The organism is Mycobacterium sp. 1164966.3 (assembly GCF_001665395.1).
Classification (GTDB): Bacteria; Actinomycetota; Actinomycetes; order Mycobacteriales; family Mycobacteriaceae; genus Mycobacterium.
Genome location: NZ_LZSG01000034.1, coordinates 169,696 through 213,747 on the forward strand (window position 1 = coordinate 169,696; position 44,052 = coordinate 213,747).

Consider the following 44,052-nt stretch of genomic DNA (forward strand, 5'->3'; position numbering starts at 1 on the left):
AAGACCCATCACGCAATGGTCGACGGAGTTTCGGGGGCCGGCCTCTCAGACGTATTGTGCGACCTGACACCCGACGCATCTCTGCCGGTAACGGAAAACCCTGACGGCCAAGCTGCGCCGCGCCGATCAAGCGTCGAGCTGCTGGCCCGGGGAGCCCTGACTGCGGCGGTGTCGCCACCCAAGCTCGCGCAATTCCTGCGCCAGACAGTGAGTGGCGCGGTCACCACGATCAGCCATCTGCGCCGGCCCGAGCCGCCCCCGCGGCCACTCAGTGCGCCGCGCGTTTCGTTCAACGGGGCCCTCGGTCCGCGCCGCAGATTCGCCTACTGTTCTTTGGCTTTGGACGACGTCAAGCATGTGAAGAATCACTTCGGCGTCAAGGTCAACGACGTGATCCTCACCGTCGTCGGCGGGGCGATTCGTGACTACTTGGTCAAGCGCGACGCACTCCCGCAGCGCCCGCTGCTCGCCACCGTCCCCATGTCCACCCGCTCGCCCGAGGACGTGGAACTCGGCAACCTGGTGCATCCGATGGTCGCATCGCTGGCCACCGACATCGACGACCCGGTAGCCAGGCTGACGGCGATTCATCGCGGCATGAACAGCGCGAAAGACCTGGCCGAAGCTCTGACGAAGAAACAAACCGTCGGACTGACCGACATCGCGCCGCCAATGTTGTTCGGCGCCCTGCTACGCGTCTACCAGGCGGCGAACCTCGAACAACGAATGCCGTTGAACACCAACCTGATCGTGTCCAACGTCCCGGGCCCGCCGTCACAACTGTTCCTGGCCGGTGCGCGCATCGAGCACATCTTCCCGGTGGGGCCACTGGCGGTCGGAATGGGCATGAATGTGACGGTGTTCAGCTACGGCGATCATGTCGACGTCGGCGTTCAGGTCGACCCCGAATTGGTCGACGACGCATGGGAACTCGTGTCCCACGCCGCCGCGGAGCTCGATCGGCTGGTGGCGGCGACGGCCGACAACTGACTATCCACTTCTCACGCAACCCGAAGGAGCAGCGCATGGCAGTAATCGACTCCACCCGGACCTGGCAGCCGCTGGAGAAACGGCTGGCGGACACCACGGACGAACGCAAGCGTGTCGTCCTCAACGCCGTGATCGAACACATGAAGGCCGAAGCCGCACCGGATTTCGGACGACTCATGGCCACCTTGTCTCCGCACCCCGACTACCACTTCTGGGGCGCAGAAGGGGATTTCGGCCCGAAGACCACCGAGGGTGTGCGGGAGTACTACACCCATTTTCTGGCCACCAGGACCAACATCCTCGAATACGAGGTCCAGCGGCTCGTGGTCGACGACCACTGCCTGGTCACCGAGGGCTTGCTCAAGCAGATCTATCCGGGCGCCGAAGCGGTGCGCTTGGGCATTCCCGTCGACGACGCCGATGCCGACTACCTGATCGTCTTCCGACAGCTGCTGCTGTGGCCGGTCGATGAGAACGGGCTGATCCAAGGGGAGGACTCCTACAATCCAGGGGTGGTCAGCATCACCAAACTCTCCCGCGACGACCTGCCGCAGCAGTACGCCGATCTCGTGTACCCGCCCACCTGACATGCGCGGTGACATCGCGGCCATGCTGCTCGATCGTCTCGGCGACGAGCATCTCGGGCTGCGCACCCGCGAACGGGATTGGACCTGGGACAACGTGGTTCGCGAATCGGCCGCGCGCGGGGCGCTGGCCCAGTCACAGCGACGAGCCGGGCCGTTCCATATCGGCTTGCTGCTGGACAACGTGCCCGACTTCCTGTTCTGGCTGGGCGGTGCCGCGCTGGCCGGTGCGACGGTCGTCGGCATCAACCCCACCCGTGGGGCTGAAGACCTGGCCGCAGAAGTTCGCCATGCAGACTGTCAATTGATCGTCACCGACTCCGCGGGCGTGGAGCGGCTGCGCTGCCTGGACCTCGGACTGGAGCCGGACCGATTCTTGAACATCGACGATCCAGGCTACGGTCGGCTTCTCGATGCGAATCATGTGGAACCCGCGATTCCTGTTGGTGTCGGCGAGGATTCGCTACTGCTGTTGTTGTTCACCTCGGGCACGACGGGGTCGTCGAAGGCGGTCAAGTGCAGCCAGGGCCGGCTGGCCCGGATTGCATATGCGGCGAGCGAGAAGTTCGGTCACCATCGCCACGACGTGGAGTACTGCTGCATGCCGTTGTTTCACGGCAACGCGATCATGGCGCTGTGGGCGCCGGCGTTGGCCAACGGGGCCACCGTATGCTTGGCCCCGACGTTCTCGGCGTCGCGGTTTCTGCCGGATGTGCGGTACTTCGGCGCGACATTCTTCACCTACGTCGGCAAGGCGCTCGCCTATCTGATGGCCACACCGGAGCAGCCGGACGACTTCGACAACCCACTGGTGCGCGGTTTCGGCACCGAGGCCTCACCTGACGACCAGAGCGAGTTTCGCCGCCGCTTCGGGGCAGAGCTGTTCGAGGGCTACGGGTCCAGCGAGGGCGGAGCGGTGGTGGCGCGCGATCCCGCGGCACCGCCCGGCGCGCTGGGCCGCCCAGCACATGCCGGCGTGGCCGTGGTAGACCCGGAGACGTTACAAGACTGTGCGCCAGCAGTTCTCGACGAGCATGGGCGAGTATGCAACCCCGACGAGGCCGTCGGCGAGATCGTCGACAAATACGGCAGCCGTGACTTCGAGGGCTACTGGCGTAACGACGCCGCCGACGCCGAACGCATCCGCAACGGCTGGTACTGGACCGGGGATCTCGGCTACCTCGACTCGGCGGGCTTCATGTACTTCGCCGGGCGGCGTGGCGACTGGATCCGCGTCGACGGCGAGAACATCTCCGCGTTGGCCATCGAGCACGTCCTGCGCCGCCACCCGAGGGTGGTCGCTGCCGGGGTATACGCCGTTCCGGACCCGCGCTCAGGCGACCAGGTGATGGCAGCCATCGAGGTCGCCGACCCCGAGCAGTTCGACGCCGGCGAGTTGGCCGGCTACCTTTCTGAGCAGGACAACTTGGGGCGCAAGGGGTTTCCACGCTTTCTGCGGATATCCGCGAACCTGCCGGTGACCGGTTCGAACAAGGTGCTGAAGCGCGAGCTGCAGCGGCAGCGTTGGCATACCGGTGAGCCGGTGTATCGGTGGACAGGACGCGGCGGAGCGCCCGTCTACCATCGGATGACTATTGACGAAAAGCGATCCCTCGACGCAGAGTTCGCGCGCCACGGACAGCAGCGTTACACGTAGGAGTACCAGGGTGATTCGATGGGACGAAGAGTGCGACGTGCTGGTGGCCGGCTCCGGTGCCGGCGGCGTCACCGGAGCGTACACGGCGGCACGCGAGGGACTCGATGTGCTGCTGGTTGAGGCGACCGACAAATTCGGTGGTACCACCGCATACTCCGGAGGCGGCGGGGTGTGGTTCCCGTGCAACCCGGTGCTCATGCGCGCCGGCATCGACGACACGATCGAGGACGCGCTGGAGTACTACCACGCGGTGGTCGGTGACCGCACCCCCTACGAACTGCAAGAAACCTACGTCCGCGGAGGTGCCCCGCTGATCGAGTACCTCGAGGCCGACGAGGTACTCAAATTCGAAATACTGCCGTGGCCGGACTATTTCGGCAAAGCACCGAAGGCTCGGTTGGATGGCCGACGGCACATTGCCGTGCGACCGCTTCGGGTTTCGAAGGCTCCCGAACTGCGCGAGGTGATACGTGGTCCGTTGGATACCGACCGGCTCGGGGCGCCGGTGCCCGACGAGTACTTCATCGGAGGGCGCGCCCTGATCGCCCGGTTCCTCAAGGCGACAGCGCGATATCCGGCGGCGGCAATGCGCCTGAACACCGCGCTGGTCCAGCTACTGGTCGGCGCCGAAAGCGACTCGGTCGTCGGCGCGATCGTCGAGACCGACGGACAGCACCGCGCAATACGTACCCGCCGCGGTGTGCTTTTGGCCGCCGGCGGATTCGAGGGCAACGACGAGCTCCGCCGGCAATACGGCGTGCCCGGACGGGCACGGGACACGATGGGCCCGTGGGGAAATCGCGGGCAGGCGCATGAGGCGGCCATCGCGATCGGTGCGGACACCGATCTGATGGACCAGGCTTGGTGGTCGCCGGGCCTGACGCATCCCGATGGTCGTTCCGCGTTCGCGCTGTGGTTCACCGGCGGGATTTTCGTCAAGCAGGACGGTAAGCGGTTCGTCAACGAGTCCGCCGCATACGACCGGATTGGCCGCGTCGTCGTCGAGCAATTGCAGGCTGGGTCAATTACGTTGCCGTATTGGATGATCTACGACGACAAGGAAGGTCAGGCGCCGCCGGTCAAGGCGCCTAACGTGTCGATAGTAGAGCCGGAAAAGTATGTGGCCGCCGGGCTTTGGCACACCGGTGACACACTGGACGAGCTGGCCCGCAAAATCGGTGTGCCGCCGGCGAACTTGATCGCAACAGTCACCCGTTTCAACGAGTTCGTTGCCAACGGCAGGGACGAGGACTTCGGTCGCGGCGACGAGGCCTACGACCGCGCGTTCTCCGGCGGGAAATCGCCGCTCGTCGCGATCGACCAGGGGCCGTTCCACGCGGCCGCGTTCGGCCTTTCCGACCTCGGCACCAAGGGCGGACTGCGCACCGACACCGCCGCCCGCGTCCTGGACACGTCCGGCAATCCGATCCCAGGCCTGTACGCGGCTGGCAATACGATGGCCGCGCCAAGTGGAACCGCTTACCCGGCGGGCGGCACCCCGATCGGCACCAGCATGCTGTTCAGCCACTTGGCCGCGAAAGACATGGCGAGCAGACGCAAAATCCCCTAATTCCGGCCCGAAATGGGCGCTTTTGCGTCTGCTCGCCGAGGCTGCTGCGCCCGTGCGGCCAGTTCGTCGAGCGCCCGGGAGATCCCGTCGGCGAGTTCCCAGATGTCGGGCACATGGTCACTGCATGCCTGCATGCCGATCGTCATGTCGCTGCCGTAGCTCCAGCCGGTGAAGTTCAGCCCGTACGGATAGACGATCGGGCCCACCGAGATCAGCTTCTCGATCGGCGCGCCGGCGAAGTACAAACGGGTCTTAGGGCCAGGGACGTTCGATGCGATCAGGCTGTAGGTGGGTCGCTTCTTTGTCGCCGCCCCGACGATCGGTAGGGCCCGCCCGTAGAACCAGAACAGCGGCCAGTACTCCATCCAGTCACCGAAAAGCCACAGGTCGCGCTCGTCGTGTACCGCCCTGGCGGCCTTCGTATTGGCCGAAATCCGTTGCAGCCGTTCCACCGGGTCGGCGACATCGGTGGCAAGCGAGGTATACCAGGTGGTCACCTGATTACCCCAGTCCACTTCCGCACCGGGCCGCCGAACCGCCACGGGCACGACGGCGGACAACGATTCGGCGGTCAGCTCACCGTGACGGTCTAGGTATGACCGGACGGCACCGCTGCATGCCGCCAGATACACGTCGTTGACTGTTACACCGAACGCGGTTTTGATCTGCTTGATCATGTCGAGATCGCAAGTGAGGTAAGCGAACTCGCGGCGGCCGGTGAATGGCGCATTGAACCGGGCGGTCGGTGCGGCGAACGCTTCGGCGAAGCCGGGCCGACCGGCCTTGCGGCGCGCGCGAACCGTCTTGACGGTGCGACCGGAGCGGGCCAGCACGCCGGGGAACTTCGCCGCGGCCGCAGCTTGATGCTTCAACACGGTCCGGTACCAGGCCGCAGCGTTCGGGCGTCGTTCGTCGACCAGTGAGCCCGCGGGTGTGGGCAGCGGTTCGGAAGGATCGGAGCTGAAGATGCTTTCGAGTAGCCGCAGCGACGCCATGCCGTCGGCGAGGGCGTGATGAAGCTTCAGCACCAACGCAATTCGGCCATCGGCGAGTCCGTCGACGTACCACAGTTCCCACGAGGGATGCTCGCGGTCGAGCGCGCCCATATTGATCTTGCCGATCTCCGCCGACAGTTCCCGATCGCCACCGGGCGCTGCCGCGGTCGCGTGCTTGATGTGGTGATCGAGGTCGATCCGGGGACGCTCGATCCACCAGGGCCGGCCCATGCGGGTTTGCAACAGCTGCCAGCGCAATGGCTCGACCCGTTCGACCATGGCCGGGACGGCCGCGCGGACGACATCGAAGGTGAGCGGTTGGTGTGCCGCGGCCGGGTCGAGCACGACAGCCTTGATGGTGTGTTGGGGCTGGGTGGTCTTCTCCTGTTTGAGAAACAAGTTGTCGACACCAGTAAGACGTCGCATCCGGCCACCTCCAATTCGTTCAGTGACAGACAACCGGGTTCGGGATGCTGTGGCGGCATGAAATCCCGATGACCGGGAAGGTACACCCAACCGGCGCCGTTGCGCTCATACCGTAGCGACCGTGAAGAGATGGACCGATCAGTTGGCGCTGGGTCGCGCCCGCCAGAAGATGGACAACCTGGCCGTGACAATGCAGAGCCTTCGGGTGCTCCGCGAGTCCGGCCTGTCCGGCGGCCCGCGCGAGGGACTGCGATCCTTCCTGTCCGCCAAGAAGTATGGGCCGTTCGCCGGAGTCGTCGAAAGCGCTGCGCATCGGAATCCCAACCAGGTGGCGATCACCGACGATGCCGGCGACGTGACGTTCGCCCAACTGAATCGGCGAGTGAACGCCTTGGCGCGGGCATGGTCGCGGGCGGGAATGGGCTCGGGCACCACGATCGCTGCGCTGTGCCGCGACCACCGCAACCTCATCGTGGTCATCGCCGCGGCGAGCAAGGCGGGGGCACGCCTGGTGCTGATGAACACCGGATTCGCGAAGCCGCAACTGGCTGATGTTGTTCGCCGCGAAGGTATCTCGGTGCTGGTACACGACTACGAGTTCAGCGGTCTGCTGGACGCGGTCGACCCGTCGATCCACAGATTGTTGTCCGATCCCTGGCCCATCCCGGACATCACCGCCGACACCCTGGAACGGCTGGTCTGCTCGACTTCTGATGCGCCCGTGAAGGCACCCGCAAAACCTGGCGGGTTGACCCTGCTGACCAGCGGGACTTCCGGTACCCCCAAGGGTGCGCCGCGTGAGAAATCCTCCCCGCTGTTTTCCGCCCAGCTCCTGGACCGGGTGCCGCGGCGGCGCGGCGGAACGTGCTATGTGGCCGCGCCGGTGTTCCACGGCACGGGGCTGGGTCAGGCGGTGTTGTCGTTGGCGCTGGGCAATCGGTTGGTGCTGCGCCGTAAGTTCGTTCCCGAGGAGGCGCTGCGCGCCGTCCAGGACTATTGCTGCGACGTGCTGGTGGTGGTTCCAACGATGCTGCAGCGCATTTTGGCGTTGTCGGATGATGTCCTGGCGAAGTACGACACCTCCTCGCTGCGAATCGTTTTCGCGTCCGGCTCGGCGATGGCACCCGACCTCGTCAACCGCGCGATGGACCGATTCGGGCCGGTGCTCTACAACCTGTACGGCTCGACCGAACTCGCGGTGATGACCGTCGCCATGCCGGAGGACCTCGCGCACGATCCGGCGACTGCGGGCAGGCCTCCGGTCGGGTGCCGTATCGCGCTGTTCGACGACGCGGGCAACCCGGTCACCACGCCCGGCACCGTCGGCCGCATCTTCGCCGGCAACATGTTGACATTCGGTGCCTACACCGACGGCCGGACGAAGGAAGTCATCGACGGTCTGCTCAGCAGCGGGGACGTGGGCCATTTCGATACCACCGGTCGGCTCTACGTGGACGGCCGCGACGATGACATGATCATCAGCGGAGGCGAAAATGTTTATCCGCTGGAGGTGGAAAACTTGATCGGTGCCTATCCCGACGTCGACGAGGTCGCCGTCGTCGGAGTCTGCGACCCGGACTTCGGGCAACGGCTCAAGGCGTACGTGGTGCTCTCCGAAGGCGCTTCGGTCGGCGCCGACGACATCAAGGATTACGTGCGCGCCAATCTCGCCCGGTACAAGGTGCCCCGCGAAGTGGAATTCCGGGAAGAACTGCCGCGCAACGCGACCGGCAAGCTGCTCCGCAGCCGGCTCGAACAGAAGGCGGACACGTGACCCAAGTTGATGCGGCCGCCGACGCCGCGAAACGTGAGACCGCACAACGTATGGCGGCGGCTTTCGCGTCGATGCGCGACGGCACGGCCGACGCGAAGCAGGTGCGAGAGAGTCTGCGGGCCAGCCGCAAGCCGCGCCGGCACATTCCGGTCGCGCGAGTGCAGAACCGCACAGTCCCCGGGTTGGACGGCGGTGACGAAATCCCAGTGCGCATCTACCATCCGCTCGAACCGGAAGCTTCGGATTCGAGGGTTCCACTCATCGTGTATCTGCACGGCGGTGGCTTCGTCCTGTGCGACCTCGACTCACACGACGCCTGCTGTCGACGGTTGGCGAATGGCGTTGGCGCAATTGTCGTGTCGGTCGACTATCGCCTTGCCCCGGAGCATCGTTACCCCGCCGCGCTAGACGACGCGTGGGCCGCCACTAAGTGGGTGGCCGCCCATGGGGCTGAATTCGGCGGGGACACAAGCCGTCTCGTGGTGGCCGGGGACAGCGCGGGCGGAAACCTGGCCGCCGTCGTGTGCATGATCGCGCGCGATCGAGGCGGTCCGCCGATCGCGTTTCAGGTGCTGATCTATCCGGTGGTGGATCAGCGCCGCAAGCCTTCCGCGTCACACGCCCGATCTGCACCCGGGGTGCTGACGATCGACCACATGCGCTGGTTCACCGAGCAGTACTTGGGTCCCGACGGTGATCGGCTCGATGTGCGGGTCTCACCGATACTGGCCGATCTCTCCGGGTTGCCGCCGGCGCACATCGTCACCGGCGAAATCGATCCGCTTTGTGACGAGGACGAGGAGTTTGCGCGGTTGCTGCAGGCCGCGGGTGTGGCTGCTACCGTCCGGCGCTACCCGGATATGTTTCACGGCTTTTTCAACCTGCCCGACGACATTCCCACCGCCGAGCAGGCCAACGCAGACGTCTGCGTAGTGGTGCGCGACGCCTTGAACAACCGCGTTGTCAACACGGACTAGAAGGAAAAGCCATGAGGTTGACGAAGACTCGGGTATTGATCACCGGGGCCAGCCGCGGGCTGGGGCGCAGCATTGCGGAGGTGGCGGCCCAACGCGGCGCGGAGGTCGCGCTTGTCGCGCGCAACCAAGAAGCTCTCGAGCTGCTCGCCAAGGAACTTGGCGGCAAGGCATATCCGACCGACCTCACCGATCCGGTAGCCGTTGGCCAGTTGGTCGAGCGGGTGGAGTCTGACGGTCCCGTCGACGTGCTGATCAACAATGCGGGCCTGGACTGCGTTCGGCTGCTTCCCGACACCTCCGCGCAGGAGATGCGAGATCTACTGCAGGTCAACCTGATGGCGCCGATGGAACTATGCCGCCAGCTCATGCCGTTGATGCTGCGGCGCGGACGCGGGCACATCGTCAACGTATCGTCGATGGGCGCGGTCAGCGTCAGCCCCGGGGTCACCGTTTACGCCACATCGAAGGCCGGTCTCAGCCACTTCACGGCCGGCATCCGTCAGGAACTACGCGGAAAGCCCGTCAAGACGACTCTGGTGCAGATCGGTGCCGTCAAAACCGACATGATCGACGGCATCCGCGAATTCGGGCCGGCCAGGCGAGCGATCGAGCGCTCACAGCGGTTGCACATGCTGCCGCGCGAGGACCTGGAACCCGAAGTCGTCGCCAACGCGATTGCCGATGCGATCGAGCGGGAGCGGCGATATGTCACGCTGCCGCGCCGCATCGCGGCATCGGCGATCCTGACCGAGCTTCCCCGGAAGATGAGTGCGGCCATGCTTTTCGGCATCGACATGTCCGCCAAATGACTCCGGAAACCAATTGCGACTGCTCGCGAAAAGATGGGTGATCCATGAATACGAATTCCGGTCAACTCTCAGGCAAGGTAGTTCTCGTCACCGGCGGTGCCCGCGGACTCGGCGCGGCATTCGGCCGCCACATCGTCGGGCGGGGCGGCAAGGTGGTGATCGCCGATCTCCTCGATGACGACGGTAAGCGGCTTGCCGACGAACTCGGCGAGTCCGCCCGATATGTGCATTTGGACGTCGGCGATCCGGCGCAATGGGCACAGGCGGTGGATTACACGACCGCCGAGCTGGGCCGCCTCGACGGGCTGGTCAACAACGCGGGGATTTCGGCCGGACAGTTCATCGAGCACGAACCTGTGGAGCATTTCCGCAGAATCCTCGAGGTCAACTTGGTCGGCGTATTCAACGGTATCCAAGCTGCGATTGCGCCGATGCGGGCGGCGGGTGGCGGGTCGATCGTCAACATCTCTTCTGCCGCAGGACTTTTCGGCCTTGCGCTCACCGCGGGCTACGGCGCCTCCAAGTGGGGCGTTCGGGGGCTGACCAAAATCGCCGCCGTCGAGTTGGCCGGGGACCGCATCCGCGTGAATTCGGTACATCCAGGCATGACCTACACGCCGATGACCGAGCAGGTGGGAATCCAAGTGGGTGAGGGAAACTACCCGAACACGCCGCTGGGCCGGGTTGGTGTGCCTGAGGAGATCGCCGGCGCGGTGAGCTACCTGCTGTCGGATGATGCCGCATACACGACTGGCGCGGAGATCGCGGTTGACGGCGGCTGGACAGCCGGCCCGACCGTGAGTTACGTGATGGGGCAGTAGCGTCAGTAAGGCTCGCAGGCCTTAACGCCGAGTGTGTTGTGAGGGCGAGAAATTCGCGATTTTCTCGCCCTCACAACACGTTCGGCGATCAACTGCGCCGGCCTTGAGTCTTCTTGGACTCTCAGGCGACGGCTTCATAGATCAGTCGGGTGTACTTCTGGGTGCGGTCCGACCCCGCGGCGGTAACTTGCCCCATCTTGTTCATCACGTAGGAGAACGTCATGCGACGGTCGAGATCCATGACAACCATCGAGCCGCCCCAGCCGCCCCAGAAACAGATCTTGCCATCCGGGATATCGGGCACAGCTTCCGGTTTCGGCAATGCATAGCCGATACCCCACCGGGCCGGCATGCACAGCACCAGATCGATTCCGTCGGCCTGTTCTTCGAATATCAGGTCAATAGTGTCCTGGCTCAGTAGGCGAACCCCATTCGCACTACCGCCCAACGAAATTGCCGACAGCGCCCGCACCAGCGAGCGCGCGTTACCGTGCCCGTTGGCTGATCCGATATCGGCGCGCCGCCAGGCGGTCGTCTGCGCCATCAACGCCGCTTCAGGCGTCGGTGCCATGATGGCGAAGGTCTTCCGCATTGGATGATCCTCGGGCACGGCGTCCAACGGTATGTCCAAGGCCGGCGGCGGAATCAGTTCGGCGATGCGGCTGTCGTCCTCGGGCCGGGCGCCGATCTGAAAGTCGGCGCCCACAGGCGTCGTGATCTCTTCGCGCACAAATTCTTTGAGAGACATGCCGGTGATGCGGCGAACGAGCTCACCCACCAAGTGGCCACTGGTTATCGCGTGATACCCGGGCGCGGTACCGGGTTGCCACCACGGCGCCTGAGAAGCGAGCTGGGCGGTGGACTTTTCCCAGTCGTAGACATCGTCGATGGTGAACGGCATCTCCCAGCCCGACACCCCAGAGGTGTGGCTCAGCACATGGCGCACCTCGACGTCCTGTTTTCCGTTCGCGGCGAACTCCGGCCAGTACTTGGCGACGGGCGCATACGGATCGAGCCGCCCACGGTCGATCAGCATCAACGCGGCCAGCGAGGTGACGTTCTTGGTGCTGGAAAACACGTTGACGATGGTGTCCTGATTCCACTGCCTGGTCTTGGCACGGTCGACGTACCCGCCCCACATGTCGACGACCAACTCGCCGTCGATGTCGACCGCGATGGCCGCACCGAGTTCACCGCCTGTGGTGATCTCGTCGGCAAGTGCGGCGGCCAGGTCGGCGAAGCGCCGGTCGTAGTGGCCGGCAATCACGGCGTCGACGGCCGCGTCGCAGAATTGTTGGGTCATGGTGGTCTCCTCGCTTGTCGGTTCCTCGACTATGCGGCGCGGCCCAGCCAAAGATCATTGGTCAGATCGCGTAATTGCGTGCGGGCGCCGCAGCGCCGTTTTGTACGCATATCCGCTGATGTTGTGTGACGCCGTTGCGTCGCATGCTGGCTAACATGGGTGAATCTGATCCCCGCGCGGACACGCCGCCGATGAACTGGAGCGAGCTGGGCGTGAGCGAACTGCCGACCGGAACGGTGACGCTGCTGCTGGCCGACATCGAAGGATCCACCGGCCTGTGGCAAAGCCGCCCCGACGAGATGACCGCAGCTGTGGCGCGCCTGGACGCGACGCTGACGCGGCTGGTCGATGCGCACGGCGGGGTGCGGCCGGTCGAACAAGGCGAAGGCGACAGCTTCGTCATCGCGTTCAACCGGGCCAGCGACGCAGCGGCATGCGCCTTGGCGTTGCAGCGTGCGCCGTTGGCGCCCCTTCGCCTGCGCATCGGCGTGCATACCGGCGAGATTCAGCTGCGTGATGCGGCGAATTACATCGGCCCGACCATCAATCGCGCGGCTCGGGTGCGTGACCTGGCCCACGGCGGCCAAACCGTACTGACTGCCGCAACAGAGCAGCTTGTGGTCGATCATCTGCCGCACGGAGCGTGGTTGTCCGATTTGGGAAGCCACCAACTGCGCGATCTGGCGCGCCCGGAACGCATCCTGCAGTTGTGCCATCCTGACCTGCGCATCGACTTTCCTCCGCTGCGGTCCACGAATATCAGTGCCACACAAGCTGTTCCGGTGCCACTGACCAGCTTTGTGGGACGCGGCACCGAAATCGCGGAGCTCAGGCGGCTGCTCGGGGAGCATCGGCTGGTGACGCTGACCGGTGCGGGCGGCGTTGGCAAGACGCGCCTGGCCATCCAGCTGGCAATGAACTTCGCCGACGAGATCGGGGGTCCCCTCCACTACGTCGATCTCGCCCCAATCACCGATGCCGACCTCGTCGACGCGGCCGTCGCCCAAGCCCTGGGACTGCCCGACCAGCCGGGCCGCTCGATCGTCGACACCGTCACCGCGCGCATCGGTGACCACCACGCGCTGATCGTGCTGGACAACTGTGAGCACCTGTTGGAAGCGGCCGCGGCGCTTGCCGTCGCACTGTTGAGCAAATGTCCCGCAGTGCGGCTGCTGGCGACCAGCCGCGAACCGCTGCACACCGAGGCCGAGGTGAATTGGCAAGTACCTTCGTTGGCGCTGGCCGACGAGGCCGTCGAGTTGTTCACCGACCGCGCCCGCCACGTCCGGCCCGACTTCACGCTGACCGACAGCAATCTCGCAGCCGTGACCGAGATCTGCCGTCGCCTTGACGGCATGCCGCTGGCCATCGAGCTCGCGGCCGCCCGCATGCGCGCCTTGTCGGCAGCCGATATCCGCGACAGCCTTCACGACCGTTTCCAGCTGCTCACCGGCGGCGCTCACACGGCGGTGCGGCGCCAGCAGACCCTGCGGGCTTCGGTGGATTGGTCGCATTCCATGCTCACCGACGCCGAGAGTGTGTTGTTTCGCCGCCTGGCCGTGTTCGCCGGGGGGTTCGACCTCGATGCCGCTGTGGCGGTATGCGGTGGTGCGGGTGTGCAGCGTTATCAGGTGCTCGACCAACTGACCCTGCTCGTGGACAAATCACTGGTCCAGGCCGACGACATCGCCGATCACACGCGATACCGCATGCTGGAAACGATTCGCGAGTACGGGCTGGAGAAGTTGTGCCAGTCCGGTGAAGCGCAGGCCGTACGCGCCCGGCACTGCGACTACTACACCAGGCTGGCAGCCGAGCTGGATACCCCCACCCGCAATACTTTTCGGCATTGCGCTGCCCGCGTCGAAGCCGACATCGACAACATGCGGACCGCATTCGCCTTTTGCTGCGACGACGGTGACGCTGCTGGGGCATTGCGGCTAGCGTCGTCGCTGCAGCCGGTCTGGCAAGGACGCGGACGGTTGCGAGAAGGGTTGAGCTGGTTCGAATCGGTCCTCGATCACGATGGATTCGACCCGGACGCCATGGACCCGCCGATTTATGCAGGCGCGATAGCTGACAAAGCGGTCTTGGATTCCCTTATCGCAGCGATCGACAGCCTGGCGATGGCTGAGCAGGCTGTCGAAATCGCGCGCGAACTCGGCGACCCGGCACTGCTGGCCCGAACACTCACCGCCTGCGGATGCATCGCCGGGCTTGATTTCGACACGGCCGCACCCTATTTCGCTGAAGCAATGGAACTGTGCCGAACGACCGGCGACGATTGGCGACTCAGCCAGATACTCGGCCGGCAAGCCTATCTCGCTGCCATGGCCGGTGATCCGTTCGCTGCCTGCGCCCTCGGCAATGAGGGCGCCGACGTTGCCGATGCCCTTGGCGACTGGCTCAACCTGCATTTGTGTCGCTGGAGCATTGGCATGGCCCAGATGATGCGCGCGGATCTGGACAGTGCCATTCACACGTTCCGCGAGGTAATCACCGACTGCGAGTCCGACAGCGACGTCCTCGGCATGATGTTATGCCTGATCAGCCAAGGGTCGTGCCTGGCGTATAAAGGTGAGGTTGCCGGAGCGAAAAGCGTCGGCCGTTCGGCGATAAAGGCGGGAGCAGAACTCGACGTCGTCTTGGAACTTGCCTCCGCGACTGTGATAGCTTTCGCCGCCGTGGCCGACGGTGATATCGCCACCGCAGGCGAGGTCGCTACGAAAATCTGGGAGCATCCTGGTGTCCACCGTGGCAGCGTGGCAATCCATGCAATCGCCCTGTGCGCCCATGCCGTCGGCGACCTGACCAAAGCGCGAGAACTTGCTGACGAAGCGGTCACCACTCTGGCCGGCTGGCACAAAATGCTTGCCCTGAGCATTCGCGCGTACATCGCGGCGGACGGGGGCGACAATGATCAGGCCCGGCGCGATGCCCACCAGGCGCTGGCAATCGCCACCGACACTCAAGGCCGTCTGTCGCTGCCCGCGATTCTGGAATGTCTGGCGCGCCTCGCGGTGAACGCCGGTACTCACGCCGACGCGGCCCGGCTTCTCGGAGCCGCAGATGCCATTCGCCGCCGCACCAATGAGATCCGCTTCCCTCTCCACCAAGACGCCTACGAGAATACGATCGAAGCCTGTCGCGAAGAGCTCGGAGACGACTTCCCGACCAAATGGGCCGAGGGCGCGGCGCTGTCGACAGATGACGCCATTACCTATGCGCTGCGCGGCCGCGGCGAACGTAAACGGCCCGCCACTGGCTGGGCGTCCTTGACCCCGACCGAACTCGATGTGGCGCGTCTGGTCAGCGAGGGACTGGCGAACAAGGACATCGCCGAACGACTGTTCGTCTCACCACGGACGGTCCAGGCACATCTCACTCACGTGTACACCAAATTGGGTTTCACGTCCCGCGTGCAACTCGCGCAAGAAGCTGTACGCCGCAACGGTCTTCCCTAGTCGGCTCCCGTGAAATATATGAATTATATGAGTGCGGTTACGGGCTGGTTACCGTCCGCGTTTTTAGCTTGCCATCACTTAGGCGGCGTTGTTTTCTTGCGACATGCGCAACGCCGTCTTGCCGGTGGATGAACGGATGATGGCGCCCACTTGGCTCACCACTGTCACGCATTGAGTGGTGTGCGGTTATGAAGGGCGCCAAAGCCATTGAGCCGGGCCGGTAGCCCGGTGGTCACTCGGAGGTAGACGAAATGGATTTCGGAGCGCTACCACCCGAGATCAACTCCGCCCGAATGTATTCGGGCTCCGGGTCAGAGCCACTGCTGGCGGCAGCGGCTGCCTGGGACAAACTGGCCGACGAGTTGTACAGCACCGCAAGCGATTTCAGTTCTATCATCGTGGCATTGGCCGACGACGACTGGCGGGGCGATGCAGCCGACGCGATGATTGCCGCCGTGACGCCCTACCTTCGCTGGTTGACGAATACCGCCGAACAGGCCGAGGCTATCGCGAGCCGGGCCAGGGCCGCCGCGAGCGCATTCGAGAACGCCTTCGCCGCAACGATCCCGCCGGCCGTGATCCAAGCCAACCGCGCGCGGCTGACGTCGCTGGCCGCCGCAAACGTAGTCAACCTGGACACGCCGGCGATCACCTCGCTGGAGGCTGACTATGGCGAAATGTGGGCCCAGGATGCATCCGCGATGTATCGCTACGCCGGAGCGTCGTCGGCTGCCGCGAACTTGACACCGCTGGCGTCGCCGACGCTCAATGACGATCTCGCCGGGTCGATAGGCGCCGACGCCGGCATACCGGACATGCTGGCCCAGGCGATGGCCGCGGTGCCGCGTGCGCTGCGAAGTCTCGGTCAGCCGGCGCAACCGGCATCGGCTACCGCGGCGATGACCATCATGCTGCGGCTCAGACCCTTTCCGTCGCCGGTGAACGCCTTTGCCGCGGCGATCAGCTCGCCCGTGAGCATGACCTCCTCGGGCATCTCGGCTCTGGCGCCGACGAAGAATCCGGGTAGGCCGGAGATGACGGTGTCGGCGGCTTTCGGTCGCGGTGTGTTGGTCGGCAGGTTGGCAGTGCCGCGCAGTTGGGGTGAGATCGCGGTTGGTGGCTTGAGGTCTATTGCCTGACGACGCGATTCAATTCGCGCGGGCGGCCATCCAGTCGCTGAAACGGGTCGGGTAGATGGTCACGTCTTCGCCTTCTTCGCCTTCCAGGGGGACGATGGTGCGGTCGTCGAGCACCGCACCGTAATAGCGGGCCGCCGGATCGGTCACCACCCGACGCGCGTCGCCGGTGGCGGCAAACCGGTTCCGGATGAAGTCGTCCATGCCGAGCTTTTCCGGGCCGGCGATATTGAGGATCCCGTTGACCGGTTCGCCAGTCGCTGCACGTGTTACCGCCGTTGCGACGTCTGCGGCGGCAATCGGCTGGAACGCTCCGTTCGGTGCACGTACCGTGTCACCGTCGGTCATCGAATCGGCGATTCCGTCAACGAATTCGAAGAATTGAGTCGCGCGCACGATCGAGTACGGGGCTCCGGACTCGACGATCAGTTTCTCCTGGGCAACCTTTGCTCGCATGTAGCCGCTTTCGCTTGCCCGGTCGGCCCCCACGATCGACAGTGCCACGTGGTGCCGTACGCCGGCCGCGCGCTCCGCCTCGAGCAGGTTGCGGGTTGAGGTGGTGAAGAAGTGCAACACTTCGTCATCAGCCCAGGACGGCGAGTTCGACACGTCGATCACCGTGTGTGCACCGTTGAGCGCTTCGGCAACACCTTCGCCCGTGAGTGCGTCGACACCCGACCGAGGGGAGGCGGAGACGGCCTCGTGGCCCGACTCGGCAAGCTGGGCGATGACCTGCGAACCGATCAGCCCACTGCCGCCGATGACTACGAACTTCATGATCAGGCCCCTTCAGGTATCAGCTGTTGGCTGATTCAGCATCGCACTACCCATCGGACTGTCTAAGCGTTGCCCCAAAGTTGTTGTGTCGCCGCTCGCGCTTAAATCAACTGCTTGACTTAACCGTGGTGTCGCCGATTAACTCGTCGTGTGGTCAACGAACTTGCCGGCAAGGTCGCGATCGTCACCGGTGGCGCTTCGGGTATCGGGCGTGGCACCGTGGAGCGCTTTGTGGCCGAGGGCGCGCGGGTGGTGATCGCCGATGTCGAAACCGACCGCGGTCAGGCTCTGGCCGAGGCGCTGGGCAACGACGCCTTCTTCGTCCGGACAGATGTCTCCGACCCCGAGCAGGTGGGCGCGCTGGTGCCCGCTGCCGTCGAGAAATTCGACGGGCTGCACGTGATGGTGAACAACGCCGGGATTTCGGGCACCATGCACCGCCGCTTCTTCGAGGATGACCTTGCCGATTTTCACCGCATCATGGCGGTCAACGTCCTCGGCGTGATGGTCGGGACGCGAGATGCCGCGCGGCACATGGCCGCCCACGGCGGTGGATCGATCATCAACATGACCTCGATCGGCGGAATCCAGGCCGGTGGCGGGGTGATGACTTATCGCGCGTCGAAATCGGCGGTCATCCAGTTCACCAAGTGCGCGGCAATCGAGTTGGCGTATCACGAGATTCGGGTCAACGCCATCGCGCCGGGCAATATCCCCACGCCGTTGCTGGCGACGTCGGCGAGCAACGTTGATCCTGCCGAACTCGAACGGTACGAGGCGAACATTCGCCAAACCATGCGCGACGACCGCCCGCTGAAGCGCGAGGGCACGCCCGAGGACATCGCGGAGGCCGCACTGTATTTCGCCAGCGAGCGTTCGCGTTATGTCACGGGCACCGTGCTACCGGTGGATGGTGGGACGGTGGCGGGCAAGGTGATTCGGTCCAGGCGCAAGGAATAAGCGTTGGCGGCCTGGCGCCGAACGTGCGCTCACTGCGAATCTTTCGATTTTTCCGCACTGGTTGCACGCTCGGCGATACGTTGGGAGCCATGGACGGGTTCGCAGGTAAGGTAGCCGCGATCACCGGTGCCGGTTCGGGGATCGGCCAGGCTCTGGCGCAGGAGCTGGCCCGGTCGGGCGCACGGCTGGCGATCAGCGACTTCGACGCCGACGGGCTCGCTCGAACCGAGGAACTCGTCCGCGATGTCGGAGCGGACGTGCGGACAGATCGGCTCGACGTCACCGAGCGCGAGGCTTTCGTCGCCTACGCCGACGCAGTCAAAGCCCACTTCGGGAAGGTCAACCAGATCTACAACATCGCCGGTATCGCGTTTCTCGGCGACGTCGAAGTCAGCGGATTCAAGGACATCGAGCGGGTGATGGACGTCGACTACTGGGGTGTGGTCAACGGAACCAAGGCGTTCTTACCGCATCTCATCGCCTCCGGCGATGGCCACGTCATCAACATGTCGAGCATGTTCGGTTTGTTCGGGGTACCGGGTCAGGCCGCCTACAACTCGGCCAAGTTCGCGGTCCGCGGTTTCACCGAGGCGCTGCGCCAGGAGATGATCGCGGCGCGCCACCGGGTCGCGGTGACGGTGGTACATCCCGGATACGTCAAGACCCCGATCGCGCGCAACGCCGAATGTGTGGAGGGCCTAGACAAACAAGCCACGGTGAAGGTGTTCGACAAGGTCGCCATCACCAGTGCCGAGCGCGCGGCCCGGATCATCTTGAAGGGGGTTCGCCAGAAGAAGGCCCGTGTGCTGGTCGGCCCCGACGCCAGAGCTTTCAGCCTGCTGGTGCGCGTCTTGCCGGCGGGCTATCAGCGCATCCTCGGGCCGATAAATGTTCGCTTCCAATCCCCGTCGCGTTAGCACCGCGAGACGCGAAAGCCCTGCATTCGACCGGAAACCAAGGGCTTTCGCGTCTATCGGCCCGCTAGCCCGCTGACACCTGCTTCTTGCCGTACACCCGCTCCATCAACGCGGTGTCCTCGTACAGCTGCGCCCGTATCGTCTTGCCGTCGCGCAGGGTGAACACCTCGGCGCCATGGCCGGACTCTCCGCCCACCGTGACATCACTGAGCACGACGACCGTGTCGCCCTCGGCGATGAATCGAATAGGCTTGACCGTCATCGGCTTCTCGCCCAGCCGCCTGAAGTAGTCGCCGAGTTCGCCCTTGCCGTGATAGGTGCCGCTGATTGCGCTGTCGCCCGGTTGCGACCACTCGATGTTGTCGTCGAACAGGCTCATCATCGTCTCCATGTCACCAGTGGAGAATGCGTCGTAACCCCGCTTGATGACGTCGACGTTCTGTTCTTGGTCAGACATTTCCCGACTCCCTTTTGTGCGCATCCAATATTTCGGCCGCGACGGCCGTGGCCGGTCTAGGGAGTCACCGTGGTCGGCTCTCGGATCAGTCAGACCATTCGCCGCCCCGGATATTATCCGCCTCCCGAGAGCCCGATGACAGTGCTGTCACGGAAAATCATGGCAAGTTCAGAGCAGGTTTCAGACCCACTAGCCCGGCCCATCACTTCGAGCCCCCTCGGCACGCTCACCGATTTAAATCAATCGCTTGACTTAACTAGCTGGGCGGGTTTGACTAGACGGCATGACCGCAGCGGCCAGGACCGTGCGCACCGAGCGCGCCACCTCAACGCAGGAAGCCATTCTTGCGGCGGCCGAGCGGCTGTACGCCGAACACGGCATGTTCGCGGTATCAAACCGGCAGGTCAGTGAGGCCGCCGGGCAGGGCAACAACGCCGCCGTCGGCTATCACTTCGGGACCAAGGCAGACCTGGTGCGCGCCATCGAGAAGAAGCATCGCGGGCCGGTAGAAGAGCTGCGCGAGCAGATGGTGGCCGAACTCGAAGATTCGGCCGACATGCGGGACTGGGTCGCCTGCCTGGTGCGTCCGCTCACCGATCACCTGGAGACTTTGGGGAATCCCACCTGGTATGCCCGGTTCGCCGCCCAAGCGATGACCGATCCCGCTTACTACAACATCATCGTCAAGGGCGCCCTCAGCTCGCCGTCACTGGTGCGGGTCGTCGACGGCATCAACCGCTGCTTGCCCGACCTGCCCGCCGAGGTCCGTTTCGAACGCAACGTCATGGCCCGCAACCTTTTGATGCATACCTGCGCGGATCGCGAACGCGCGCTCGCAGCCGGCTCGGCCCTGCACCAATCGTCCTGGCGGGCAGCGGCATCCGGCCTTATCGACGCGATCGTAGGCCTGTGGATGGCCCCCGTGACGTCGCACGAGTAAAGGCGCTGCAAATGAAAGTGACTGTCGACCAAGATATTTGCGCATCGTCGGGCAACTGCGTACTGAACGCGCCCGAGCTGTTCGACCAGCGCGACGACGACGGCGTTGTCTTGCTGCTCAACGCGAACCCCTCAGCTGACCAGGCCGAGGGCGCCCGCCGGGCGGCCGCGGCCTGTCCTGCGCTGGCGATTCATATCGAGGAATGAGAAAGATGTCCGAAACACTGGCCGGCAGTGGTCCTTCCGGAATAGACGCTGCACCCGAAATTCCCGAATATCCGATGGCCCGAGCGGCCGGCTGCCCCTTCGCTCCGCCGCCGGACGTGATGGCGCTGGCTGAACAGCGGCCGCTATCGCGGGTTCGGATTTGGGACGGCAGCACACCGTGGCTCATCACCGGCTACGAGCAATGCCGCGAGTTGTTCTCCGATTCCCGGGTCAGCGTCGACGACCGGATGTCTGGCTTTCCGCACTGGAACGAACGCATGCTGTCCACCGTGCACAAGCGTCCGCGGTCGGTGTTCACTTCCGACGGCGAAGAGCACACCCGATTTCGGCGAATGCTGTCCAAGCCGTTCACCTTTCGGCGGGTGGAAGGCCTTCGGACGGCCATCCAAGAGATCACCGACGACCACATCGACACGATGCTGGCGGGACCGAAGCCGGCCGATTTGGTCACGGCATTAGCGCTGCCGATCCCGTCGCTGGTCATCAGTCAGTTGCTGGGGGTGCCTTACGAGGACGCCGAAATGTTCCAGGAGCACGCCAACGTGGGACTGGCGCGCTACGCGAGCAGCGAGGACACCGTCAAAGGCGCGATGAGCCTGTACAAGTACCTGGCTCAGTTGGTCGAAGAGAAGATGGAAAACCCGGCTGAGGACGCGGTTTCCGATCTGGGCGAGCGGGTCAAGGCCGGCGAGCTCAGTCTCAAAGAAGCCACGCAGTTGAGTAGCGGTTTGCTGATGGCCGGGCACGAGACCACCGCGAACATGATCGGGATCGGTGTGCTTGCGCTGTTGGAGAATCCCGACCAGCTGCCCGCCATCCGCGACGCCGACGATCCCAAGATAGTCGCCAACGCGATCGAGGAATTGCTGCGGTATCTCAGCATCATTCAAAACGGTCAGCGCCGCGTCGCGGTCGAAGACATTCACATCGCCGGCGAGGTGATCCGCGCCGGTGAGGGCATCATCATCGACCTGGCTCCGGCCAACTGGGATCCAGCCGCCTTCACCGAACCCGACCGTCTGTACCTGCACCGCTCGGGGGCGGACCGCAACGTGGCATTCGGTTACGGCAGGCACCAATGCGTGGGCCAGCAGCTGGCCCGTGCGGAGCTGCAGATCGTCTTCCGTACGCTGTTCCGGCGGGTTCCGACCCTGGAACTGGCTGTCCCGTTCGAAAACGTCCCGTTCAAAGATGATCGCCTCACCTACGGCGTCTACGAACTGCCGGTCACCTGGTAAGCCTGATCTACAGCCCACGAAGTATTGAGAGGTCAATGATGACGACGACACAAGCCGGCACTCTGTACCCGCCGGAAGGCTTTGGCGCACCGAAGGATCGGCGTGGCCATGCCGGCGGCCGCGACGTGGGGCTGCCGGAAGGGACCGTGGTGTTCTCCGCGGACAACCACATCTCGCTGGCCGCCGACATCTTCTACGAGCGCTTCCCGGACGACCTCAAGGACAAGGCCCCGCGGATCTGGTACGAGGACGGCGCCTACCAAGTCGGCCGCAAGGGACAGTCGTTCTTGCCCGGCGATTTCAGTGCGGTACTGATGCAATACGACGACCTTCCGGGAGCCGCGAGCACCAACATCGAGGCCCGGATTCAGGAGCTGCACGACGACGGTGTCGACAAAGAGCTCGCCTTCCCCAACGCGGTCCTGGCCCTTTTTCACTACCCGGACAAGAAACTTCGCGAACTCGCCTTCCGCATTTACAACGAGTACATCGCCGAGCTGCAAGAACGTTCGAAGGGTCACTTTTATGGCGCCGGGTTGATCAACTGGTGGGACCCGCAAGGGACACGGCGGACGCTGGCCGAACTGAAATCGTTGGGGCTCAAGACTTTCCTGATGCCGCTTAATCCCGGTAAGGACGACGACGGCAACCCGATCGACTACGCGAGCACGACGATGAGCGCGGTCTGGGACGAGATCGAAGCGTCCGGCATTCCGGTGACGCACCACATCGGGGAAACCCCGCCGAAAAGCCCCTGCGAATTCAACAGCGTGGTGGTCGGGATGATGATCAACATCGACGGATTCCGGGAGACGTTCTCCAAGTATATCTTTGGCGGCATCCTCGATCAGCATCCAGGTCTGCGGATCGGGTGGTTCGAAGGTGGCATCTCCTGGGTGCCGTGGGCCCTGCAGGATGCCGAACACTTGGTGGCGTCCTATCGGCATATGTTCAACCGGCCGCTGCTGCACGACGTGCGGTACTACTGGGACAACCACATGAGCGCGTCGTTCATGGTCGACCCGTTGGGGCTGCAGCTGATCGACAAGATCGGTGTGGACAAGGTGATGTGGTCGTCGGACTATCCGCACAACGAAAGCACCTACGGCTACTCCGAGAAGTCGCTGGCGGCCGTCGTCGACGCCGTCGGACCCGAGAACGCGACGCGGATCGTCAGCGGCAACATCACCAAATTCCTGGGCCTGTGACGACATTCGCACAAGCGGGCGGCGCCGCCGGCCTGGCGATTCCGGACGTACCCGATCTGGCCCGGATGCGGCGGGAAACCGGTGCACGGCTGCGCTCGGCGATGGCCGAACGTGGCGTTGACGCGATGATCCTGCTGGGCAACAACGCCGTGGTCTACGCCACCGGGACCAGTTGGCCGCTGGGCGATGCCGGGCTGTCGCATGTCGAGCGGCCGGTGGCGGTGGTGCTCGGCGACGACGAGTGGCCGCATCTTTTCCTGCCGTTCCGCGAGGGCGCCGCCCAGGAGTCCGGCCTGCCCACTGATCACCTGCACGGGCCGGTCTATCTCGAATTCGACGAGGGGGTCGAGGATTTCGCACGGCTGCTGGCCGACCTGATTCGGCCGGGAGCGGTCATAGCGGTTGACGAGTGCACCGGCGCCATGTCGCGGGCCGCAAAACGGTTATTTCCCAGCGGTACTCCTGTCGATGCGGCCGCCGTCGTCAGCGCCGCCAAGGTGATCAAAACTCAGGACGAATTGGCTTGCATGCGCACCGCGATCCGGATCACCGACCAGGCGATGGTCGACGTGCACAAGGCGCTTGCCCCCGGCATCCGCCAGATCGAGTTGTCGGCGAGCTTCCTGCGGCGGGCCTTTGAGCTGGGCGCTACGGCCAGCATGCTGGAACCGATTTGGCAGGTGATGCCGCAGAGCAGGGCCGAAGGCGTCTGGACGACACACGGCGATCTGGCTTTACCACTGTTGACCACCGAGCGCGAACTTGTCGAAGGCGACGTGCTGTGGACCGATGTGAGCATCACCTACGGCGGTTACTGCTCGGATTTCGGGCGCACCTGGATCGTGGGCCGTGACCCGACGCCGCGGCAGCAGGCGCAGTTCGAGCGGTGGTCGGACATCATGACCGCCGTGCTCGGCGTCGCCCGTGCCGGCGCGACCGCGGCCGATTTGGGCAGGGCCGCGACCGCGGCGAACGACGGTGTGCGGCCCTGGCTGCCGCATTTCTACCTAGGCCACGGTATCGGCGTGAACGCGGCCGAGATGCCAATGATAGGAACCGATCTCGGCGACGAGTTCGACGAGAACTTTGTGCTGCAGCCGAACATGGTGCTGGTACTCGAACCGGTGGTGTGGGAGGACGGCACCGGGGGGTACCGCAGCGAAGAGGTGCTGGTGATCACCGAGGAAGGCTGGACACGATTGACCGACTACCCCTACGACCCCTATGGGAACTGAAGTCCTGCCCGACGACCGGGCGCTGCGTTCGGGCCGCCGAGAACGGGCGCTGGCCCAAATGGTCGCACACGATCTCGACGTCCTAGTCCTCGGCCGCCAGGCCAACGTCCGCTATGTCGCCGGCGCGCCACAACTGTGGGTCGCCGGGACCCGGCCGTTCGGGCCGACGTGTGTACTCGTGCGCGAGACCGGTGCGGTTCATCTGCTGAGCACCTGGGACGAAGGCGTGCCCGACGACATCCCGCACGAAAACCTCTACGGCATCTCGTGGAATCCGGTCAACACCATCGCGGCACTGCAGCGCATCGATGGCGCTGCCACTGCTCGTCGCGTCGGAACCGACGCGCTGTCACCGGTTTTTGCGCGGCTGCTGCCATCGGCGTTTCCGAATGCCGAACTGGTCGACGGGGAACTGGCCATGCGCGCCGCGCGCCGCATCAAGACCGACGAAGAGATCGGGGCGCTGCGAGAGGCTATCGCAGTGGCCGAGTCCGGCCTGGCTGCCGCGGTCGCCGAGCTACGTCCCGGTGTCAGCGAACAGGCACTGGCGGCTGTGCTGTTGGAAGCACTTGCGGCCGGTGGGGTGAGTACCCCGTCGAATCAGGATGTCGCATGGGTGACTTCGCGCGATCACCCCTGGCGGCGAGCCGCCTCGGGCGGCCTCGTGCAGGCGAGAGATTTGGTGGCGTTTTCCGCCGGGGTGGTGGCCGGAGGCTATATCGGCGAGGTCGGGCGGACCTGGCCCGCCGACGGCCTTGACGGCGCGTCATCGTTGTACAAGCGATGGGATGCCTTGTGGTCCAGGCTGGTAACGGCTTGCCGGCCGGGCGCCGGCGCGAACGAGCTCCTCGACGCCTACAACGCCGCAGGGGAGGCGCCGCCGCCCATGCCGGTGGCCCGCGGGCTCGGTATGGGCTTCGACTCGCCGGTCATATCGTCGCGTCTGCCGGCGACCGCGGCCGGCGAACGCCTCGAGCCCGGAATGGTGCTCGCCGTGACGGGCTACGTCTGGGAGCAGGGAGTGGGTGCGGTATTCGGCCGAGAAGCGGTACTGGTCACCGCGGGCGGTTCCGAAGTGCTGACATCGAGCCCGTTCTGGCAGGCGTGAGTGGGGGAGTCGCACACGGCAATTGGTCCGTCGAACATTCTGCTCACCGATCGGGTGGCGGTGGTGACCGGCGGTGGATCGGGCATCGGCCGTGGTATCGCTGCGGGCTTCGCGGCCTTCGGTGCAAACGTGGCCATCTGGGAACGTGACCCCGACAGCTGTGCTCAGGCCGCGGAATCCATTGGTGCACTGGGAATCACAACGGATGTGAGAGATAGTGCCCAGGTCGATGCGGGACTGCAGCGCACGGTGGCCGAAATCGGCACACCGACGATCCTGGTCAACAATGCCGGCGGTGTGTTCTCCTCTCCGCTGTTGGAGACCAGCGAAAATGGTTGGGATGCACTGTATAAGACCAACCTGCGACACGTATTGCTGTGCACGCAGCGGGTCGCGCGGCAGCTGGTGACCGAGGGCCTTCCCGGCAGCATCATCTCGCTGACGTCGATCGAAGGGGCGCGTGCCGCACCGGGTTACGCGGCTTACGCCGCGGCCAAGGCGGGCGTGATCAACTACACCAAGACTGCGGCACTCGAACTCGCGCCGCATCGAATACGCGTCAACGCGATAGCGCCCGACATCACGCTGACCGAAGGCCTGGCCGCGCTCAGCGGAGGTGAGGCGACCGCGGCGATGGGTGCGGTCGTGCCGATGGGTCGCCCGGGTCATGTCGACGAAATCGCCGGTGTCGCAGTATTTCTGGCTTCTGACATGGCGAGCTATCTCACCGGGCAGACGATCCACGTCGACGGCGGTACCCAGGCCGCGAGCGGCTGGTGTCACGACCCGAAGACCGGCGAATACCGCCTCGGTTAGCTAGCGCGAGCAGACGCAAAAGCACCCGCACGTCCGGCGTGTCGGGTGCTTTTGCGTCTGCTCGCCGTTAATGGCGCCAGCCCTCGGCGGCCTGTTCGTCGAAGGTGTGGTCAATGCGCTCGAACCTGCGGCGGATCGAGGCCCGGGAAGCTTCGTGCGGAAGGATGTAGAGCCGGTTGGCCAGGATCGCGTCGGCAATCAGCCGGGCAACGTCGTCGACGCCCAGCGAGTCATCCTGCTGCGGTAGCGACCCCAGCGACCCGGTGACGTCGGGCGTCGAAGCCAGTCCATAGTCAGCGCCACGGATTCTCTCCGAGTTGGCCAGCAAGTTGGTTTCGATCACCATCGGGCACAGCACCGACACCCCTATGCCGTTGTCCCTGACCTCACGGGCCAGCGTTTCCGCGAGCGCGACCACCCCGTATTTGGCCACGCCATACGTCCCGAGACCGGCATTGGGCACCAGGCCCGCGAAGGACGCCGTAAACGCGATGTGGCCTCCAGTGCCCTGCTCGAGCAGCCTGGGCAGGAAGGCTTCGACGGCATGAATCGACCCCCACAGGTCGATGTCGATCACCCAGCGCCAGTCCTCGTGCGTCATCTCCGCGATAGCCCCCGCCACGCAAATGCCGGCGTTGGCGAATACCACGTCCACCTGGCCGAGCAGGCGGAATGACTCGTCGGCGAGTGCGGTGACCTCCTCGAGATGACGGACATCGCACATCACGCCGTGCGCGTCGAACCCATCGCGACGCAGGTGCGTCACCGCCAATTCCAGCCGGGGCTTGTCGATGTCCGCGAGGACTACCTTGGCTCCGCGGCGGGCGAACTCGGTGGCGGCGGCCAAGCCGATGCCGCTCGCCCCACCGGTGATGACCGCTGCACGTCCGTCAAACCCGGCAAGTCCATTCACAGACCGGATGCTACTTAAGACAGCTACCCGCGTCGACAGGCAGGGTGACACCGGTGATGTACCGGGACTCGTCGGAGGCGAAGAACAATACCGCGTTGCTGATGTCTTGCGCCTCGACCCACGGTATCGGCAGCGTGTGGAACATCTGACAGATCGGGGCCATGTCGTCGGGTCCTGGATTCTCCAGATCGGGCCGGAACAACTTCCAGGTTCCCTCGTTCATGATCATCGGGGTGCTGACATGTGTCGGGTTGACGGTGTTGACGCGAATCATGTGCTGCCCCAGCTCAACTGCAAAGGAGCGCATGATGCCGACCACCCCATGCTTGGCCGCGACGTAGCTGCCGCAGTGCGGGTAGGCTTTCAGGCCGCCGACCGAGCTGGTCAAAATGATCGAGCCGCCCTTGCCGCCCGCGATGATATGTGGCACACCGGCTTTCACCGTTTTCCAGACGCTGGACAGGTTCACATCGATCATTTCCTGCCAGTCGTATTCGCTGGTCTTGTCCAGGGTGTCGCCGCCGTTGCCGATGCCTGCGTTGGCGACGATGATGTCCAGCCGCCCCAGCTGTTCGACGCCGCTGTCTACCGCGGCCTTCAGTGCGTCGTAGTCGCGCACATCGACTTCGGACGTGACGATCCGGCGGTTGAGACCTTTGACGAGGTCGGCTGTTTCGGCGAGATCTTCGGGTGTCGACGCCGGAATGGTGGTGTTTTGCACGATCGGCTTGCAGACGTCGACGGCAATGATGTCGGCTCCCTCCTCCGCCAGTCGCACGGCATGGCTGCGGCCCTGACCGCGCGCCGCGCCGGTGATGAAGGCAACTTTTCCGTCAACTCGCCCTGACATTTCTTACCTCTTCTCCTAACAAGCTCAGCCGAGAACGGCCGGCATGGTCTCCCAGCCCCGGACGGTCGACGTCGGGGACAGCCTGCACTCGCCAAGGTCGACGTCCCATTCCGGAAAGCGCTTCAAGATCTCCTCGAGCGCGATCCGGCCCTCCAGGCGTGCCAGCGCCGAGCCGAGGCAGTAGTGGGTGCCCACACTGAAGGTCAGGTGCTGGCGGGGCTCGCGCCGGATGTCGAAAACGTCTCCGTCCGGGGGAAATTGGCGGTGGTCGCGGTTGGCGGCGCCGATGAGCATCATCATCACGCTGCCTTCGGGCACCCGTCGGCCGTGGTACTCGACATCGCGGGTGACGTAACGCGCCACGTGTGGGGCCGGTGGCTCGAAGCGCAGTAGCTCCTCGATGGCCGCGGGAATCAACGACGGGTCCTCGACGAGTGCTCGCCGCTGGTCGGGATGCTCGGCCAGCACCTTGCCGGTCCATCCGATCAGCCGGGTGGTCGTCTCGTTCCCCGCGCCCGACACCACGCTGACATAAGTGAGCAGCTCGTCGCGGGTGAGTTTGCGAACGGTCCCGGTCTCGTCCACGAACTCCGCATTGAGCAGTTCGGTCATGATGTCGTCGGACGGATGCTCGGCGCGCCAGTCGATGTACTGACCGAAGAACGCGGGGTTGATCATGTTCTCGGCGGTGGTCGCCATCGGCTTACCCGCCTCGGTTCGCATCTGCGCATTCGCGAAATCGCGTGCGGCTTCCTGGTCTTCCTCCGGCACACCCAGCAGCATGCCGATCACTCGCATGGGCATCTGCGCGCCCAGGTCGGCGACGAAGTCGAACCGGTCCGCACCGATCAGCGGATCCAAACTGCGAGCGCAGAATTCGCGGATCTTGGGTTCCAGCTCGTTGATCTTGCGCGGGGTGAACATCCGGGACAGCAACTTGCGGTGGATGTCGTGGATCGGTGGATCCTCGAAAATGACTGTCCCGGGCGGGATGTCGATATTTGCCTTGATGATTTCCAGGATCGCGCCCCGAGCCGAGCTGAAGGTCTGGCAGTCGACGATCCCGCGGTCGACGTCTGCGAAGCAGCTCAGCGCGTAGAAGTCGTGCCGCTCGTTGTAGTACAGCGGCGATTCTTCCCGCAGTCGCCGGAACATCGGGTACGGGTCGGCGTTCAGCTCCACGTCATACGGGTCGAAGTAGACGTCACTGGCCGCGCTGACTGTCACGGATTATCGCCTCTCGCCGGAACTTGCCTCACCTGCGGCCATCCCGTTGACCCAACAGAACGCGACTCGTGTCGCGTGTGAACTCTGACATCACCCACCAACAAGTGTCAACGGCGAATCCGTTTTGGCTACTTCTTGTTCTGAAGAATAGAGAATCGGATTCTCGTCAGGCAAACCGTGTGCGATATTTGCTCACCAGCGCGTGTCAGCTACCGGCGAATCCCCGTGAGCAGAAGTCCCACACCTCGTCGGCGGTGATGGGGTGGACGGTCGCGTCATCGGTGCCGCCGCTGTACTGCGCGATCAACATGACCGTCTGCATGGTGATGGCGGCAACGCGCTTGGGGTTGATCCCGGCGCGCAGCTCGCCGGCATCGGCGGCCGCTTCCATGAGCTCGGTCAGCAATGCTATCAACGGTGCGTTTGCCACCTTGACCTCGGCGGGATGTGTGACCAGCAACCGAGGCGCGAAGTCGGTGAACAGTGGCCGCTTGGCCGTCGGATCGGGGCGCGACGCCTCGTACAACAGCTCGACGGCGACCTTGAGGCGCTCGAGTGGATCGGAGTGGTTTTCCGTGGCCGCGCGGATCTGGTCGGCTGAGCGACTCAAAGCGTCTTCGAACAGGGCGAGCAGCAGCTCATGCTTGCCGTCGAACTGCAGGTAGAAGCTGCGCAGCGACTGCCTGGATCGGTCCACGACCTCCTGGACGGTAAAGTCCGTGCTGCCCTTTTCGATGATGATGGCTTGCGCCGCGTCCAAGAACCGCTGAACGCGTTGCGCCGCACGCAGTTTCGCAGTCTTGATGGACCGCTCGACCGCGCGCTGCTTCCAGGCAGGCTCCTCGCCTGGATTGGTCACCGACGGCTCGGGTGATTGCCGCGAGGGGAGAACATGATTGGACTGTACCGGAGAACGCCGTGACATCGCTGCGCTCGACCCCCTCACGGACGACGTGTCGGAGATTGTAACTTTCTTACGACGAGAATACTATTCTCTCACACGTGTGTATGGAAGCGTAATCCGAAAGAACCGATCGCGTTGTGGGTGGAAACGGCCATCCGCTGGTGGTCGCCAACCGCAGGAAGCTCCGGGGAGTGCTGTGCAGCTGACTTTTGACGCGGAAGTCGAGGAGTTTCGTGCGGAATTCGTGGCGTTCCTCGATGCGCAGCTGCCCCGCCTCACCGCAGCCGGCGCCGCGTTCGACCGGTCGCGGTCGTGTTCACACATCCCGGAGTGGGCGCGACAATGGCAACGACTGTTGTTCGACAACGGCTGGCTGTTACCCGGTAACCCGCCGGAGTTCGGTGGCCGCAACGCCACGCTGTTACAGCGATACGTGCACGCCCAGGAGTTGTCGCGACGACGGATCTATCCGAGTTTCAACCCGCAAGGCATCGGCATCATCGCGGCGTCGCTGTTGTCGTTTGGATCGGAGGAACAAAAGCAGCGATGGGCGGTGCCGATTCTGCGCGCCGAGATCACCGCGTCGCTGGGCATGAGCGAACCCGGGGCAGGCTCGGATCTGGCGGCACTGAAAACACGTGCGGTACTTGACGGTGACCACTTCGTTGTCAACGGCCAGAAGGTTTGGACGTCGGGCGCCCATGACGCCGATGTGCTGTTGACGTTCGTGCGCACGGATCCGAATGCGCCGAAACACAAGGGAATCAGCGCGTTGTTGATCCCGACCGATACCCCGGGTGTAGTGCGCCGTCCGTTCGCGTCCGTGTGTGACATCGACGAAGTCGACTTCAATGAAGTGTTTTTCACCGACGTGCGGGTGCCGGCCGACAACTTGGTGGGTGAGCTCAATGGGGGCTGGCGAGTGGCAACCGGCTCGCTGGGCCACGAACGCGCAATGCTGTGGATGGATTACGTCAACCTGTTGCATGCGCTGGCACTCGATTTCGAGCCGTCGGGCACGCTGCAACGCGATCACTACGCCACTCTGGTGATGGATGCCCAGGCGCTGCAATTACTCGGCTCGGCGGCCATAGCGAAGGCGGCTCGCGGCGAAGAGGATGTACCAGCGCAGTCAGTGCTCAAACTGCTTGGCTCGGAAGCCTTACAACGCGCGACCGAGGATGCGTTGAACGCCACTGGCTCCGATGGACTTCTGCTGCATGGGATTACCGCACCATTCGCCCCACTCGACCTGGACAGTCACTATCGCAGCCGGTTCGACAGGTACGTCCGCACTTTCGCCGCCACCATCGCCGGCGGCACCTCGGAGATTCAGCGCAACATCATCGCCGAGCGGATACTGGACCTTCCGCGCAATTAACCAGTGCGGCTACGGATTTCATATCGGGGTCAGCAGCGCCGATACGTGTCGAAATCCTTACAATGGTGCTCGACGGGCTGAGCGTGTATCCAGGCGTAACAGATCACGGCGACCAATGCCGCCAGGATCGACACCACGCCTAACACGATGCCGGCCGTCGCTGCCCGCGAGCCCGGGCCCAGGCTTCGGTTGGCCCGCGACCGACCCATCCAGCCGGTCACAATCGCAGCGACTCCGAACAACATCCCGATCAGTACCCAGGACGTGACCAGTGCGACGACACCGAGGATCACCGATACCACAGCAAACTTGTCTTGCGGTGGCCCGGGCTGACTCATGGGCGCCAATTCTAAGCGACCTCGAGCTGACAACATTCACCAGGCTATAGCTGGGCAAGCCGCGGCGCGGACCCCTTGGCCCGCAATATCGTTCCCACCTCCCGGGTCAATTCGCGTGTGCTGCCCAGCAATCCGTCCAGGACCAACGACCGCTTGACGTGCCGGTGCAGGTTGTGTTCGGCAGTGAAACCTATTCCGCCGAGCACCTGCTGGCAATGACGTGCCGCGGTCAGCGCGGCCTGGCCGGCCGCGGCCTTGGCCAACAGGCAGGCCAAAGCATGTGAGCCGTCGGGGTCTTCCGGTATGTCACCGGCGGCGAGCAGGCTGGCCTCGGCACCTTCGATCGCCACCAACGTCTCGGCCAGGCGGTGCCGGATCGCCTGGAAGGAGCTGATATGCCGCCCGAACTGGACGCGGTCCACGGCATGACGGCGCGCCAGGCCCAGCATCGCTCTGCTGGTGCCGAGCAGCCACCACCCGAGTGCCAGTCGTCCGACGGCCAGTGCTGCCGTCGACGCTGAATCGCCTTGGGCCACGCGGTGAATCGGAAGCTCGTCGTCCAGCGCTGAACCGGCGCCGTCGGTACGATCCCATACCACCCAGGAGCCGCCGGCATACGGCAGTGGCACAGTGCCGCCCGGCCCCCGTCCGGCGGCATGCAGTACCACGTCATTCAATACCGCCGCGTGTGCACCGGTTTCGCCCAGCAACCGAAACACTAAAGGTATTGCAATCTCCGGGATTTCGTAGAGCATATCGAGCCAGCCAAGCTCGGCCAAAGCCGTGTCAAGCTTTGCGCCCGAGGCGGCGTTCATCGCGTTGTGCAGCGAATCGGACAGCAGCTGCAAGGCCTCGGGATCCGCCGACGGTTCCACGATCAATCCTTTCCGAGGTCGAGCAACCGCCGGGCGATGATATTGCGCTGGATCTCGGCGGTACCCCCGTAGATGGTCGCCGCACGCGAGTACAGGTATTCCGGCCGCCACGGTGTGTCGTCGAGTTCCAGGACCCCGGGCATCAAGTCGCGCACGGTGTCGTAGAGCCGTTGCTCGGCGCCGGCCAGCAGCACCTTGTCAATGGAGGTATCCGGCCCCAGCCGGGCTCCGTCGCGTAACCGGTGCTGGGTCACACGGGACCGGCAGCGCAGCGTATGCAACGCGAGATAGGCTGCGCCCAAGGCAGACTCGTCAGGTTCGGTCGACTCCGCGATAAGCGCGTCGAACCGGGAGTACAGGTAGGCGATCCGCTGCCAGAAGCAGGTGGAGCGCTCGTAGGGGAGGAGGTCCATCGCCAGCCGCCAGCCGTGCCCGGGCCGGCCGAGCATCCGGTTGGACGGGATCACCACGTCGTCGTAGTACACCTCGCAGAATTCGTCGACCCCATGCATGGTGCGCAACGGCCGAATGGTGATGCCCGGTGTGTCCAGGTCGACGAAGAACGCGGTGATCCCGCCATGGCCCGGCGCGGTGCGGGTGAGCAGGATGCACCGGGTGGAGAATTGCGCGAAGCTGGTCCAGACCTTCTGCCCGTTGACAATCCAGTTGTCGCCCTGCTGGACGGCACGGGTGGACAGCGACGCCAAGTCGCTGCCGGATCCCGGCTCGGAAAAGCCTTGACACCATTGTTCGCGGCCGCTGAGCAGGCGCGGCACCATTTCGGCCGCGAGTTCGGCAGGCGCGTAATCGATCATGGTGGGGGCGAGCACCTCGACCATCGAGTACGGACCGGGCTCGGCGAGACGGCGACCGACGACCTCCTCGCCGACGATCGCCCGCAGCAGCGCCGGCCCACCCAGTCCGCCGACTTCGACGGGCCAGCCGTAGCGCATCCAATCGGCGTCGTACAACGCGCCGTGGACTCGAGCGAGTTGCCGCATCTGGCCTTGCAGCGAGTGGTCGGGGCCGGGCGTTAGATCGTGGGCATCGAGCCAAGCGCGCAGATCCGCCCGGAATTGCCCGACATTCACGGGGCGGGACGCCCGACCGCATGCGGGCGCCCGGAATCGTGCACACCGCTGCGACGGATGAAGGTCATGGCCCGCGTCCGCAGCCGCCATCCGTCGGCGGTGCGGGCGTAGGTGTCGCGGTAGTACCCGATTCGCATGTCGTGGGTGGCGTGTTCGATGAAGCACAACGGCTGTGTGCCGCTTGCCGTGTCGCCGTCGATATCGACGAGTGCTGTCCCGGTGAGAAACAGTCCCTTCGGCGCGGCGTCAACCAACTCCGGGAACCTGTCCAAGCGGTAGGTGTCGCCGAACGCGCTATAGGTCCCGTCAGGGGTGAAGACGCCGATCAGCCCGTCGATGTCTCCTTGGGTGATGGTGACCGCGTACCGGGCGAGCAGCTGCTGGATCTCGACCAAGTCGTCAGTCCTGCTTGGCATATACCTTGCCGCCTTTCATGACGAAGCTGACGTTTCGGGTAACGGCGATGTCCTCCAACGGGTTTCCCGGTACCGCGATGATATCGGCGAGCTGGCCTTCGGCCAGCCGTCCGCGGTCGTCTGCGTTGATGAGCTCGGCGGCGGTCACAGTGGCCGCCCGCAGCACGGCTAGCGGCGGCAGTCCCCAATCGACAAGGGTGACAAGCTCATCGGCGTTCTTGCCGTGCGGTATCGCCGGCGCGTCCGTACCGACCGCGATCTTCACTCCGGCTTCGTGGGCGGCCAATATCGAGGTCCGCGACTTGGGGAACATTTCGGCGGCCTTGGCCTGCAGCTCGGGCGGCGCGTGCGAGACGTCCATCGCCTCGGCCAGGCGCCGCGTGCTCACTAGGAACGTGCCGTGCTCGACCATCATCTCGATCGCCTCGTCGTCGATCAGGAAGCCGTGCTCGATGCAGTCGATCCCGGCTCCGACGGCATGTTTGACCGCCTCTGCGCCGTGCGTGTGTGCGGCGACCCGCAGGCCGCGCCGGTGCGCCTCGTCGACGATCGCGCGCAGCTCTTCGTCCGAATAGTGCTGTGCGCCAGGAGGACCCGTCAACGACATCACGCCGCCCGAGCAGCAGACCTTGATCAGTTCGGCGCCGTGCTTGATCTGGTAACGGACCGCCTTGCGGATCTCGTCGATTCCGTTGGCGATGCCTTCCTCGACCGTCAGGTCAAGCACGTGCGGTGCGAACGCCGCGAACATGGTCGGATCCAGATGCCCGCCGGTAGGCGTAATCGCGTGCCCCGCAGGCACAATCCGGGGCCCGTCGATCCATCCGGCGTCAATCGCCTTGCCCAGCGCGACATCCAGCAGGTAACCGCCGGTCTTCACGAACAGGCCCAGGTTGCGCACCGTGGTGAACCCGGCGCGCAGGGTACGGCGGGCGTTGCCGACCGCACGCAACACCCGGGTCGGCGGATCGTCCTGTACCTGGGACAGTCCGGGCTTCTCGCCGCGGCCACCCATCAGCAGGTTGACCTCCATGTCCATCAAGCCGGGCAACAGGATGTGATCGCCGAGATCAATCAGATCACCTTCGGGGTCACCGCCGACACCGGCGATCCGGTCACCATCGATCTGCAGGATGCCGGGCCGGACGATCTCGCCGGCGTCGATGTCAACTAGCCCTGCCGCCTTGAGCGTCAGCACCGCTCAGATCACCGGCTCCCGGATCAGCTCCACCCAGGCAGCACCGCTGTCAGGGACACGCGGCTGTTTCCACGCCTCGATCGGAAACGACACCATGACCAACGATTGCATCATGTGCATCAGAGTCTTCGCGTCCTCGGGTAACTCGTCCAGCGGGAACTGGTCACAGTATGCGATGACTTCCTCGAGGCGAGGAAACGCGGCGTCGTAGAAGGCCTGCATCTCGGCCATCGTGGAGGCGAGCCGCTTGGCATAACGCTCCGGTTCGGTGGCCAGGTCCCACTCCAAAAACGGTTCCAGGTCGGCGAATTCAGCGGGCAGCGCCATTGTTGGCATACTCCTTCACATAGTCGCCGGTCACCTTGTGCAGGTGACGGAGCAGGATCTCCTGGTCGCACAACGGGAAGTCCCTGACTACCTTGGTGCCGATCATGGTCTGGGTCGCTTCCAGCGTATTGGCGTCCTGAAGCGCGTACTCCTTGAACGTCACCGCGGCCAATTCCTGGGCCAAGCGTTCCCGCGCATTCCTGGGCGGGACGAAATACAGTGTGCACTCGAAGATGTGCTTGTCGACCGCGGTCGGCCAGTAGTGGTAGGTCAGGTACCAGCCCGGCTCCCAGATCAGCAGCATGAAGTTCGGGTAGAAGTGCCATGAGTCGATGCCCCACTGCGGGACCTTCTTCGGGTTAACCCCCGGAGGCAGCTGATCGAGCTTTTCGATGACTTCTGGCTTGTCCCAGGGACCGAACAGCCCGCTGCGCAGCACCCGGTCCATCGGCTTGACCATGGACAGGTCCGCGGGCGGCGCCTGACCTCCCCAGGTGGAGATCATCCCGTGCGGGCTGGCCAGCTCGTAGTACAGCGCCTCGAAGCCATACTTGATGATCTTGGCGGCTTCTTCCTTGGTGTACTGACCCTGGTGCAGCACCGGCGCGTGGTAGAACTCGGCGAACGCGTCGATGAACAGCTTCCAGTTGCTGCCGACCTCCGCCCGGTAGGAGTAGGCCTCCGTCATCTCCTGGAACGGGTAGCCCTCGATGCCTTTAGCCAGTGACCCGAGGTAGTCGGCGAGCGGTTTGGCGTGCTGGTCCAAGTTGATGAAGATGAACCCTTCCCACACCTCGCAACGCACCGGCACTAGCCCGTACTGGCTCTTGTCGACGCCGAAGAACTCGTCCTCCTGCTGGATGAAGGTCAAGTCGCCGTCGAGGCTGTACCGCCAGGCGTGGTATTTGCAGGTGAACTGCCGGCAGGTGCCGGACGTCTCCTCATGTGGAAAGTCGTTCCACACCAGCTTGTTTCCGCGGTGGCGGCAGACGTTGTGATACGCCTTGACCGATCCGTCCTTGGTCTTGACGACGATCACCGACATGCCCCGCCCCGCCGAAGGCAACTCCTTGGTGAAATAGCTGCCGGTGCGCGGCAGTCGCTCCACCCGGCCGACGTTGAGCCACGTCCGCTTGAAGATCGCGTCGCGCTCGGCTTCAAAGAATGCCGGATCGATGGAGTCGGTGTAATCGACTGGTGCGGTTCCCAGTTCGGGATAGTTTTCTGTCCAGCTTCCGGCAGCTGGCTTCGGGAAATGGGCCAACGTGCTTACCTTCCTATGGGGTCTTTCTCAACCTCGACGCCAAAAGTGTTGAAGGCCATGGCCAGCGTGGTGTAGCAGCCGACCGTGAAGATGTAGTCCATGCGCTGGCGGTCGTCCAATCGCTCACCGAGTGCGGCCCAGGTCTCGTCGGATAACCGGGATTTGTCGTGGAGCTCGTCGACGCCGGCTAACACGGCGCGCTCGAACTCGTCAGCAGCCTCGGCGCGGCGAACGGCGGCGATCTCGTCGTCGGTGAGTCCCGCTCTTTTTGCCATGGCCGCGTGATGGGTCCACTCGTAGGCGCAGTCGCGACGATGCGCCACGCGCAGGATGGCCAGTTCGCGAACCCGTGGCGGCAGGGTGGATGTGAAGAGGTGGATGTTGAACCGGAGAAACGCTTTGGTCAGCGCGGGGTGGTGAGCAAGTGTCGAAAGCGCATTGCCGGCGTCGCGCGGGTTGCGGCGCTCGGGAGGCAGCATGCCGGCCAGCGACTCTTGGACAGCCTCGTCCCATAGGTCAGCAGGCAGCGGCGGCAAGCGCATCGAACGGGGTTCCTCTCAGCGAAAGAGAATCATATTCTCATTTGTAACCAATAGACTTGCACGATTCGGCCTCTCGGTCAATCCTGAGGCTTATTAATCCGCCGCTGCCCGGGGCTGCGGGGTGAGCCGCTCGGGGTCGGTGTGCGCCACGCGGTGCAGCAGCGAGAACATTCGTGCGCTTGACCTGGTCAGAACGGGGTTTTGGGGTCTGGGATCCATCGCTCGGTACTGCGGGATGCACCGCGCCGTGTGGGACGGGGGACCGTGGCGTCGCCAGTCTGCGGGTACGTTGGATGTTGATTCTCACTTCGCGAGAAGATAGTTTTCAAACACTAGAGAGCTGGAGGCAGGTGGCGGCTCGCCTGCGACCGAACGGGGCCCGCTCGGTGGCCGCCGAGATCTGTCGCTCGAAAGTTTCAGGGAAGGGTACGAAGGCCGTGAACAAAGAAGACATGATCCTGATCAGCGTCGACGACCACACCGTCGAGCCGCCGAACATGTTCAAGAACCACCTGTCGAAGAAGTATCTGGACGACGCGCCGCGGCTGGTGCACAACCCCGACGGCTCGGACATGTGGAAGTTCCGCGACACGGTCATTCCGAACGTGGCACTCAACGCGGTCGCCGGCCGTCCCAAAGAGGAGTACGGGATCGAGCCAACGGGCCTCGACGAGATCCGGCCGGGTTGCTACAACGTCGACGAGCGAGTCAAGGACATGAACGCCGGCGGCATCCTCGCGTCGATCTGCTTCCCGTCCTTCCCCGGCTTTGCCGGGCGGCTGTTCGCCACCGAGGACCCGGAGTTCTCGGTGGCCCTGGTGCAGGCCTACAACGACTGGCACATCGACGAATGGTGTGGGGCGTATCCGGCGCGGTTCATCCCGATGGCGATACCGGTGATCTGGGACGCCGAGGCGTGTGCCGCTGAGGTGCGCCGCGTCGCGAAGAAGGGCGTACACGCGCTGACCTTCACCGAGAATCCCGCCGCGATGGGCTACCCGAGCTTCCACAACGAGTACTGGAACCCGCTCTGGAAAGCATTGTGCGACACCAACACCGTGATGAATGTGCATATTGGATCCTCTGGCCGACTGGCGATCACCGCACCCGACGCGCCGATGGACGTGATGATCACCCTGCAGCCGATGAACATCGTGCAGGCAGCAGCGGATCTGCTCTGGTCGCGGCCGATCAAGGAGTATCCAGACCTCAAGATCGCGCTGTCGGAGGGCGGCACGGGCTGGATTCCCTACTTCCTCGAGCGCGCCGACCGCACGTACGAGATGCACTCGACGTGGACCCACCAGAACTTCGGCGACAAGCTGCCGTCGGACGTGTTCCGCGACCACTTCCTGACCTGTTTCATCAGCGACAAGGTGGGCGTCGCACTGCGCAACATGATCGGCATTGACAACATCTGCTGGGAGGCCGACTATCCGCACAGCGACTCGATGTGGCCGGGCGCTCCGGAGGAGCTGTGGGACGTGTTGTCGATCAACAACGTGCCGGACGACGAGATCAAGAAGATGACTTACCAGAACGCCATGCGCTGGTACTCGTTCGATCCGTTCACCCACATCACGCCCGAGCAGGCGACGGTCGGCGCGCTGCGTAAGGCAGCCGAGGGTCACGATGTGTCGATCCGGTCGTCCAGCCACCACAAAGAAACCAGGGCGGGTTCGTCGTTCGCCGAGTTTGCGGCAAGCGCGAAAGAGCTGACCGGCAACCAGGACTGAGTGCCGACGTCCGGCGAACAGACGCAAAAGCACCCGAAAACCGCCTTTTTAGGTGCTTTTGCGTCTGCTCGCGCTGAAAGGGGTGCGCCTACATGGCCGACGGTGGAATGAATTTCGAGTTGACCGAGGACCAGGAGCTGATCCGCCGCTCGGTCGCCGAGTTGGCCCGCAAATTCGACGACCACTACTGGATGGAAAAAGACCAGGCGCACGAATTTCCGACCGAGTTCTACCGGGCCATCGCCGACGGCGGCTGGCTGGGCATGACGATCCCGACCGAATACGGAGGCCACGGCCTCGGCATCACCGAGGCCACGCTGCTGCTCGAGGAGGTCGCCAAGTCCGGCGGCGGCATGAACGCTGCCAGTTCGATCCACCTGTCGATCTTCGGTATGCAGCCGGTGGTGGTGCACGGGTCCGAGGAACTCAAACGCCGCACCCTGCCACCGGTCGCGACCGGCGATGTGCACGTCTGCTTCGGGGTCACCGAACCCGGTGCGGGGCTTGACACTTCGCGGATAACGACGTTCGCCAAACGTGACGGGGACCGCTACGTCGTCAACGGTCGCAAGGTGTGGATCTCCAAAGCGATGGAATCAGACAAGATCCTGCTGCTGACCCGAACCCAGTCATATGACGAGGTTTCGAAGAAGACCGACGGCATGACGCTGTTCCTCACCGACCTCGACCGCAGCCGGGTCGACGTCCGCCCGATCCGCAAGATGGGCCGCAATGCCGTCAGCTCCAACGAATTGTTCATCGACAACCTGGAAGTGCCTGTCGAAGACCGAGTTGGCGAGGAGGGCAAAGGTTTTCAGTACATCCTGGACGGACTGAACCCGGAGCGGATGCTGATCGCCGCCGAGGCGCTCGGCATCGGTCGGGTAGCGCTGGAGAAGGCGGTGCGATACGCCAACGAGCGCCACGTCTTCGACCGGCCCATCGGCATGAATCAGGGCATCCAGTTCCCGCTGGCCGATTCACTGGCCCGGCTGGACGCCGCCGAGCTGATGCTGCGCAAGGCGACGTGGCTTTATGACAACGGCAAACCCTGTGGGCGCGAAGCGAATACGGCGAAGTATCTATGTGCCGATGCCGGTTTCACCGCCGCGGACCGGGCACTGCAGACCCACGGCGGCATGGGCTATTCGGAGGAGTATCACGTCGCACGGTACTTCCGGGAGGCGCGGCTGATGAAGATCGCGCCGATCAGCCAGGAGATGATCCTGAACTTCCTCGGGTCGCATGTGCTGAAATTGCCCAGAAGTTATTGAGGTGTCAGTCGTCGAACGTGCACTGACGGCGAGTTTTTCGCGATTTCTCTGCCGTGGGGACACGTTCGGCGAAGCGGTATAGCGATCGGAGCGGACATGCGTGAAACAGTTATCGTCGAAGCCGTACGCACGGCGGTCGGGAAGCGAAATGGCGCTCTGTCCGGCATGCATGCCGCCGACCTGTCCGCCGTCGTCCTCAACGAACTGCTGGAACGCGCGGGAGTTGGCCCGGAGATCGTCGACGACGTGATCTGGGGCTGCGTATCGCAGGTCGGGGACCAGTCCAGCAACATCGGTCGGTACGCGGTCCTGGCGGCCGGTTGGCCCGAGACGATTCCCGGAACCACCGTGAATCGGGCCTGCGGCTCCAGCCAGCAGGCCCTCGACTTCGCCGTGCAGGCGGTGATGTCGGGTCAGCAAGACGTGGTGGTGGCCGGCGGAGTCGAGGTGATGAGCCGCGTCCCGCTCGGTGCGGCCAGAGCAACCGGAATGCCGTACGGCCCGAAAGTCCTTGCCCGCTATGACGACTTCTCGTTCAACCAGGGACTGTCGGCGGAGATGATCGCCAAGAAGTGGGGCTTCTCCCGGACCACGCTCGACGAATACTCCGCGCAGTCCCACGAGCGGGCGGCCGCGGCGCAGGACGCGGGAGCCTTCACCAACCAGATCGTGCCGGTGTTTCCCGGCGACGCGGCGGTCGTCGTCGACGACGAGGGTGTGCGGCGCGGAACCACCGTCGAGAAACTGGCTGCGCTCAAGCCCGCATTCGTCGAAGACGGGGTGATTCACGCCGGCAACTCCTCGCAGATCTCCGACGGCGCGGCCGCGCTTTTGGTGACCACGTCCGAGATGGCGCTCGGACTGGGGTTGACGCCCATCGCGCGCTACCGCGCGGGCGCAGTCACCGGCGCCGATCCGGTCCTCATGCTTACCGGCCCGATCCCGGCTACCGAAAAGCTGCTGAAGAAGGCCGGCGTCGCACTGGCGGAGGTCGGCGTCTTCGAGGTGAACGAAGCCTTCGCGCCGGTGCCGCTGGCCTGGCTGGCCGAAACCGGTGCTGATCCGCAGGGGGTGAACCCGCTGGGCGGCGCCATCGCACTCGGTCACCCGCTGGGCGCGTCCGGTGCCGTATTGATGACCCGCATGGTGCATCACATGCGCGACAACGGAATTCGCTACGGATTGCAGACCATGTGCGAGGGCGGCGGCACCGCCAACGCCACCTTGGTCGAGCTGGTGAACTAAGGCTATTGCGCGGCGACCCCTTGCCAGGTCGGCCAAACCTACCTACTGTGTGTTCAGTCGGTTGGTTTAGACCGGAGGAGTCCGTTGCCCCGTCCATATGACACATTGCTCGCCAAGGGCGAGGACCGTAAGCAGCGGATCCTCGACGTCGCGCAGCGGCTGCTGACACGCAACGGCTGGCGCAACACCACCCTGGCGCAGATCGCCGGGGAAGCCGGAGTGAGCCCCGCTGGACTGCTGCACCACTTCGAATCCAAGGAGCAGCTGCTGCATGCGGTGCTGGACGCGCGCGACCGCGACGACGACGCCCACGCGGACCGCAAAGGCGATCTGATCGCCGAGATCGCTCAGGTCGCCGATCGCTTCGACCGGTCGCCCGAGCTCGTGGGCACCTTCACGGTGCTGCTGGTGGAGAACATCCTTCCGGAAGCCCCGCTGCATGACCGCCTGCTGGCCAGGCAGCGGGACGCGCTCGGCATCGTTGCCGACGGTATCCGCCGTGGTCAGGCCGCCGGCCGATATCGCACCGACATAGACCCCGCAGTCAAGGCAGTCGAAATTCTTGCCTTCATCAACGGAATGGAAACCACATGGTTGCTCGATCCATCGATACCGCTGGCCGAGGTGTTCAAGGAGTACGCCGAGACGCTGGCCCGGGACTTCGCGCCGACCAGCAGGACGTTGCGCCAGATATGAGGTACCGGCTCGACGTCGTCGCCTCCAGCGTCGTGGACGTGGTGCGGTTCGCCGGCGGCTGGCTTTTCGACCGCGCGATAGCCGGATGGGATGTCACCGTGCTGATCGCCGATCATCCGGACGACCGGCCCCTGCAGATACTCGGAGCCCGCACGCTCGACCTCGAAGATGCGCTGGACTCGGCCGAAACCCGCCCTCGTCCGCAGTCCCTGGCGGCGGCAGCGGACCTCTTCGGGTGCGATTCCCGGGTGCGCCAAGGCGTGCTGCAGGCCCTCGACCACGGCGTCACCGAGGTCACGCTGTGGGGAGAGACCTGGCCCGCCGAACTCGCTGAGAATGTCGGCCTGGTGCAACATCGCCTGAGCATGGCCGCCCAGATCTTCAAGGCACAGGCACTGGCGGCCGCGGCCGCGCCGGAAATCTCGGTCGACGTCGCCGAGATCTTCCGCAGCGGACTGCTGGCCTGCCCGTCGGTTGCGGCCGACCTGGTCCCAGCCAGCTGAACGCCGGGCTCTCGTTGACGACGGACTGTGCCGTGTGGAAATCTAATACTCATCTCTGAGAGGATGATTCTCTCTAGACGAGATTCGAACGGAGCAAGCGATGGTGAACGATTTCACCGAGATGGATTTCTTCCGCGACAAAAAGCTCGTCGAGAATCCGTACCCCTATTACGAGGCGCTGCGGCAGCAATGTCCCGTCACCCAAGAGAGCCACCACAACGTCACCATGGTCACCGGTTGGGACGAGGCGTGCGCGGTGCTCAACGACGCCGAGACGTGGTCCTCATGCATCTCGGTGACCGGGCCGTTCCCCGGCTTTCCGGTGCCGGTCGACGGGCTGTCCGACATTACCGAACTGATCGAGCAACACCGTGACGAGTTGCCCTTCAGTGACCAGCTACCCACGCTCGATCCGCCGACACACACCAACCACCGTTCCCTGTTGATGCGGCTGATCACGCCGAAGCGCCTCAAGGAAAACGAGGACGCCATGTGGGCGCTCGCCGATCAAGCACTCGACGAATTCCTGGCGCCCGGTCACGGCGAATGGATCAAAGGCTTCGCCGGCCCGTTCACGCTGCTGGTGATCGCTGACCTACTCGGCGTGCCGATGGAAGATCGCGACAAGTTTGTCAAAGGCATCCGCGAACATTCGGGCGGCGGGATAGGGGGCACCGGCAAGGAATCGCTGGCCCACAGTCCGCTGGCATTCCTCTACGGTCTTTTCTCCGACTACGTCCGGGACCGCCGTCGTGAGCCCCGCGACGACGTGCTGACCGGCCTCGCCGCCGCCACCTACCCCGACGGCTCCATTCCCGACGTCGAAGACGTGGCGCGGGTGGCGAGCAACGTGTTCTCGGCCGGCCAGGAAACCACCGTGCGG

Annotated in this window: 41 protein-coding genes and 1 pseudogene (1 of these 42 only partly in view); 26 read left to right on the forward strand and 16 right to left on the reverse strand. The window is 64.4% G+C overall.

The window, feature by feature from the left end:
- The 4 genes in view from A9W99_RS11850 to A9W99_RS11865 are tightly spaced (at most 35 nt apart) and all read left to right on the forward strand, a layout consistent with a single transcriptional unit that may run on beyond the window.
- Positions 1 to 990 carry the 3' portion of a wax ester/triacylglycerol synthase family O-acyltransferase gene (locus A9W99_RS11850; RefSeq protein ID WP_067377333.1) on the forward strand. 405 nt of this gene lie to the left of the window's left edge, so 990 of the gene's 1,395 nt are visible here — the last part of the coding sequence; its start codon lies off the left edge, out of view; it ends in the stop codon at positions 988 to 990.
- Between the two features lie 35 nt (positions 991 to 1,025).
- A complete protein-coding gene (locus A9W99_RS11855) occupies positions 1,026 to 1,577 on the forward strand; it encodes a hypothetical protein (RefSeq protein ID WP_067377334.1) in 552 nt (183 codons plus the stop codon).
- Position 1,578: 1 nt separating this feature from the next.
- Complete coding sequence (locus A9W99_RS11860) at positions 1,579 to 3,231, forward strand: AMP-binding protein (protein WP_067377337.1); 1,653 nt, start codon at positions 1,579 to 1,581, stop codon at positions 3,229 to 3,231.
- A 10-nt stretch (positions 3,232 to 3,241) separates the two neighbouring features.
- Positions 3,242 to 4,801 carry an FAD-binding protein gene (locus A9W99_RS11865; RefSeq protein ID WP_067377340.1) on the forward strand — a complete coding sequence of 520 codons (1,560 nt, stop codon included), beginning with the start codon at positions 3,242 to 3,244 and terminating at the stop codon, positions 4,799 to 4,801.
- Here A9W99_RS11865 and A9W99_RS11870 read toward each other — a convergent pair.
- On the reverse strand, positions 4,798 to 6,222 hold the full coding sequence (locus tag A9W99_RS11870) for a wax ester/triacylglycerol synthase family O-acyltransferase (protein WP_067377341.1): 1,425 nt from the start codon (positions 6,220 to 6,222) through the stop codon (positions 4,798 to 4,800). The genes A9W99_RS11865 and A9W99_RS11870 overlap by 4 nt on opposite strands.
- Positions 6,223 to 6,391: 169 nt before the next feature.
- Here A9W99_RS11870 and A9W99_RS11875 point away from each other — a divergent pair, with 169 nt between their 5' ends.
- From A9W99_RS11875 to A9W99_RS11890, 4 genes are read left to right on the forward strand one after another with little or no spacing between them, the layout of a single operon-like run.
- Positions 6,392 to 7,996: an acyl-CoA synthetase gene (locus tag A9W99_RS11875; RefSeq protein WP_067377491.1), complete on the forward strand. Its 1,605-nt coding sequence runs from the start codon at positions 6,392 to 6,394 to the stop codon at positions 7,994 to 7,996.
- A complete protein-coding gene (locus A9W99_RS11880) occupies positions 7,993 to 8,973 on the forward strand; it encodes an alpha/beta hydrolase (protein WP_253869750.1) in 981 nt (326 codons plus the stop codon). Before A9W99_RS11875 ends, A9W99_RS11880 begins: the two co-directional genes overlap by 4 nt.
- An 11-nt stretch (positions 8,974 to 8,984) precedes the next feature.
- Positions 8,985 to 9,782: an SDR family oxidoreductase gene (locus A9W99_RS11885; protein WP_067377342.1), complete on the forward strand. Its 798-nt coding sequence runs from the start codon at positions 8,985 to 8,987 to the stop codon at positions 9,780 to 9,782.
- A 44-nt stretch (positions 9,783 to 9,826) separates the two neighbouring features.
- A complete protein-coding gene (locus A9W99_RS11890) occupies positions 9,827 to 10,603 on the forward strand; it encodes a glucose 1-dehydrogenase (RefSeq protein WP_067377344.1) in 777 nt (258 codons plus the stop codon).
- Between the two features lie 121 nt (positions 10,604 to 10,724).
- On the opposite strand, the gene A9W99_RS11895 is transcribed toward A9W99_RS11890, so the two are convergent.
- Entirely contained in the window at positions 10,725 to 11,906 is a 1,182-nt protein-coding gene (locus A9W99_RS11895; RefSeq protein WP_067377346.1) for a serine hydrolase domain-containing protein, read from the reverse strand.
- 191 nt (positions 11,907 to 12,097) lie between these two features.
- On the opposite strand from A9W99_RS11895, the gene A9W99_RS11900 reads away from it, so the two are divergent.
- Both A9W99_RS11900 and A9W99_RS11905 read left to right on the forward strand, forming a co-directional pair.
- On the forward strand, positions 12,098 to 15,370 hold the full coding sequence (locus A9W99_RS11900) for a LuxR C-terminal-related transcriptional regulator (RefSeq protein WP_371514953.1): 3,273 nt from the start codon (positions 12,098 to 12,100) through the stop codon (positions 15,368 to 15,370).
- A gap of 251 nt (positions 15,371 to 15,621) precedes the next feature.
- A complete protein-coding gene (locus tag A9W99_RS11905; protein ID WP_067377348.1) occupies positions 15,622 to 16,509 on the forward strand; it encodes a PPE family protein in 888 nt (295 codons plus the stop codon).
- A gap of 9 nt (positions 16,510 to 16,518) precedes the next feature.
- Here the strand turns inward: A9W99_RS11905 and A9W99_RS11910 are convergent, their stop codons facing one another.
- A complete protein-coding gene (locus A9W99_RS11910) occupies positions 16,519 to 17,283 on the reverse strand; it encodes an SDR family oxidoreductase (protein ID WP_067377352.1) in 765 nt (254 codons plus the stop codon).
- A gap of 150 nt (positions 17,284 to 17,433) precedes the next feature.
- Between A9W99_RS11910 and A9W99_RS11915 the strand changes: the two genes are divergently transcribed.
- Positions 17,434 to 18,243, forward strand: coding sequence for an SDR family NAD(P)-dependent oxidoreductase (locus tag A9W99_RS11915; RefSeq protein WP_067377355.1), 810 nt, complete (start codon positions 17,434 to 17,436; stop codon positions 18,241 to 18,243).
- A gap of 89 nt (positions 18,244 to 18,332) precedes the next feature.
- Positions 18,333 to 19,160 carry an SDR family oxidoreductase gene (locus tag A9W99_RS11920; protein WP_067377357.1) on the forward strand — a complete coding sequence of 276 codons (828 nt, stop codon included), beginning with the start codon at positions 18,333 to 18,335 and terminating at the stop codon, positions 19,158 to 19,160.
- A 64-nt stretch (positions 19,161 to 19,224) separates the two neighbouring features.
- On the opposite strand, the gene A9W99_RS11925 is transcribed toward A9W99_RS11920, so the two are convergent.
- A complete protein-coding gene (locus A9W99_RS11925) occupies positions 19,225 to 19,617 on the reverse strand; it encodes a nuclear transport factor 2 family protein (RefSeq protein WP_067377359.1) in 393 nt (130 codons plus the stop codon).
- A gap of 283 nt (positions 19,618 to 19,900) precedes the next feature.
- On the opposite strand from A9W99_RS11925, the gene A9W99_RS11930 reads away from it, so the two are divergent.
- The 7 genes from A9W99_RS11930 to A9W99_RS11960 all read left to right on the forward strand — a co-directional run bounded on the left by A9W99_RS11930 (position 19,901) and on the right by A9W99_RS11960 (position 26,389).
- Entirely contained in the window at positions 19,901 to 20,557 is a 657-nt protein-coding gene (locus tag A9W99_RS11930; RefSeq protein WP_067377362.1) for a TetR/AcrR family transcriptional regulator, read from the forward strand.
- Between the two features lie 11 nt (positions 20,558 to 20,568).
- Positions 20,569 to 20,763: a ferredoxin gene (locus A9W99_RS11935; RefSeq protein WP_067377369.1), complete on the forward strand. Its 195-nt coding sequence runs from the start codon at positions 20,569 to 20,571 to the stop codon at positions 20,761 to 20,763.
- A gap of 5 nt (positions 20,764 to 20,768) precedes the next feature.
- Positions 20,769 to 22,022 carry a cytochrome P450 gene (locus tag A9W99_RS11940; RefSeq protein ID WP_067377499.1) on the forward strand — a complete coding sequence of 418 codons (1,254 nt, stop codon included), beginning with the start codon at positions 20,769 to 20,771 and terminating at the stop codon, positions 22,020 to 22,022.
- A 146-nt stretch (positions 22,023 to 22,168) separates the two neighbouring features.
- Positions 22,169 to 23,230 (forward strand): amidohydrolase family protein, encoded by a 1,062-nt coding sequence (locus A9W99_RS11945; RefSeq protein WP_172828859.1) that lies wholly within the window; start codon positions 22,169 to 22,171, stop codon positions 23,228 to 23,230.
- 65 nt (positions 23,231 to 23,295) lie between these two features.
- Positions 23,296 to 24,465 carry a Xaa-Pro peptidase family protein gene (locus A9W99_RS11950; protein WP_172828860.1) on the forward strand — a complete coding sequence of 390 codons (1,170 nt, stop codon included), beginning with the start codon at positions 23,296 to 23,298 and terminating at the stop codon, positions 24,463 to 24,465.
- On the forward strand, positions 24,455 to 25,573 hold the full coding sequence (locus A9W99_RS11955; protein ID WP_067377378.1) for a Xaa-Pro peptidase family protein: 1,119 nt from the start codon (positions 24,455 to 24,457) through the stop codon (positions 25,571 to 25,573). The genes A9W99_RS11950 and A9W99_RS11955 overlap by 11 nt, the downstream gene beginning before the upstream one ends.
- Entirely contained in the window at positions 25,574 to 26,389 is an 816-nt protein-coding gene (locus A9W99_RS11960) for an SDR family NAD(P)-dependent oxidoreductase (protein ID WP_067377380.1), read from the forward strand.
- A 67-nt stretch (positions 26,390 to 26,456) separates the two neighbouring features.
- Here the strand turns inward: A9W99_RS11960 and A9W99_RS11965 are convergent, their stop codons facing one another.
- The 4 genes from A9W99_RS11965 to A9W99_RS11980 form a co-directional block, all read right to left on the reverse strand.
- On the reverse strand, positions 26,457 to 27,302 hold the full coding sequence (locus tag A9W99_RS11965; protein WP_067377385.1) for an SDR family NAD(P)-dependent oxidoreductase: 846 nt from the start codon (positions 27,300 to 27,302) through the stop codon (positions 26,457 to 26,459).
- Positions 27,303 to 27,312: 10 nt separating this feature from the next.
- Positions 27,313 to 28,152: a mycofactocin-coupled SDR family oxidoreductase gene (locus A9W99_RS11970; RefSeq protein WP_067377388.1), complete on the reverse strand. Its 840-nt coding sequence runs from the start codon at positions 28,150 to 28,152 to the stop codon at positions 27,313 to 27,315.
- 24 nt (positions 28,153 to 28,176) lie between these two features.
- Entirely contained in the window at positions 28,177 to 29,379 is a 1,203-nt protein-coding gene (locus A9W99_RS11975) for a cytochrome P450 (RefSeq protein WP_067377391.1), read from the reverse strand.
- A 205-nt stretch (positions 29,380 to 29,584) separates the two neighbouring features.
- Positions 29,585 to 30,238, reverse strand: a complete 654-nt coding sequence (locus tag A9W99_RS11980) for a TetR/AcrR family transcriptional regulator (protein ID WP_067377394.1) — start codon at positions 30,236 to 30,238, stop codon at positions 29,585 to 29,587.
- A gap of 241 nt (positions 30,239 to 30,479) precedes the next feature.
- Here A9W99_RS11980 and A9W99_RS11985 point away from each other — a divergent pair, with 241 nt between their 5' ends.
- Positions 30,480 to 31,664 carry an acyl-CoA dehydrogenase family protein gene (locus A9W99_RS11985; protein WP_067377397.1) on the forward strand — a complete coding sequence of 395 codons (1,185 nt, stop codon included), beginning with the start codon at positions 30,480 to 30,482 and terminating at the stop codon, positions 31,662 to 31,664.
- A 29-nt stretch (positions 31,665 to 31,693) separates the two neighbouring features.
- Here A9W99_RS11985 and A9W99_RS11990 read toward each other — a convergent pair whose 3' ends face one another.
- Genes A9W99_RS11990 through A9W99_RS12025 form a run of 8 tightly spaced genes read right to left on the reverse strand, consistent with a single transcriptional unit; the run spans position 31,694 to position 37,715 of the window.
- A complete protein-coding gene (locus A9W99_RS11990; RefSeq protein ID WP_067377403.1) occupies positions 31,694 to 32,002 on the reverse strand; it encodes a DUF4190 domain-containing protein in 309 nt (102 codons plus the stop codon).
- Positions 32,003 to 32,046: 44 nt separating this feature from the next.
- Positions 32,047 to 32,877, reverse strand: a complete 831-nt coding sequence (locus A9W99_RS11995) for an acyl-CoA dehydrogenase family protein (protein ID WP_067377406.1) — start codon at positions 32,875 to 32,877, stop codon at positions 32,047 to 32,049.
- A gap of 2 nt (positions 32,878 to 32,879) precedes the next feature.
- On the reverse strand, positions 32,880 to 33,968 hold the full coding sequence (locus A9W99_RS12000; protein ID WP_067377409.1) for an acyl-CoA dehydrogenase family protein: 1,089 nt from the start codon (positions 33,966 to 33,968) through the stop codon (positions 32,880 to 32,882).
- Positions 33,965 to 34,384 (reverse strand): nuclear transport factor 2 family protein, encoded by a 420-nt coding sequence (locus tag A9W99_RS12005; protein ID WP_067377412.1) that lies wholly within the window; start codon positions 34,382 to 34,384, stop codon positions 33,965 to 33,967. Before A9W99_RS12005 ends, A9W99_RS12000 begins: the two co-directional genes overlap by 4 nt.
- Positions 34,368 to 35,582 (reverse strand): amidohydrolase family protein, encoded by a 1,215-nt coding sequence (locus A9W99_RS12010; protein WP_067377415.1) that lies wholly within the window; start codon positions 35,580 to 35,582, stop codon positions 34,368 to 34,370. The genes A9W99_RS12005 and A9W99_RS12010 overlap by 17 nt, the downstream gene beginning before the upstream one ends.
- Positions 35,583 to 35,585: 3 nt before the next feature.
- The gene (locus tag A9W99_RS12015; RefSeq protein WP_067377419.1) at positions 35,586 to 35,909 is read right to left on the reverse strand and encodes a hypothetical protein; all 324 of its coding nucleotides are present in this window, start codon (positions 35,907 to 35,909) and stop codon (positions 35,586 to 35,588) included.
- Complete coding sequence (locus A9W99_RS12020; protein WP_067377422.1) at positions 35,893 to 37,173, reverse strand: aromatic ring-hydroxylating dioxygenase subunit alpha; 1,281 nt, start codon at positions 37,171 to 37,173, stop codon at positions 35,893 to 35,895. The genes A9W99_RS12015 and A9W99_RS12020 overlap by 17 nt, the downstream gene beginning before the upstream one ends.
- A 5-nt stretch (positions 37,174 to 37,178) precedes the next feature.
- A complete protein-coding gene (locus A9W99_RS12025; RefSeq protein ID WP_067377425.1) occupies positions 37,179 to 37,715 on the reverse strand; it encodes a carboxymuconolactone decarboxylase family protein in 537 nt (178 codons plus the stop codon).
- A 437-nt stretch (positions 37,716 to 38,152) separates the two neighbouring features.
- On the opposite strand from A9W99_RS12025, the gene A9W99_RS12030 reads away from it, so the two are divergent.
- The 6 genes and pseudogenes from A9W99_RS12030 to A9W99_RS12055 form a co-directional block, all read left to right on the forward strand.
- Positions 38,153 to 39,451 carry an amidohydrolase family protein gene (locus A9W99_RS12030; RefSeq protein ID WP_067377428.1) on the forward strand — a complete coding sequence of 433 codons (1,299 nt, stop codon included), beginning with the start codon at positions 38,153 to 38,155 and terminating at the stop codon, positions 39,449 to 39,451.
- Between the two features lie 107 nt (positions 39,452 to 39,558).
- Positions 39,559 to 40,725 (forward strand): acyl-CoA dehydrogenase family protein, encoded by a 1,167-nt coding sequence (locus A9W99_RS12035; RefSeq protein WP_067377502.1) that lies wholly within the window; start codon positions 39,559 to 39,561, stop codon positions 40,723 to 40,725.
- 96 nt (positions 40,726 to 40,821) lie between these two features.
- Complete coding sequence (locus A9W99_RS12040) at positions 40,822 to 41,970, forward strand: thiolase family protein (protein WP_067377431.1); 1,149 nt, start codon at positions 40,822 to 40,824, stop codon at positions 41,968 to 41,970.
- Between the two features lie 84 nt (positions 41,971 to 42,054).
- Positions 42,055 to 42,666, forward strand: a complete 612-nt coding sequence (locus A9W99_RS12045; protein WP_067377434.1) for a TetR/AcrR family transcriptional regulator — start codon at positions 42,055 to 42,057, stop codon at positions 42,664 to 42,666.
- Positions 42,663 to 43,169: a hypothetical protein gene (locus tag A9W99_RS12050; RefSeq protein ID WP_067377437.1), complete on the forward strand. Its 507-nt coding sequence runs from the start codon at positions 42,663 to 42,665 to the stop codon at positions 43,167 to 43,169. Before A9W99_RS12045 ends, A9W99_RS12050 begins: the two co-directional genes overlap by 4 nt.
- Positions 43,170 to 43,269: 100 nt before the next feature.
- Positions 43,270 to 44,052 (forward strand): annotated as a pseudogene (locus A9W99_RS12055) (cytochrome P450); the annotation flags it as partial.

Coding starts and splice junctions, on each gene's coding strand:
- A9W99_RS11855 (WP_067377334.1), top strand. CDS start 1,026: ATGGCAGTAATCGACTCCACCCGGACCTGGCAGCCGCTGGAGAAACGG.
- A9W99_RS11860 (WP_067377337.1), top strand. CDS start 1,579: ATGCGCGGTGACATCGCGGCCATGCTGCTCGATCGTCTCGGCGACGAG.
- A9W99_RS11870 (WP_067377341.1), bottom strand. CDS start 6,222: ATGCGACGTCTTACTGGTGTCGACAACTTGTTTCTCAAACAGGAGAAG.
- A9W99_RS11875 (WP_067377491.1), top strand. CDS start 6,392: ATGGACAACCTGGCCGTGACAATGCAGAGCCTTCGGGTGCTCCGCGAG.
- A9W99_RS11885 (WP_067377342.1), top strand. CDS start 8,985: ATGAGGTTGACGAAGACTCGGGTATTGATCACCGGGGCCAGCCGCGGG.
- A9W99_RS11890 (WP_067377344.1), top strand. CDS start 9,827: ATGAATACGAATTCCGGTCAACTCTCAGGCAAGGTAGTTCTCGTCACC.
- A9W99_RS11895 (WP_067377346.1), bottom strand. CDS start 11,906: ATGACCCAACAATTCTGCGACGCGGCCGTCGACGCCGTGATTGCCGGC.
- A9W99_RS11900 (WP_371514953.1), top strand. CDS start 12,098: ATGAACTGGAGCGAGCTGGGCGTGAGCGAACTGCCGACCGGAACGGTG.
- A9W99_RS11905 (WP_067377348.1), top strand. CDS start 15,622: ATGGATTTCGGAGCGCTACCACCCGAGATCAACTCCGCCCGAATGTAT.
- A9W99_RS11910 (WP_067377352.1), bottom strand. CDS start 17,283: ATGAAGTTCGTAGTCATCGGCGGCAGTGGGCTGATCGGTTCGCAGGTC.
- A9W99_RS11920 (WP_067377357.1), top strand. CDS start 18,333: ATGGACGGGTTCGCAGGTAAGGTAGCCGCGATCACCGGTGCCGGTTCG.
- A9W99_RS11925 (WP_067377359.1), bottom strand. CDS start 19,617: ATGTCTGACCAAGAACAGAACGTCGACGTCATCAAGCGGGGTTACGAC.
- A9W99_RS11930 (WP_067377362.1), top strand. CDS start 19,901: ATGACCGCAGCGGCCAGGACCGTGCGCACCGAGCGCGCCACCTCAACG.
- A9W99_RS11935 (WP_067377369.1), top strand. CDS start 20,569: ATGAAAGTGACTGTCGACCAAGATATTTGCGCATCGTCGGGCAACTGC.
- A9W99_RS11940 (WP_067377499.1), top strand. CDS start 20,769: ATGTCCGAAACACTGGCCGGCAGTGGTCCTTCCGGAATAGACGCTGCA.
- A9W99_RS11950 (WP_172828860.1), top strand. CDS start 23,296: ATGCGGCGGGAAACCGGTGCACGGCTGCGCTCGGCGATGGCCGAACGT.
- A9W99_RS11955 (WP_067377378.1), top strand. CDS start 24,455: ATGGGAACTGAAGTCCTGCCCGACGACCGGGCGCTGCGTTCGGGCCGC.
- A9W99_RS11970 (WP_067377388.1), bottom strand. CDS start 28,152: ATGTCAGGGCGAGTTGACGGAAAAGTTGCCTTCATCACCGGCGCGGCG.
- A9W99_RS11990 (WP_067377403.1), bottom strand. CDS start 32,002: ATGAGTCAGCCCGGGCCACCGCAAGACAAGTTTGCTGTGGTATCGGTG.
- A9W99_RS12005 (WP_067377412.1), bottom strand. CDS start 34,384: ATGCCAAGCAGGACTGACGACTTGGTCGAGATCCAGCAGCTGCTCGCC.
- A9W99_RS12015 (WP_067377419.1), bottom strand. CDS start 35,909: ATGGCGCTGCCCGCTGAATTCGCCGACCTGGAACCGTTTTTGGAGTGG.
- A9W99_RS12025 (WP_067377425.1), bottom strand. CDS start 37,715: ATGCGCTTGCCGCCGCTGCCTGCTGACCTATGGGACGAGGCTGTCCAA.
- A9W99_RS12035 (WP_067377502.1), top strand. CDS start 39,559: ATGAATTTCGAGTTGACCGAGGACCAGGAGCTGATCCGCCGCTCGGTC.
- A9W99_RS12040 (WP_067377431.1), top strand. CDS start 40,822: ATGCGTGAAACAGTTATCGTCGAAGCCGTACGCACGGCGGTCGGGAAG.
- A9W99_RS12050 (WP_067377437.1), top strand. CDS start 42,663: ATGAGGTACCGGCTCGACGTCGTCGCCTCCAGCGTCGTGGACGTGGTG.